Source organism: Paraburkholderia sp. SIMBA_053 (genome assembly GCF_046534895.1).
In the GTDB taxonomy this organism is placed as follows: domain Bacteria; phylum Pseudomonadota; class Gammaproteobacteria; order Burkholderiales; family Burkholderiaceae; genus Paraburkholderia; species Paraburkholderia caledonica.
Window position 1 is genome coordinate 173,015 of record NZ_JAWRXU010000012.1, and the last position, 41,622, is coordinate 214,636.

Genomic DNA, 41,622 nt, shown 5'->3' on the forward strand with positions numbered 1-41,622 from the left:
ATAGCCCAACTGCTGGGCCGTGAGCACCGGCAAGTAGTAAAGACCCGGCAGACCGCCAACGGCCATTGTCAAAGCCGGCTTTTCGGGGACGTCTTTCGCGGACGCCACGCCGTGAAGTGCGACAACGGCGAACAACGTGGCGCAAACGGCGGCACGCCGCATCCAGTGATTGGGCATTTGACGTCTCCTTTTTGTATGTTCTCGTTCAATCTGGTTGCCGGCCGCCCGTGTGGGCGCCATCGGCGCGACTTTGCGGCAGAGACCGCTTGAGGATTGTCGTCGCCCGACTGGTGGCGCGCCATGCGCCCAAACCCGAATGGCCGGGCGCGGGCGCGCAAATCCGCTGCGCCGCGTCTCGCGCGGACGTCTGGGCAGCAAGCTACGAACAGGATCGGCGCGAGTCGGCTATTGCGGACGCGGAGCGGGCCGAGGCACGGGATAAGGTTGAGGATACGGCTGAGGGTACGGTTGAGGTTGCGGTGCGACACCACCGCCGCCGACGGGCAACTGGATATACGGCGCGACGACGATCGGCACAGACGAATTCGGCGCCAGTTCGGTAGGCGTAGCGATAGGTTGTGCTTCGACGATGGGTTGCCGCGACAGCGGCGCTGTCTGCAGGACGGTTCCGCTCTGCCCGTCGCTGATTCCATTCTGCGAGTCGAGGATCACAGGCTTGCGGCTATTGCTCGATGCAGCAGACGCGCTCGACACGGCGCAAGCCGTGGCAAACAAAACTGCAATGGCGGTCAGAGAAAATTTGAACGATTGGGTCGAAGACATGGGGCGGACCGGTTGAGCCGCGAAGGCCGGATTGCGCTGAAAAACGCCTTACCTTACCGCGACGCGGACTTGGCCGCTAGTCGATATTCGCCATCTCGAGCTTTGTGACGCCTTGAGGACAACGCGGCGCCCAGATGTGACAAAGCCCCGCAAAAGACGGGGCTCACACTTAACAGCTACTTCTGAACTACTGTGGCGGCAAAAGACGCTCGCCTAAAAACTTACAGCGAATAGCCGTTGGCTTCGAGCGAGCGGATGCGCTGTTCGAGCTGGACGATATCCGACGACGAAGCCAGATACGCTTCACGGCGGTCGCGCTCTGCAGTTTCAAACCAGGTGCTCAGTTTTTCAAGGACGTATGCAAACATGATGTTCTCCAAGGATCAGATTGAATCCCCGGTGGATCGGGCATCAGGGATTTCCCGTAAAAGGGTTAACCCGGATTATAGGCTGATGGTGCAACCGCGCCAGTGAAATGCTCGCATGATGTGCATTCCAAAATGGAATGACGCACTCCCTAGGTGCATAAAGCACGTTGATTTGATTGAAAGGCAGAAACGCCCGTAGACCAAAAAGTATGAGATAGACTCCCTTGATGCACCAATTATGTGCGGGAAGCAACGAATCGCCTGCCCGCAGCGCTACACGCTAACGTCCGCCTTCGAAAGCCCCTTGCAAGCGTTCCCGCTCTCCGCCGAAACCATGCCTGCGTCCGCAAGCCCCTCGATAATCGGACATTCCGGACGATCGTCGCCGTGACAATGGTTGGCAAGATGCGCCAGCGTGTCGCGCATATCGGTGAGTTCGGCGATGCGCCGATCGAGTTCGGCCACGTGGTCCAGCGCGATTGCCTTCACTTCGGCACTCGCGCGCGTGCGGTCGTGCCACAGCGCGAGCAGCCGCCGGATGTCTTCCACAAGAAAGCCCAGTCGACGCGCCCGGCGAATGAAGCGCAGTGAATGCACCTCCTGCGGACCGTAGACGCGATAGCCGGCAGTCGTACGGGATTTCGCCGCGAGCAAGCCGACGCTTTCGTAGTAGCGAATCATTTTCGCCGTGACGCCCGACGCGCGGGCCGCTTCACCAATGTTCATCACTGTTTCCCCACTCAATGCGTCGATCGTACACCTTCCCATGATGGGAAGGTCAGTCACCTAAATCTGGTCGGGAAGGCATAATTCAATCATCGCAACCGACATTTCCCCGAGGCAATTCCGATGAAAACCGAATTCCAGGTTGAAGGCATGAGCTGCCAGCATTGTGTTGCGGCAGTCACCAACGCTATTCGCGAGCACGACGAAGCCGCGCAAGTGCAGGTAGATCTCGCGGCGGGCCGGGTCGCGGTCGAGTCGACGCAATCGGTCGACGCTTTGAAAGCCGCGATCGACGAGGCCGGCTACACGGTCAAAGGCGTGTCGCCCAGCGCAGCGAGTTAAGGGGAACGCGGATCATGTTCAAGGTCGCAGTCATAGGAGCGTCTGGCCTGCTCGGTCGCGCTGTCGTCGACGAACTGGCGGCTCAGCCGGCCTGGCAAGTCGTCGGCACTGCCTTCAGCCGGCCAATGCCGAACACCGTCACGCTCGATGTCCGGGATCCGCGGGCAGTCGAGCAGTTTGTCGAGCGCGAAGCGCCGGATGCGCTCGTGATTGCCGCCGCCGAGCGTCGGCCGGATGTGTGCGAGCGTCAGCCGGAAGTGGCCCGCGCGCTCAATGTGGATGCCGTGCGCGCGATCGCCGCCGCCGCGCATCGGCGAGGCGCGTGGACGCTGTCGATTTCCACCGATTACGTTTTCGACGGCACTCATCCGCCCTATCGGCCGGATTCCGCACCGGCGCCGCTCAATGCATATGGGCGCAGCAAGCTGGACGGCGAGCAGGCGTTGACCGACACGACCGACCTGGGCTGCGTGCTGCGCTTGCCGCTGCTGTACGGGCCGATTGTCGATTGGTCGGAATCCGCCGTGACGAGTCTCGTGCCGGCCATTGCCGCGTCGGCATCGGCGCAGGGCCAGGCGGCCAACATGGACGCATGGGCGATCCGCTATCCGACCTTCACGCCGGACGTCGCGTTTGTGATCCGGCAGATGCTCGAGCGTCACGCCGCGGGTGACGCGATTCGCGGCATCGTGCAATGGTCGGGCGACGAACCGATGACCAAGTACGAGATCGCCATGCGCCTCGCGCAAGCGCTGCAACTCGACGCGCGGCTCGTGCCGCAACACACGCCGGCCGATGCGACGCCGCGTCCGCATAATTGCCACCTGGCGTCGGACCGGCTGGAGCAACTCGGGATCGGCCGCCGCACGCCGTTCGATATGGCGATACGCGAGGTGTTGGCCGCCTTTCCGTGGCGCGGCGATACATCCGCCTGAACCGGATGCGCTGAACGTTGACGACCGCTCGAAGCGCACCAACGTCTCAGCAAAAATTCCTGCTAACGGAATGCAGCCCGCCCAGCAGATGCGACATATCGACGAGCCGTTGTGCCACCAGATGCCGGACCTCGCCCTGGCATTGCCATACTCCATACACAGCCAGCAGCGACGCACTGAGCGCTTCCTTGCGTTGCTTCTCGAGCAGGCTTGGCCACACGATGACGTTCACGTTGCCCGTTTCGTCTTCGATCGTCACGAACACCACGCCTTTCGCGGTGCCGGGACGCTGCCGCACGGTGACGAGACCGCAGCCTCGCGCAAGCCGGCCGTCGCGATAAGTGCGCAGCGTCGCAGCCGGCATCAACCGGTTTGCAAGCAACTGCGGGCGTAACAGTTCCAGCGGATGGCGCCCGAGCGTCAGACCCACTGAGCGGTAATCCGCAACGATGTCGTGTGCTTCGGAGGGCGCGCCGAGTTCGGGCGTTTCGTCCTCGACGGCCGCGATTGCAAGCATGTCCTTGTCCGGCACGGCAGCGACCGACTGCCAGAGCGCCTCGCGCCGGTTGCCGGCAAGCGAGACCAGCGCATTGGCGTCCGCCAGGATATGCAGGTCCCGGCGATCGAGCGCCGCGCGACGCGCGAGGTCTTTCGCGCTTGCGAACGGGCGCACCGCACGCGCATTCTCAATCCGCTCGGCTGTGCCTTCCTTCATGCCACGTAGCAGCGACAGGCCCAGACGCACCGCAGGCCGTGCGGCATCCGCAATACGCTCAAGAGACGAGTTCCACCCACTGATAGTCACATCGACTGGCAGTACGCTGACACCATGCCGTTGCGCGTCCTGCACGAGTTGCGATGGCGAGTAGAAGCCCATGGGCTGGCTGTTGAGCATGGCGGCCAGAAATGCCTCGGGTTCATGGCATTTGAGCCAGCTGCTCGCATACACGAGCAGCGCGAAACTCGCGGCATGACTCTCCGGAAAACCATATTCGCCAAAACCTTTTATCTGTTCGAAGATGGCTTCCGCAAACGCAAGGTCATAGCCCCGCTCCTGCATGCCGAGCACAATGCGGTCATAGTATTTGCCGAGACCACCCTTGCGTTTCCACGCCGCCATTGCGCGCCGCAACTGGTCGGCCTCGCCCGCCGTAAAGCCCGCGGCGAGAATCGCGACCTGCATCACCTGCTCCTGAAAAATCGGCACACCGAGCGTGCGGCCCAGCGCGGTCTCCAAATCCTTGCTCGGATAGGTGACCGGCTCAAAGCCCTGGCGACGGCGCAGATAAGGATGAACCGCACCACCCTGAATCGGACCCGGCCGCACGATGGCCACTTCGATCACCAGGTCGTAGAACGTCCGAGGCCGCATACGCGGCAGCATCGACATCTGTGCGCGCGACTCGATCTGGAAGACGCCCACCGTGTCGGCGGCGGAAATCATGTCGTAGGTTGCATCGTCTTCTGAGGGAATGTCCTGCATCTCGAAGCGCTCGCCGCGCTGCTCCGACACGAGGTCGAGCGTGCGCCGAATGGCCGACAGCATGCCGAGCGCAAGCACGTCGATCTTGAGCAGCCCCAGCGATTCGAGGTCGTCCTTGTCCCATTGGATGACGCTGCGCTCTGCCATCGCGGCGTTCTCAACGGGAACGAGGCGCGTGAGCTTGCCCCGGCTGATGACGAACCCGCCCGAATGCTGCGACAGATGCCGCGGAAAACCATACAGTTGCGCGGCGAGCGTGGCCCACGCGCGGATGAGCGGCGTTTGCGGGTTCAGCCCGCATTCCTCGAAGCGCTTCAGCAGGTCCGCACTGTTATCGAACCAGTGATGCGACTTGGCAACCGCATCGACTATCTGCATATCGACACCGAGCGCCTTACCCGTTTCGCGCAAGACGCCACGCGCACGATACGTCGAGACCGCAGCGGCAATCGCCGCGCGGTCGCGACCGTACTTGCGATAGATGTACTGAATCACTTCTTCGCGCCGCTGATGCTCGAAGTCGACGTCGATGTCAGGCGGCTCCCCACGCTCTTTCGAGATGAAGCGCTCGAAAAGCATGTTGCCGCGCGCGGGGTCGACTTCCGTCACGCCGAGGCAATAGCAGACAGCCGAATTGGCCGCCGATCCGCGTCCCTGACACAGAATGTGCTGACTGCGCGCAAAGCGGACCAGGTCGTAGACCGTCAGGAAGTACGGTTCATATTGCAGGTCGGCAATCAGTTCAAGCTCGTGCTCGATCTGCTCCTGCACGTGGTGCGGAATGCCCGACGGAAAGCGCCGTTGCGCGCCGATGTACGTCTCCTGCCGGAGATAGGCAGTCGGCGTGAAGCCAGGCGGTATCAGTTCGTCGGGATACTCGTAGCGCAGTTCGTCGAGCGAGAAGGTGCAGCGCGCGGCGATGTCGACTGTCGCGGCAAGTGCCTCCGGCGAATACAGATTGGCCAGCCGCAGCCGCGAGCGCAGGTGCTGCTCCGCATTCGGCGCAAGCTCGTATCCGCATTCATGAACCGGCTTGCCGACGCGAATGGCGGTTATCGTGTCCTGCAGCGGTTTTCTTGAACGCACGTGCATGACCACTTCGCCGAGTGCGACCACCGGCACGTCCCGGTTGCGCGCGACGAATTCGACCGCGCCGCGGTGAATGTCGTCCATCGCCCGCTGATGAAGCACGAGGCCCACCCACGCGCGAGCGGGAAAGGTCTCGTCCAGCCATTCGACCTGGGCATCGAGCACATCTTCTTTTGCCGGGAAGGTCGGCACGAGAATGGCCAGGCAGTCCGGCAGGCCCAGCAGGTGCCGGTATTCCTTCTCCGGTCGCGACAGGTCCTGCGGCGTGAGCCGGTATTCGCCCTTCGGCGCGCGTGTACGCGCCAGCGTGATGAGTTCGGACAGATTGCCGTAGCCCTCGCGATTTTTCGCCAGCAGGATGAGTCCGAATGCCGGCGAGCCGTCGGCGTTCACCAGACGAAAGTAGGAGCCGACGATAAACGGCAGCTTCGCTTCTTTCGCCGCGACATGCGCGCGCACCACACCGGCAAGCGAGCACTCGTCGGTAATGGCAAGCGCCGAGTAGCCCAGTTGCCCGGCGCGCTCAGCGAGTTCCTCGGCGTGCGACGCGCCACGCAGAAACGAAAAATTGGAGAGGCAGAAAAGCTCGGCATACGCCGGCAGCATGCTGAAGGTGGCATCCATGGCGCGTCATCCGAAAAGGCCATGAAGGAACCACCGCTGGTCTTCTTCGGCGTCGCGGCTGCTGACACGTTCGCGGTAAATCCAGTAGCAGCTCTGGTCGTCGGCCTGAGCGACGAAGTAGTCGCGCGTCACGAGTTCGCCGTCGAACCAGCCCGCCTCGATACGCTCCCCCGGCGACACCATGCGCAGCGGCGAGCCATAGAACGGACGATGCTGGCGCATTATCAAGCGCACCGGCGTATCGAGCATCCACGTGGGCCTCGGCAAGCCTTCCGGTATGACTGCGGGCCTCACCGGTTGCGTCACCGGCACCCAGCAGTTGGCGACTTCCGGCCGATGGTCGGGGCTCGGCGCGGGCCGCAGCACGTTCTCGTCACCCAGCCGCGCGACCAGCAGTTCGAGTAGCCGTGCATGATCTTCCTTTGAGCCGCCGGGCTCGGGAAAAAGCGTATCGGAAGCCGGCGCAGCGGACTCCACTTTCGAGGCATCCAGACGCAATGCGATAACCGGCGCGGTGAGCTCGATGCGATGCAAGCGCTCCTTCAGCAGCCTCACCAGGTGTTCTTCACGCCACGTTGGCTCCCCGAGGGCAATGTCGATGGTGGTGGGTTCAATGGCGTCGCGCCCCCGCTCGTGCTCCAGCAACAAACGTATTGCGGTAACCGCCAACTGCTTTGCGCAGAGCCAGCCGCACAACTGCACGATCAGCCGATGCGCGCCGAACACGGCGCCGTCCGCATGTTCGAGCCGGTCGGGCATTTCGATGCGCGCGGAAAACGTGGGCGGCAGTTCGAGCCAGTCGAAGAGTTCCGGCGCGGTGCCGAATGCGCGGTCGAGCGAATCGAGCAGGTGTTCTCCGCAGCGCCGCTGCAACCCGGCGCGCGGCAGCCGGCGAATGTCGGCGATGGTTTCGCAGCCGAGCCCCGCGAACCAGTCGGCGAACTCGCGCACCTCGGGGACCGCGATCATGGGCAGCGCGGCGAGGCGCTGCTCGAGCGTGGACAGCTTCAGCACGCGCCGCGCGCCCCGCCCCTTCGCATATCGCGCCAGTAGCCACGCGCCCTGGCCGGTCGGCGCGGCGCTCACGCGCGCGGTGAGACCGAGCGTGGCAAGCAGCGCCTTTGCCTCGCGGCACAGCGCAAGCAGTCCGCCAAAGAGGCGCAGGCTCGCGCCTATTTCCACGACGACGGTCGCTTCATCGAGCAGCGCGACTTCGGGCGAAAAGCGCATTAGCGCCACGCCGACCTCGCGTTGTGCGGACTGCTCGCGGGCGAAGTCGCGTTCGTGCATGTCCGTCTCGGGCGACAGCGTGAGCACGCCACCGCGTTTCATGCCGAGCCTCACTCCGGCCGCGCGCGCGACGCTGTCCGCAATCACGACCTTGTCCTTCTCGAGCACGACACTGCCGTGAGCGGGCTCAGGCGACCACTTCGGCCTGAAAACTTCGAGCGGCAACTTCGGCAGGTGAACGGCGAGGAAGACGCGCATGTCGTGACAGCAGAACAGGAGTGGGTTGAAGGGGAATCGACAGGGGCTCCGCGCGCGAGGGCCCTCGTCGTTTCACGATGTCGACGGTCAGGCCGTCGGCAGATGGTTTGAGCGCCAGCCGCAATAGCGCCGGCGACGCGTCCTGAGCACTCGCAAGCGGCCGCACCATGACGAAAAGTGTCTCCGACGACTGCGCCGCCAGATGCAGGCGCCGAAGCGACGAAGCCTGCGCATACTGCGCCCAGAAAATCAGCGCACCGCAACTGCCGGCACGCAGAATCTGTTCTGCCGACCACAATGCGTCCGCCGTTTTCTGCGCCTTGACGCGCAGCACCTGCTCAAGCGACAAGCCGATATAGCTGAGCCCGAGGCCGTCCGGTGTATGCGGGGGCTGGACGAACGCAATGGGCCGGTTGCCCGCTGCACTGAGCGCCGGGCGTAGCAGTCGCAGTTCGCCTACACCCGGCTGCTGCACGAGCAGGTCGACCAGTGCGCCCACTGGCCAGCCGCCACCGGGCAGTTCAGCCGATAGCGCCGGATAGCCGGTGTCGACCACCTGCCCCCGGCCGCGCGCAAGCTGGGACGCCCGCCACAGGGACGGGTGTATCGCTTCGGGCGGTGGAGAAGAGGCAGTCATGGACGAAAAAACCTGTATGGATGTACAGTATCCTACACGGATTTTCGCGACGGGGAAAAGGCACTTTTTTTGGGAGCGAATAGAGGAACAGGTCTGCGCCCAAACTCATGGGGCATCCATTCCAGAGAAAACGCCATACAGCAGGCACTTCCCGACGCACACCGCCATTGGGGCGATGTGCGGTCTGAATCTCAATGAACGGGCTCAAGCGTTGGGATCAAACCCGATCCAGATTCGCCGAAGCAAACGCCCAGTTCAAATGACGCGACACGGTCGCGACCAGGTAATCCGGCCGGCGATTCTGATAATCGAGGTAATAGGCGTGCTCCCACACATCCACCGTCAACAGCGGCACCTGACCGCGCGTGAACGGGGTTTCCGCATTGCTCGTCTTCACCACCGCGAGTTCGCCTCGATCGACCACCAGCCATCCCCAGCCGCTGCCGAATTGCGACGCCGAAGTGGCCACCAATGCTTTGGTCAACGCTTCCGTGGAGCCGAACTTGCGCTGGATCGCCGCCTGCAGCTTCTCGCTCGGCGCGCTCGCATCCGGACTGAGCGAGTTCCAGTAGAAATTGTGATTCCACGCCTGCGCTGCGTTGTTGAACACGTCGACGAGCGCCGGCTGATCGTGCGACTGCATGATCAGCTCTTCGAGCGACGCATTGGCGAGCGGCGTGCCGGCCAGCAGCTTGTGCAGATTGTCGAAGTACGCACGATGATGTTTGCCGTAGTGAATCCCGATCGTACGCGCCGAGATAACCGGTTCGAGCGCGTTGTCCGCCCACGGCAACGGCGGCAGAGTTTGCGGCGACGCGCCGAGATACGCCGGCACCCCACGCGAGCTTGCAGCCGTTGTAGCGGCCTGCGTGCTCGCGCCGAATGACATCTTCGAAAGCAGCACACCGACTGACGCCAGCGATCCGGTTGCCATCAGACGACGGCGCGACAAAGACGATTTGAGCATGGTTGAAATCCCCAGTAATGTGGCGCGGCGCTCATGATGTCCGCCGCACTCACACAACATTCCACGCTATCTGGCTATTCCATCGCGGCGGGGAATTATTTGCCCGCTTCTAACGGGACGATTGGGACGATCCGGAGCCTTGCGGCGCGTCGCTCTGCTGCTTCGCTTCGGTCTTCTGCTTCGTGTCGATCTTCTGCTTCGTGTCGATCTGCTGCTTCGCTTCGGTCTTCTGCTTCGCGTCGTTCCGCTGATTCAAAACGCGCTTCTGCTTCGCATGGACCTTCTGCTTCGCAGCGAGCTTCTGCTCGAAGAGCGGCTTGCCGAATTCGAACGCCTTCGTGTAATCCGCCGTGTCCGGTTCGTCGTCTGTCGGCGAGCGCGGGATGTTGTCGGTTCTGCCACTCGTTACCGGACGTATGTCGAGCTTCAGACCGGACACCTGGCGCTTGACAGTATCCGCGACCTCGCCGATGACAGCGGGCGTCACAGCACCCATCGGCTCGACCCCGTGTGTCGCGAACTGCGTGCGCAAGCCACTATCGGGCGTGAGAAACAGCGGACCTGCGGGGACCTTTTGCTCTTCGTCCTGATATTCCGTCAGCTCGTCGCGGTCGTTGAACCACAAGACGCAACCAAGGCACGGCGGCTTGGAACCCGCGGCGCGACCTTCCTTCAACATCTCGGGATAGTCCTTTTCGATCGTCAGCCTCACACTGATCTCGGCGTGGTGCCGGGACGGGTTGTCGGTCACGGTCAGGACGACATCGGGATTTTCGCCGAGCCAGTTGAACAGCTTCTGCGCGCGGCGCAGCTTGTCGTCTGTATTGAGCGACGGCGAAGCGCCGCTTTGCGGCGCAGTACGAAGTTTTTCGGCAATGAATTCGCCGAGATGGTCCCTGAGCCTGGCTGCATCGCCGTAACGCCTCTGGAGCTTCTCGTTCGCTTCGCCATTGTTCATCGACATCACAATGCGATTGCTCGCACGGGACGCAACGGCCTGCAACTCGGTTCCGTGCAACTTCGGATTCCCGTCCAGAATGAAGCCCGCGAGTCGCGTCGAAGTCCGTTGACTATCGGAGTCATTCGTCGAGTATTTCCACTGCTCCGCAACGTCTTCTGGCGCGACCTTCGGGGCGCCGCCCTGGGTCTGCAAGCTCCACGCACGAAGTCCGCCGGACTTCACAGCGCCGGTTATCTGCTCGTGGAGCAACTGCGCGTTGTCGTCGGGCTCGATGCGCGGCCCGGACTTCGACGCCCGTACTTTAAGCGGCCCAGGTGGCCCGTTGCTTTTATCCGGCAAATTTGCCAGCGCCGCCGACGGCTCGCGCGCACTGCGCGGCTTCGCTCCTGACGACTGCGCAAGCGGTCTGTCACCGGCCGCTTTATCCGTCACCTCACCGGTCGCATTAGCGTTCGCATTAGTGGCCGCACTACTGTTCGCCCGCCCGTCGGGCACCCTGTGATCCAAGGGAATCCCTTTCAGCATCGTCTTTCTCCAATCCGCGTGATCTCGCGGTGCATCGCTTTATCAGGCCGCGCCCGGAAGATTCAAATCGTCCTTGTGATCGTCGTACTCGGTTCCGGCGACTTCCTTCGCCCCGTCCTTGGCGATCTGCTTGCCTGCTTCCTTCGCGGCCGTTTTGTTGATCACACCTTTGTTGGCCTGATACGCCGCGTTCAGTGCCGCCGACTCCGCGCCCTTGAGCGCCGTGCCCGCACCCGGCACGGTCAGCGCGCCGAGGGCCGCGCCGCCCACATCGAAGCCGGCCTTGATGCCGGCCTGCTTCATGTCGCCGCCTTCGAGCGCGGTGTCGGCGAGTTCGTAGCCGCTCGAAAGCGCCTGCGCGCCAACCGAGCCCGCTGCCGCCAGCTGGCTGATAAGCGGAATCTTGAGATCGGCGATCACGCCGAGCACCTTCGACACAACACCCTCGATCTTCGAGGCGATCGTGAGGAGTCCGTGCAGGAAGTCCTGGAACTGGCCGCCCTTCTTTGCCTTCGTGTCCGGCTGGTCGGCTTCGCCGTCCTGCATCGCGGCGACTGCGCTCGCGTCCTCCGCGCTCGACGGCGCCTGAGTCGCGTAGGTCGGCGCGGGCGTTTTGTTCATCGTCGAGGTGAATTTGTCGAAGTCCTTTTTCGAAATCTTGCCGTCGTCGGCGGCGTGGAAAAACGAGCCGCTATTGCCGTGCAGCGCGTTGTCCATCATGCCGAACAGCATCGGATCGTTGAGCAGCTGCTTCGCGGCTTTCGCGACGTCGGGGTTCGGATCGTTCGACAAGCTCTTGAGCTTGTCCCGCGTGAGGTTGCCGTCCTTGAAGAACGCGTCGGAATTCGCCTGCATCGTTTTCACGGTGGCGGTTTCGTCTGCATTCAATTCGACGTTCGATGAAATTGCGTCTTCCAGCTTGCCGCGTTTGACCTTGCCGTCGGCGTTGCCTGCGAGCTTCTGCCAGTCGTCCGGATGATCGAGGTAATACTGGGCAGCCGCGATCACTTGAGGCGGGCGCTTGCCCTCGCTGCCCGTTCCGTCGACGATCTGCTGCAACGAGTCCTTCGTCACCGGGTCGGGCAGGTTGTCGGAATAGCGGTACAGCTCGCGCTCGGCGTCGTTAGCGGTCATGGGGCGGCCCTGCTTCGCGCCGCTGGTGTCGTCCGACGGAATGTAGTTCTTCTCGAACGAACTGGCCTGCTTCTGGTTCATCGCGATCAACGTGGGCGAGTTCGAAAGCGCTTTCACGTCGCCGCCACTGAACTTGCCGTCCGTCTTGCCGTTCTTGCCCGAGTCCAGCATCTGCTGCAAGCCGGGATCGTTCTTTACCGTTTGCAATGCCGCCTTCAGATCGGGCGGCGTTTTCGGATCGTTGATCTTCTTGTCGAGATCCGAGAACTTGAGCGTGCCGAGTTCGCCCTCGTGACGCTGCAACACGTTGAGCGCGTTTGCACGATCCGGCGACGCGGCCAGTTGCTGGTCCGCGAGCGTGCGCTTTATGTCGCCTGCGATGAACTTGCCGTCCGACTTGCCGTTCAACGCGCCGTCGAGTTGCTTCTGCAAGTCGGGATCGTTCTTCAGCGATTGCAGCGCCTGCTTCAGGTCGGGCGGCGTCTTCGGATCGTCGATCTTCTTGTCGAGATCGGAGAAGCTCATCGTGCCCAGTTCCTTCGAGTGCGCGTCGAGCACGCTCAACGTGTTCGAGCGCTGTTGGGCGAGTTGCTGAGCCTGCTGTTCTTCCGGCGTGGGTGCGGGCGATGCCGGGGACGCGCTCGCGTCGGCGTCGGCCGCCGCTGTATTGGCAGGCTCGGGCTGCGCGGCGACGGGCGCGGCCGCGCCGCTGTCATCGCCGGCAGCGTCGGCGCGCTGACCGTCCGCCGGTTGCATCGCATTGCGCAACATGGGTCCGCTCGCATTCGGCGGAGCGCCGCCCGCTTGCGCGAGATTGCGCAGCACGAGTCCACGCGGCACGGTCTGGCCGTCAGGGGCGCCAGGCGCCTTGCCTCCAGCCGACGACGCATGCTTCAAACCCGTCAGCATCGCGCTGAACAATGCCTGCATTTCCGCCGAACCGGCGTCCTGCGTGTCGGCCGGCGCGCCGTTTCTCAGCGCCGCCGCTTCGGGCGTGCCGACATCGCTCGCGGTGTTGGCCTGCAGCGGCGTGGTTTGCGTCAGTACGCGCATATTCATTGTTAGCTTTCCTTGATGATTTCGGGTTATTGGCCGGACTTGCCCGCACCGCGAACAAGCAGTTCGATTCGCCGCGCGACGTTCGCGGACATTGGCGGCAGATGCTGGCGTGCAAAAGCCGCCTGCAACGCTTCATACTGTCTTCGCAGCGCCGCCGCCCGCGTCTGAAGCGCGGGGCGCAGTTGCAGCGTGATTTCGAACGCGTACGAAGCGTCCGCGGACAATTGGCCGTCCAGATAAGACATCAGCAGCAACTCACTTGCATACATAGCGCCGTTCCAGGTCGGACCGAAATAGCGGGATTGGCAAGCGCCGGCCGCTCAGCCCCGCTGCCGTCCCGACTGCGTTGCCGCGCGGCGAGACCGTTACGCCAGAATCGTCGAAAGATTCGCAAGCCGCGACGCCATCTGCGGATCGCTTGGATGCTCGAACGCGTCGGAAAACGCCTCGGTCGCGGCTTGCGGCGTCTTCGCGTTCTTCACCGCGTCGATCGCGCCGCGTTGTGTCGTTTCCAGTTCCTGCTTGAGGAAGCCGTAGTTGGCGGCCTGGCTCGACGGATCGAGCGGCGGCTTCTGGCTTGCCGCGAAGTCAAGCAGACCTTGCTTGCGCGAGCCGCCCCACTGCGCGATTCCGTAGCCGTTGGCGTTGTCGTCGGCCATGTTGCCGCTCGGCTTGCCGATCGCGCCGCCCTGGTTGATGCCGGAGTTCATACCCCCGCTCTCATGCCACAGATTCGCGACGACGCCGGCCGCCTGGTCCTTCGTCAGCCCGAAGTCTTTCTGCAAATTGGCCATGTAGGCGTCAGCAACCTGCTTGCTTTGTGCAGGCGTGTTTGCAGTGGTTTGCGGCGCGGTGCTGAGACCGGTGCTGCCGCCATTCGACGATGCACCCGCTGCACCCGATGCACCCGCTGCGCTCGCGGCGGAATCAGCGGCAGGCGCGGCAGACGACGCACCGCCGGAAGCCGCGGGCGCTGAAGCCCCGGCCTGGCCCGCTCCGCCTCCATGCGCAGCGCCAAGCCCCGCCAACACATGATGCCCGCCGTGATGCCCGCCGGTCCCCGCCATGCCCGAACCCTGATCCTGAGCGTCGTCGCTTTGCTTGAGCAATGCGAGCAGATCCTGCATGAACTTCGCGACGTCGTTGACCTGGCCATCCTGGCCCGCGCCGTTGCTGCCCGCACTGCTCGCGGAATTGCCGCCGTCGAGCAGGTTGGCGATATCGCGCAGCAGATTGCTGACGTCCGAGCCGTGCGAACGATCGTTGTCGGCATTAGGTAATCTGTTTGTCGACGTGCCGACGAAGTAATTACCGCTCGCTGTAGATATGGGATTCATGGCGTTCTCTTCTCTCGATGAGTGACAGACGCGTGACGCTCGACAGCGCCGCGTTTGCATCAAGATAGATTTCCCTCGCACGCTGTTGCGTAGCGCGTGCGAAGCCGCATGCAGTGCGCCGAACCTGCGCGCCCGCAATCTGAAAATCGCCTGCTTCGAGACGGCCCGAGGCGATCCTAGGCGACTTGCGACGCGCGCTTCGCACGGCCGTGGTGCCGCTTCGCGTTACGTCATGCGCGAACGCTGGCAATGGGTATGGTGGAGTTCTCCATGTGAATCGCTCATCTTGAGCAACGCTGTCATGTTCATTCGCCGATTTTGTGTTTCTTGTGCCTCTTGTGCCTCTTGTGCCTCTTGTGCCTCTTGTGCCTCTTGTGCCTCTTGTGCCTCTTGTGCCGTCCATTGCGCTTCGTTGTTCACCGGCGCAGCCCTCTTGATGACGTTTTCGGTTTCGACGCAAGCAGCCACCGGGTTCGTGCGTGTCGATGCACAGTACGACGCCGTGGCGGAGCGGCATCGCAAGGAACGGTTGCGCGAGGAACGGTTGTGGGAAGAACGTCAGCAGGACGCGCGCCGTCAGCAGGCAATTCACGACGACTATCGTCAACGCAGTGAACGCGCGCAACGCGCTCACGCCGCGAGCGAACGCGGGCAACTGGATTGACGCCGCCCATGTGCCTTCTAAAACCGCGCATTGCCGGCGCCGCCGTTTGTTCGCTCGTCATGTTTGCAGCGGCGCCCGCATATGCCGATTGTTTCGACGAAGCCGCCGCGTATCAGCACGTCAATCCGACTATCCTGCGTGCAATCGCCTGGCAGGAATCACACTATCGTGCGGACGCGGTTCACAAGAACGCAAACGGCTCGATCGACTACGGTCTCATGCAAATCAATTCGATCCACCTGAGCGCGTTAGCGCGCTACGGAATCGGTCAGCAAGCGTTGATGACGCCGTGCAAGAACGTCTACATTGCCGCATGGCAATTGCGCCGGCAGGTCGTCAAATACGGCAATACGTGGGCCGCCGTTGGCGCGTATCACTCGGCGACGCCCGCATTACGCGACGACTACGCGCGTCGCATCGCCGCTATCGTCGAGCGGTGGAGCATCGGATCGGCATCGGCATCGGTATCGGGAATGCCGGCGCCTTGACGTGCCGTCATGCGTCGAGCATGCGCTAAAGCCGCGGTTGCACATGGCCCACTTCGTGGCAAAGCACGACGCTTCGTGCGATCCGCTTGTCGCAGCGGGCCGCGTCGCACAATGCAAATGAACGCACCACGCGAATCGTTTGTTCCTTCTTCTCTGTGAAACCAGCATGCCGACCATTCAATGCAGCGCCACCGTACTCGACGCTTTCCTATCCGTATTTTCGGGCGGCATGCGCATCGGAGCGCAGGCCGATCTCGACGACATGTTGCTCGCGTTGCGAACGTGGCAGCCCGATTCGCCGCTCGCCGACGTACTCGAAGCGCGTCTGCATATCAGCCGCACGGACTGGCGAGAAGCGGCACAACTGCTGCGTCAGGTGAGCGACCGGCACGCGGGTTTGCCGATCGTATCGGCGTTGCACGGCTTGTGTCTCTTCATGCTGCGCGACGACGAATGGCGGCGTCTCGGCGCGCAGGTGCTGGAGAGCGGCAATCAGACAGCGATCGCTATCGTCGGGCGGTTTCTCGGCGTGACGATCGAGCCGGGCGCGCACCCGTCGCTTCTCGCCGAGCGTGTGACTGAAGCCGTGCACGCCTGAAGCACCGGGAAAATGCCGGTGTGACGCATATCGCGCACAACCGGCATTCAGCGTTTCGTTCCTGCATCTGTTACCAGGACTCGGTCAGGACTCGATCAGAATTCGATCACGCGCGGCGAAAGCAACACCAACCGTTCCATATGGCTGTTCTGTTTCTGCCGATAGCGAAACAGTCCGCCCAGAAACGGTATCTTCGACAGGACCGGCACGCCCGATTCGCCATTGGTCTGGTTATCGATCCGATATCCGGCAATCAGCAGACTTTGCCCTTCCGTCACAACGGCTTCCGTGTTGATTTCGCTCGTGGCGATCTGAGGAATCTGGTCGGTGGTTTGTCCGGGCACGATCTGTCCGTCCTCGACATGCACCTGCAACTTGATTTGCGTCTTGCCTTCGTCGTCGGTGACCATTGGCAGCACCCGCAGCGTATTGCCGACCGACACGCTGAACAGATCGCTCGACGTGAACCCCGCTACCTTCACGAAGAAGCGCGTTTTGTTGTCCATGACCGCCTCGACGTTATCCAGCGTCGCGACCTTCGGGCTTGCGTCGACGCGCGCGAGATCGTCCTGTTCGAGCGCATTGACGCGCGCGAGCAGATAACGCCCCGCATCGCCCACCACCGCTGTCAGCGACAAGCCCGCCGGCGTCACGTTGGCAATCGTGTTGCCGTTCGCGTCGGTTCCCGTGAACGTCGGATTCAACTGGCCGTTAAAGCTGTTCGCACTCGTCACGCCGTTGCCCGTCTGAAAGTCGACGTGGCTGTTGTGAGCGCGCCAGTCCACGCCGATCTGCTTGAGCGCGTTGTCGTTGATCTGAATGATGTTCGCCTCGATCTCGATCATGCGGCGCTTCACGTCGAGCCGGTCGATGAGCGGCTTGTACTGATCGACACGTTGCGGCAGATCCCGCACCAGCACCGAGTTCGTGCGCGGGTCCGCAATGATGACCGGCAACGAGCCCGCGCCGTCGGGTAGCGCGGCCGTGGACGGCGCGCCTCGTCCGCTCGCGTCGTTGCCGTTGTGCGCGCCTTGCGCAGGCGCGCCGACGGGCCCCGCCGCGCTCGGCAACGGCGCGCCGAACAGACCCGGCAACGGCGGATTGACGCCCGCGTTGTCGGGATACGGCGAGCCGCCGGAGGTCCCGCCCCGCACGTCCGCCATCGCGTCGACGGGTCGCACCGAAGGCGTCACATCCGGCGTCGCGCCACGTGAGTTGCCCTTCTTGTCGCTATCGTTTTGCGGGTGATACAGGCTCGACAGCACGCTCGCCACGCCAGGCACGATCACGGTCTTGCCGTCGATCACCACTTTATGGTCGTCGGCCCAACCGTTTTTCAGCGGATACACGCGGACCTCGCTGCCGGTGCGCCGATTCGCGTTCTGATCGATGCGCGCCGCCACGTCGCTCACGAGTGACAAGAGCCGGCTCGGCCCGGTCACCAGGGCAACGCCCTGAACCGGGTCGTACACGATCGGAAAGCGGTCGGTTTCGAGGCCGATCTGCTTGAGCGTCTGACGCAGATTTTCCGTCCCGGCGAAGTCGAGGTTGATGACTCGCGTGGAGACGTCGTTGGCCGCGCTGATCGACAACACGCTGCCGTCGTAGAACCACACAAAACCGAAGGTCGCGGCCATCGTGTCGATGAACTTGCGCGGCGGCAGGTTGAAGCGGCCCGACACCGTACCCTGGATATTTGGCGCAATGGAAATGATGATGCCCTGGCTCGCCGCGAAATCGCTGAGTACATCCTTCACGTCCTTGCTTTCCACCGAGATCTGCACGAGCCCCGGCCGCCATTTGATCGGCGCAGCGTGAGCGGTAGTGAGACAGAGAAGCAAAGCCGCGCCGATTGCACAGCGACCTAGTTTTGATTTCATGATGTTGTGGAAAGTCGGTGATTGAGATGACGTGCAGGCGTGATGCACAATTTCAGCGATTGAGCGTGTCAGAAGGTGCTTCGTTGAATTGACGCCGATATCCGTTGACGAGGGTCGAGCGGTTACTCACACCCCACTTGCTGGCGGCTTCCAGAATGCCGCGCTCGCTGCCGCTCGCGGCTTGCAGTTCCGCGCGAATGCGCTGCATGCGCAACTGCCGGATGATTTCGCTCGGCGTCGAGCCGAGGCTGTTCTTGAAGGTGCTTTGCAACGCCCGATCGGTGACACCGATCTCCAGCGCGATTTCGCGTATCGACAGATCCTTGCGTTCGAGATTCGCGACGAGAAAGCGATACGCACGCCGGTATTTCGCCGGCAGGCGAGCGGCAATGTCGTCCAGTTGTTCCGGCGGACGCGCGGTGCGCTGCGTGTATTGCGCAAGCGCGCCGGCCTCGTCGCGCACGCAACGCAGCGCGTTCACCGCATAACGCGCGTAGAGCGTGAGCGACTCGCCGTTGCGGCCCTGCAAATGCCGCAGCTTGGCCAGACCGTACAGATATTCCAGTTGACGATGCCCTTGCCAGCCGCGGCTCTCCGCACTGAGCAGATTGATGATCGACTCCGCGAGTTGCGGCACACCGCCTGCGAGACTCGCAAGCATCATCTCGAGACGCGCTGCGCGCTGATACGACGTCAATCCTTGCGCCGCGGCCCAGTTCAGATGCTCGTTGAGCGTGCGCTCCGCGTCGCGGCCGCCCTCGGCCAACGCATGCAATTGCTCGAGAAACTCAATGCGTCCACGCAGCAGCGGCGCTTTAACGCCCGCTGCGGCACGCCGCATCAGCGCGGCGGGCACCGACACCACCGAGCATTGCGCGTCGCCCGCGAACCCCGGTTGCCAGTAGCCGTGGTCGGCAAGCTCGGCGTGCGAGCGCAGTTCGCTTTGCGTCGTCAGATCGAAGCGCACGGTGTCGATCAGATCGTGCCAGCCGGCCACGTTGTGAAACTGCGCGGCGTCGCTAGTAAGAAGGTTTTCGAGTTCGTCGAGCGCGAGACCCGCTTCGCGCAAACGGCCCAGATCGAACAACACGCAGAAGGTGCCGAACAAACCTTCGAGACGCAGCGCAGCGTCGCCGCCCGTATCTTCGACCACGCGTGTGAAGCACGCCATCGCCGTACCGAGCCGATGACGGAACAACGCCTGCCAGCCCGCATTACGGCACGACGCTGCTCGCATCTGCGAGCGCGATGCACGCATTTTCTTCTGTGCCTGGCGAAACGATTCGTCGGCGTCGAGTTCCATGCCGAAGGTCATGTTCAGGTCGCCCTGCAATTGCAGCCATGCGGGCAGAATGTCTTCGTCGCACGCTTCGACGTGGCGCGAGATCTGTGTCGACGCCGCCAGAATCCGGCCCCCGGCGATCATGTCGTAAAGACCCGCCGGCGCCGCCGACGACGCGAGAACGGATACGAGAGGAAAGTAAAAGGTTGAAAACATGGCTTGCTCCGTAACAGGTCTTCAAGCGGACGTCGCGGCATGGAAATGCTTAGGCATCTTGATTGTCTGCGCGCCGGACTTCGGCGGCATCGTCAACGCCTTGCGACAACGGAGGTCAATTTAACAAAGCTGGATTCGCCAATTCTCAATAATCAGAGGAAAACGGTGATTATTAAAAATAGTTGAGAATTGGCGTGTCGCCGCGAGCGCGGCTTTACCGCAGCGGCCGTGAAGGTACGGTGGCGGGCGCATCCGCAGATGCTTTCGTCTCGCTGCGAGCGAGCGCTTCGAGGCTGGTTTTCAACAGACGCAGGTCGAGCTGATCTCGCACTTGCGTCACGAAGATACCGGTGAACACGGCCATCATCAGCACGGCCACTGCGCCTTTGATCGGCTGGCTGAGCGCGCTGAGTTCGAGTTTCTGCGCCGATTTCGACGCGAGGTTCACGCCCATGTCGATCAGCAGCAGCACGAGCAGCATCGGCGCCGCAAGTTTGGCGACCGTTTGCATCAGCGTGTCGGTCTGGTGCATCACGAATGCATCGAGCACATTGACGGACGCCGGAATGGACGCCGAAATCGGCCACCACTTATACGACGCATACAACGCTTCCAGCAGAAACTGCATGCCGCCGAGCGACCAGAACGCGACCGTCGCGACCTGACCGAGCAGCGTGGCTGAAGGCGTGGATTGCTGCGATAGCATCGGGTTCTGCAACTGCGCGCTGTTAAAGCCGGTGAGATTGTCGAGATAGCTGCCCGCGCCTTCCGCGACCCAGAACACCGTCGACGCCGCAAAGCCCATCACGATGCCGATAAAGGTTTCGCGCAGACCGATTGTCAGCAGAGTCAGGCCAGTGAGCGACGCGCCAAACGAGTCCGGCTGACCCGCCGCGACGAACATGCTGAAACTGAGCGCGACGCCGTTGCGCACGACGCCTTGCAGCACGCCGTCGGAGGTAGGTGGAAACAGCGTCATCAGCGCGAACAGACGCAGCGAACACACGCCCCACACCGCCAGATACTGCGAGAATTGCAAACCGTGTTCGAGCAGATACGCGTTCATTTGCGGCCCAGTCGCGCAAGCGCCATTTCTTCGGTCTCTTCGTCCTCGGCGTCGGCGGCAATGCCATCCAGCACCGCTTCGAGCTTTTTCACGCGCTGCTCGCACATGTCGATGCGACCGCGATTCTGCGCGATGTCGCGCCGTGCGGCAGCGATCTCTTCGTCTTTCGCGGCGATTGCGGCGCGCGCTTCGTTCAGTTCCGACTGCGCGTGCGCGAGCCGTTCCTCGACCGTCTCCGTATAACGGCGGATCGACGTGAAGTTGTCGATCGAGAACGGCTCGGCGCCGGTCATCATCGCCGCGATGCGCTGACGATACATGCGCACCACGGCGTCGAGCTCCGCGTGCCGTTGCGCGGCCGCGTCGGCTTGCGCGCAACACGCGGCGCGCTCGTTCTGGCGCTGGGCGAGCGCGCTACGCAAGGCTTCGTCCAACCGTTTTCGCCGCGCGCCCGACCGCTTGAGTGCCGTGATCTGCCGCTGCGCGCTCATACCGCCTGCCCTTGCGCGAGTTCGTGCAACGCTACTTCCGTTGCGGCGGGATCGGCGTAGGAGTCCGTCGCTTGCGAGAGAAACGCTTTCAGTGCGTCGATCTTTTCGATCGCTTCGTCCGCAAGCGCATTCGTGCCGGGCTGGTATTCGCCGATCTGCAACAGCATCTCGACCTCGCGGTGTTTCGCCAGCAGCTTGCGCAATCGCGACGACGACGCCATGAATTCGCGCGACACGACCTGCGGCATCACACGCGACAAACTGCCGAGCACGTCGATGGCGGGATAGCGATTCTGCGCGGCGATCTCGCGCGACAGAATCAGATGGCCGTCGAGTACGCCGCGCACTTCCTCGGCAATCGGGTCGCTGCCGGAATCGTCCTCGGCGAGCACCGTGTAGAGCGCCGTGATCGAGCCGGTCTCGCCCATACCCGCGCGCTCAAGCAAGCGCGGCAGCTCGGCGAAAATCGACGGCGGAAAGCCGCGTCGCGCGGGCGGCTCGCCGGCCGCGAGCCCGATTTCCCGGCCGGCTCGCGCGAAACGCGTGAGCGAGTCCATCATGAGCAGCACACGCTTGCCTTCGTCGCGAAAGTGTTCGGCGATCGCGGTCGCCACATAAGCCGCCTTCGATCGTTCGATCGACGAACGGTCCGACGTCGCGCACACCACGACCGAGCGCGCCATGCCTTCGGGGCCGAGAATCAACTCGACGAATTCGCGCACCTCGCGGCCACGTTCGCCGATCAGCGCGATCACGTTGATGTCGCATTGCGCGCCGCGCGCGAGCATGCCGAGCAAAGTGCTTTTGCCGACGCCGGCCGGCGCGAAAATGCCCATGCGCTGACCTTCGGCGAGCGTCGTCATGGCGTCGATCACCCGCACGCCGGTTGCCATCGACGCCTCGATCATGCGGCGATTCATCGGGCTCGGCGGGTCCGCGAAAATCGGCCGGTAACGGTCGATGTCGATCGGCCCGAGTCCGTCGATCGGCTCGCCGAGCGCGTCGATCACGCGGCCGAGCAGTTTGTCGCCCACCTTGATCGACAGCGGCCGGCCGAGGCCGACCACCTGTGTCGAGCGCGACACATCGGACAGGCGCGAGAACGGCGAGACGAGCGCGTAGTCGCGCGTGAAGCCGATCACTTCACCGTGCTGCATCAGCCGCCCGCCGGGCGCGCGCAGTTCGCACAGTTCACCAAGCTTCAGGTCGATGCCTGCGACCTTGATCAGCGTGCCGATCACTTCCACGACCTTGCCGACCTGGCGGATCGACACGCTCGCGAGAATTTCCCGTTCGATCGCGTCGCTCAGTTGCCGCAAACCCGCGCCGCCCAGCAGGCCGTCGTGCGTGGCCGCGGCTTTGTCGCGCGCATGTGTTTCGAGTTCGATCATGCGCCTAGCCCTCTTCAACCGGTAACGCTTGTGCGGGCGCCGCAACGGATTCATCCACCGACGCCCGCAACGCACGTTCGACCGCCGCTCGCAGTGTGTCCAGTTGCGTCGACAAACCGGCATCGACAATGCCGACATCGGACTCGCATGTGCAGCTGCCGGGCGCGAGCCGCTTGTCGCCGAGTACGCTCAACGCGACGGGACGGCCCAGCTCGCGCCAACGGCGCTCCAGATCGCCGAACGCCGCGCGCGCGGCGTCGAGATCGCCAGGATGCACGCTCACGCGCAGATAGGTCGAGCCTTCGACAATCCGGTCCACTGCACCCAGCGCCTGCGCGAACAACGCCTGCGCACCCTGCCCGCCGACGATCTGCTCGACCGCCAGCATCACGATTTCGGCCATGCGCTTGCTGAGTTGACGCTGTAGACGGTGAGCGTCGTTGCTGACATTCGCGACCTGCTGGAGCCAGTCGGCGAGCCCTTGCGCCATGCCGTCGCGATAACCCGCCTCGGCCGCGTCGGCGCGTTCCCGCGCCGCTTCTGCCACGAGCGCGGCGGCTTCTGCGCGTGCGGCCTGTAATAGCTGCTCGCGCTCAACGTGCGCGGCGGCAAGAATCGCCTGACGCTCGGCTTCGGCGCGCCCATAGACATCCTCGACGCTCGCCAGCATGCCGAACGTCTCACGCGCGACGATGTCCTCGTTCACGCCATAACGTGTCTCGCCGAGCGCGTCGGTTGCATCCGCGATACGTGGATGACTCAGCCAGATAACCATGGATACTCCGGCAAAAACTCCGCAAGCCGCGCGAGCAGAACACCCGTTCCGCTTTCGTCGAGCGCGGCGGGCACGGCATCGAGCCACGCCGCGTGCTGCGCGTCGTACGGCAATGCGAAGCGCAGCAGCGCGCAGGGCACGTCGCCGGCTTGCGGCTCGCGCGCGAGCAATGCGTAGCCCTCCAGCGCGAGTTGCGTATGTTCGAGCGACTCCAGCGACGGCACCGCCGCCGCGCCCAGCACGCGCGTCAGATCGGGCGCTGCAAGCGTGTCCGCAGCGGTCGAGCCGGTAATGCGATCGAGCGGACATCCGGCCCATTGCGCGAGCCGCACACGCGTGTTTCTATCGATCAGACGACGCACCTGCGCGCGCCGCAGCAGCAGCGCGCGGATGCACAGCGCGGCAAGACCTTGCTGGATCGGCAGTGCATCGAGCCGCGCCGCCGGCACGCCGATCAGCCGTTCGAGCGAGGGCGGCGCAAACGGCAACGCGCGCATCAGCGCAAGCGATACGTCTTCGCACGGACCGTGTTGCAGACGTTCACGCAACGCAAGCGCGTCAGCTTCGCCAAGACCCAATGCGCGCGTCAGCCAGGAACCGTGGACCCAGCGAATCGCCATGCGCAAGTTCTGCTCATAGCTCGCAAGCATGCCCGCCAAGTGATCGGCATTCGGTCCGAGACGAACGTGGCCGCGATGGAAGCCGTGCAATAAGCCGGCGCGGGGCGCGAGATGGGAGGCGACGCGGGAAGCGACGTGGGGGGCGACATACGAAGCCGGCATGTTCATGCGGAGCGCCGGTCCTTGCGGCCGAGTCGCTGCGACAAAGCACCGGTCAAATTCGACAGCGGCCCGAAGCGCCGCTGCAACGCGTCGCGGAACGCGAAGCCGAGCGCGAGGCCCACCAGCACGACTACGAGCAGCCCCGCGGCAACCCACGGCCAGACTGAACCATGCGTGTCACTGCGGCGGCTCAGATCGACCTGATCGGCTGCCACGCCGGTCACGCTGACCTGTTCGTACGACAAGCCTTCCACACTATGCACGACCAGATTCTTGATCTGCGGCACGAGCGAGTTGAGCGCAAGACCCGGCCGGTACTTGATGAACACCGACGCCGACGACGGCTTCACTTGCTGCGCGAGCGGATCGTTGTTCGGAATCACGATCTGCACGCGCGCCACCAGTACGCCGTCGATGCGGGACAACGTGCCTGACAGTTCCTGCGACAAGCCGTAAATGAACCGCACGCGTTCTTCGGTCGGCGTGGAAACCAGACCGTCCTTCTTGAACAGGTTGCCCAGATCGTCGAACTTGCTGTGCGGCAGGCCGTTGTCGCGCAGTACTTCCATTGCGCGAACCATGTCGTCGTCGCTCACTTGCAGTGAGTAGGTCTTGCCGCCATCCGCGGTGGTCTTCTCCGCGCTCACGCCGCGCTCCAGAAGCGCGACCGTCATTTCGTTCACGTCCTGCTCGCTCAGATTGCCGTACAGCTCCTTCTTGCAGCCCGCGAGCAACGCACATGCAACGCACAATACGACCATCGCCGCGCGGCGCCAGCGCGCGTAGTGCCATGGTCCGAATGCTTCAGCCGTGAACATGGTCATTGGTTCTTCATCAAGGTTTCCGCCGACGACTTGGACGACGTCACCACGGCCATCTTCGCCTGAAAGTCGAACTGCACCATCGACAGATTCAGCGCGACTTCCGAGGCCTTAGCAATTGCCTCCGTGGGCGCCATCGAACTCGATTGCTGGCCGAACTGCGCGACTTCCTTGAGCGCGGCTTCCATCTGGCCGTCCTCGTGCGAGATCGCTTCGACGAGCTTGTCGTTTGCGGCATGCGCGCCGCCTTGATCCGGCGCGACGCGCTCCTGCTGCATCAACGCCTGAAACTTCGCGGCCGAGTCGGCGCCGGGCGTCTCGGCGCCATTGCCGGTCTTGAACGCTTCCGAAATCGCCTTGGCAACCGAGTCGTTGCTGATGGACAGGCTCATGTGAATACTCCCGGCGTGACTGTGAACGAAGTGAAACGACGCGCGCGCCTAAGATCAGGCGCGCAGAAAACCCATCTGCTGGAATTGCGCGGCGTTCTCACGTGCAGGCTGCGCGGCCGACCTGGCGTGTTCGGCGGCGGCTTTGGCTTCCTGCTCCTCGGCCAGCTCGCGATACGACTGCGGCAACACAAACTCACCGCCGCGATAGCTTGCGCGCGCGGCCAGCAGGTCTGCGCGCACTTCCAGCGCGCGAATCAGCGAACGCGTTTCGGGCGTCGTGTCGCCGGCGAGCGCTTCATCGGCCCATTGACGCCAGTTGGGATCGCCCTTCGACGCGAGGCAGTAAGCGAACATCGCCTTCGCGTACGAAAAGGACGGCGCCGCGTGAATCACGTCGCGCAGCACCTGAACCGCGTCGTCCCAACGGCCATGCACGATGTACAGCACGCCTTGCAACGACTCGATCTCGCTCACTTTCGGACGCAGCGCGCGCAACGCATCCAGCACGAGTTCGATGTCGGTCGTATCGCCGCGCACCGTCGGGAAATGGCTGAAGAGCCCGACCGACACCGTTTCGATGAGCGCGGAAATCACGTCCTGACTGCACTTCAGATAGTCGGCCTGGCTGACCGACTGAGAGAGCTGGGCCGACTTGGGCTGGTTTGCGAGCATGGCGTTTGACTCCGTGTGTTCGGTGATGCTTCCAGTGAGCGAAAGGTAGCAGCGCAAAACGCGCCGGCTCACGCCGCGAGCGAAGCGATCAGCAGCATTGCGAAACGGCGCGCAATACCGGCACAACGCGGGGCGCTACATCGGGCACGACACGGCACGCTCACATGGCGGTCGCTTCGCGCGCCGATGTCCTGCTTCGTGTCGCGCCAATAGCGCGAGACATGTGCTGCATAGAATCGAGCCGCGCTATGGCTGCATGAACACGCCGTACGTTCGGGCTCGCCCGCCTCCCCTTCACTGGACCTCTGCGATGAGCGACGACAAAACCGAAGAGCCAACCGAAAAGAAGCTACGCAAGGCGCGAGAGGAAGGCGACGTCGCGAAAAGCGCCGACGTCGCGGACGGCGTGATTCTCGCGGCCGGCGTACTGATGCTCGCGGCAGCAGGCGATTCGATGGTCGACGCGATGCGCGCAGGCGTGCAAGACGCGCTCCGCTTCGTGAGCGGGCCGCGCGACATGGATACGCTTTACGTGACGTTGCACGTGATCGGCTCACACGTGGTCGGCGCGATTTTGCCGGGCATCGGCGCGGCGGTGCTCGCCGCGATCGTCGCCGTAGGCGCGCAGGTGGGCGTCGTGATTTCGATGAAGGCCGTGTCGTTCAAGTTCGACGCCATCAGTCCCGCCGCCGGCGTGAAAAAGATCTTCTCGCTGAAATCGCTGCTCGAATTGCTGAAGATGATCGTCAAGGGCGCGGTACTCATGATCGTCATGTGGAAAACGATCGAAGGTTTGCTGCCGCTCGTGATCGGCTCGCTGTTTCAGTCGGTGCCGCAACTGTCGCGGCTCGCGAGCGGGTTGATGCTCAAGATTCTCGGCACCGCCGCCGCGCTGTTCGTGATGTTCGGCGGCGTCGACTTCAAGCTGCAAAAGTTTCTCTACATTCGCGGCAAAAAGATGAGTAAGGACGAGATCAAGCGCGAATTCAAGCAGGACGAAGGCGATCCTGTGATCAAGGGCGAACGCAAGCGGCTCGCGCGCGAACTCGCCACCTCCGCGCCGCCGCGCAAGGTGTCGGCCGCCAGCATCATGGTGGTGAATCCAACGCACTACGCCGTCGCAGTGCGCTACGCACCCGACGAATTTCCGCTGCCGGTCGTGATCGCGAAGGGTATGGACGAAGCCGCGGCGCAATTGCGCCGCGAGGCGCAGATATACAACGTGCCGATTGTCGGCAATCCGCCGGTTGCGCGTGCGCTTTACAAGGTGGAGATCGACGAGCCGATTCCCGACGAACTGTTCGAAGCCGTCGCGGCGATCCTGCGCTGGGTCGACTCGATCGGTCTCGCGAAGCAAAGCCAAAGTATGCAGACACCCGCCGCGTAAGCACTGTTCGCGGCTCTTGCTGGACTCACCACATTCACCATGCTCAAGACGCTAAAACTTCCTGTGGGCGGCGAGATCGGGATGCTGTTCCTGATCATCGCGATCCTCTCGCTGATGATCCTGCCGCTGCCGACCTTCATGATCGACATTCTGGTCGGACTCAATATCGCGGCGAGCGTAACGCTGCTCATGATCACGCTCTACGTGCCGAGCGTCGTGTCGTTGTCCGCGTTCCCGTCGCTGCTTCTTTTCACCACGTTGTACCGCCTTTCGTTGAGCATTGCATCGACCAAATCCATTCTGCTGCACGCCGAGGCGGGCGAAATCATCGACAGCTTCGGCAAGCTCGTGGTGGGCGGCAACCTGGTGGTGGGCATGGTCGTGTTCATCATCATCACGCTGGTGCAGTTCATCGTGATCGCCAAGGGCTCGGAACGCGTCGCCGAAGTGGGCGCGCGGTTCACTCTCGACGCGATGCCCGGCAAGCAGATGAGCATCGACGCCGATTTGCGCGCCAATCTGCTGACCTCCGACGAAGCGCGCCACAAGCGCGCGACGCTCGCGCTCGAAAGCGCGCTGCACGGCGGCATGGACGGCGCGATGAAGTTCGTCAAGGGCGACGCCGTGGCAGGACTCATTATCACGGTCATCAACATCGTGGCGGGACTCGCGGTGGGCGTCGCGTATCACGGCATGACGGCGGCGGAAGCGGCGAACCGCTTCTCGATTCTGTCGGTCGGCGACGCGATGGTCGCGCAGGTGCCGGCGCTGCTGCTCTCCGTCGCGGCCGGCGTGATGATCACGCGTGTCGCCGACGATCGCGATGAAACGCAACGCTCGCTCGGCGCGGATATTGGCCGGCAGTTGATCACGAGCCCGCCCGCCCTGTTTTTCGCGGCGGTGCTGCTGCTCGCATTTGCCGCGGTGCCGGGCTTTCCATGGCTGCTGTTCATCCTGCTGTCTGGCGTGCTCGCGTTCGCCGCATACCGGTTGCAAAAGAGCAAGCCGTCGCGCCAGTTGCACGACGGCGAAGCCGTGCGTTCCATGCAACGTGTCGGCGCGAAAATCGAAACGCCCGCCATCGCGACGCATCCGCCCGCGTTCACCTGCGCGCTCGGCGTGCGGATCGCGCCGGATCTCGTCGCGCGTCTGAGTCTCGCGGGACTCAACACGTCGTTCGAAGCGGAGCGCGAGGTATTGCAGGAAGAGTTGGGATTGCCGTTTCCCGGCATCACGATGTGGACGTCCGACCGCCTCACAGCGTCCACGTGCGAGTTCCTGATGCACGATGTGCCTTATCTGACCGTAGAAATTCCGCCTGGAAAAGTGGTGTTGCCGACGCTGCCGCTCGCGCTCGCGCGCGAGGCGAGCGGCATTGGCGAAGACCGGCCTGGCGACGCCGAGTTGCGCGCGCTCGCACCCAATTGCGAGCAACGCGCGCCGCTCGACGGCAGCAGTCAGCCGAGTTACTGGCACGACGAAAAAGGCTTGCCCGCAAAGACCGAAGCGTGGCGCGCGGAACAGGTGATCGCGCATGTTTCGGTGCGGCTCTTGCGGCGGCACGCGTCGCTGTTTCTCGGCGTGCAGGAAGTGCAGTGGATTCAGGAGCAACTCGGCATTGACTATCCGGGTTTGCTCGCGGAAGTGCAAAAGGTGCTGCCGCCGCAGCGTATCGCCGACGTGCTGCGCCGTCTGCTCGAAGAACAGATTCCGATCCGCAACGTTCGCAACATCATGGAAAGCCTGATCGCGTGGGGACCGAAAGAGAAGGACATGCTGATGCTGACCGAGTATGTGCGCGGCGACCTCGCACGCTTTCTCGCTCATCGCGCGACCCAGGGTGCGAAGGTGCTGCCCGCCGTGCTGCTCGACGGGCCGGTCGAGCAGCATATCCGCCAGGCGATCAAGCAGACGCCGACCGGCAACTACCTCGCGCTGCCGCCCGACGAAGTGACCTTCCTGCTCGACAGCATCGAAGCGTACGCAGGAACGATTGCGCGCGACGACATCGCGCTCGTCACGTCGATGGATATTCGCCGCTATGTGAGGCGCATGCTCGAAGGCAAGCTCGACTGGCTCAACGTGTATTCGTACCAGGAGCTTGGCGGGCTCGTGGAATTGCAGCCGATCGGCCGCGTGACGGCATGACGCGGTGACGGCATGAGGGCAGCCTGAATGTCGACATTTTCACGCTCCATGCGACGCCCCGCGCGCGTCATCGCACCCGATTCGACGGAAACGAGCGGCGTGTCCGGTTCGGGTTTCGCGCCGGGGTCCGCTACTTCGAGCGAACGCACGCGGCGCGCGCGCGGCTTCGACTATGCGGCGCTGGTTCGACGCGAGAGCGATCCCGAACACGGCGCGCTTGCCGACAGCAACGCGAATCCCTTCGCGCTCGAAGACGAAGAAAGCGACGCCGATCAGCACCGCGCACCGGACCGGACGACCGTCGGGGGCCGCGTCGGCGCGGGCAGCGCGCCCGTGATCGAAGCGGTCTATATGCAGCAGCAAGGCTTTATCGAACTGGCGGCTTCGATCGCGCGCGAGGTCGCGCGGCTATCGGCGAATCGCTTCGTCGCCGAATCGGGCAATTGGGACCTGACGATGCGGCTCGATCCAAACCTGCTCGCCGACACCGTGCTCAATCTCACGCTTTCGCCCGCCGGCCTGTCGCTTCGCTTCGACGTGCAGGACGCCCAGGCAAAGCAATTACTCTTACTGCATAGCGGCATGCTCGAACGGCAACTGAAGGCGCTGCTCGACAGCTGGAGCGAACCGCGTTCGCTGACGCTGACCATCTGGTAAGTCCCGCCCTCCCTACTCATGGCTTCACGCTGACCTCCGCAATGCTCGAAACCCGGCCTCGCTCTCTCGCCGGCCTACTGCCGGCCATCCCGCCCGCCGACGCCTGCGCCGCGCGCCTGCTTTGCGACGCGCGCAACGTCGACGCATTGCGCCGGCTCGGCCGGCTCGATGCCGTGCATGTCTCGCACGGGGATGCGCGCGACGCCGCGAGCGCCGAACCGTTAGAGGATGCCGGCCGGATCGTCCTTGCACATCTGTCGGGGCAACTCGCGCTTCATGTCGATCTCGCGCGTTACCCGTCGCTGCAGATACTCGCCACGCCCGCCGAGGCGGACCACAGCGGCACGCAGCAGAGCCTGCGCAATGCGATTGCCAACGCGGTGCTTGCGCCGCTCGTCGACAGCTTCAATGCGAGCGGCGCAGGCACGTGGCGCGTGGCATCCGTGCAGCGCGCGACGAAGGAATCGGCCACGTTCGAGTCCGACAACACGGCGCGTCTGCGCATCGCACTGATGCGCGAGGGCGTCGCATACGAAACGCTGTTCGATATCGCACTGCCCACGCTCCGGCTGATCGAAACGCGGCTCGCGTCGTTCGGCAATCAGCAGCGGCGCTGCGATCCTGACGCCTTCGCGACGCTCGGCGTACCGGGGCGCATTGCGCTCGGCGCGCGGCGTGTGTCGATCCGCGCGCTTCAAAAACTACGTCCCGGCGATGTGCTGTTACGCGCGTTCAGCCGCGCCACCGTGCTCGGCTTGCGCGGCCACGGCCCCTTGCAGCTGCGCGCCGCGTGGGGCACGCCGGGCCTACGCTGCATGCTGGCCACGGTCGCGCTCGACGGCGCCCTTCTCACCCTCAACGACGACCCCATCATGAGTGACGAAACCCTGCAGGTCGAAGGCGACGAGTTGCCGCGAATCGACTATGGCGACCCTCCGCTGGACGATGTTCCGCACGAAGCGGCTATCGCGACAGGCACCGAGGCGCCGACGAAGTCCGAAACGGAAGAGGAAGCCGAAGCGGAGGCCGAAGCCGAAGCGGAAGCCGCACCGTTCACCCCAACTTCGCCTCTCGACATCGGCGAACTCGATCTGCCGGTGCAGTTCGAAATCGACACGCTGGCGTTGCCGCTGTCGCAAGTCGCAGCGCTGCGGCGTGGTTACGTGATCGAGCTCGACACGCCTGTGACGGACGCCCGCATCAAACTCGTCGCGCATGGTCAGACGATCGGCCACGGCGAACTGGTGAGCGTGGGCGAACACCTTGGAATCCGCATCACGGGGATGGCCTATGCCAGCGACACAGACCGGTGATATCACCGGATTGCTGATCGTCGTTCTGGCGATCAGCATCATTCCGTTCGTGGCGATGGTCGTCACCTCGTATATGAAGATCGTTGTCGTGCTCGGGCTCCTGCGCAATGCGCTCGGCGTCCAGCAGGTGCCGCCGAACATGGTGCTGAACGGCATCGCGATCATCGTCTCGGTGTACATCATGGCGCCGATCGCGTTCACCGCCGCTGGCGCGATGCAAGGCAGCGGCGCAGCGAACACGAGCGGCAGCACGGTCACGCAGACGGTGACGCAGGGCATCGCCGCCGCGCGCGAACCGTTTCGCAACTTCTTGAAGGCTCATGCGCAACCGCGCGAGCGGCAGTTCTTCCTGCGCTCGGCGAGCGCGATCTGGCCAAAGGAACAGGCGAAGGCGCTCAAAGACACCGACATCATCGTGCTCGCGCCCGCCTTCACGCTGACCGAACTCACGGATGCCTTCAAGATCGGCTTCCTGCTGTACATCGCGTTCATCGTGGTGGACCTGATCATCGCCAACGTGCTGATGGCAATGGGCCTGAGCCAGGTGCAACCGACCAGTGTCGCGATTCCGTTCAAGCTGCTGCTGTTCGTCGCGATGGACGGCTGGTCGACGCTGATTCACGGCCTCATTCTCGGCTATCGCTAGGAGTTCTCATGAACATCGACGCGCTGATCGGCCTCGCGACGCAGGGGCTTCTGCTGTGTCTTTACGTGTCGCTGCCGATCGTGGTGATCGCGGCCGGCGTGGGCCTCGTCGTTTCATTCCTGCAGGCCGTCACTTCGCTGCAGGATCAGACGCTGTCGTTCGGCGTCAAGCTGGTGGCAGTCGTCGTCGCGCTCGTCGTGGCCGCGCCCATTTCGGCCGCCGCCGTGCTGCGCTTCGCCAACCAGGTGTTGCAGGCCGCGACCTCGCAATGACGACGGTCTCCGCCCAGACGCGCGCGGCGCAAGCCGGCGCGTCCACCGAAACGTCAGCGGCGAACCGCGCGAACCACGACGCCTCGCATACACAGGCCGTGCGCTTTTCTGCCGTCTACAAGAACAACGTGACGTTTGCGCACGCGCATCACTCGCATCATCTTGCGCAAGCGAACAGCGCGAAGGCGCGTCAACTTGCGGCCGCGCTGCGCAAGCGTCAGGCGGCTGCGCGAGCCGCAGGTAAACACTTCGCGCCGTCGCAACGCGCTGCGTCGACTGTGCACGGTGCGCTCAAAGGCGCTCACGCGACCGGCGCAAAAACGGCGCGGAGCAAGGTGCAAGCCGATCGCGTCACGCGCGACGGCGGCCGGCAAGGCGGCGGCGGTGGCGGCGGCCAGCCGCAGCAGGAAGGCGGTCAACAGAACGGCAAGCAACGCGACAATCCTCACGATCACGATCAGGATAGCCGCGACGATCATGACAGCGCGCCCGGCGGCGTCTTTGCAGCCACTGCCGTTGAAGGCGTCAGCGCGACCACACCGCCGCGCTCCAGTGCCGCGCGCGGCGGCGAAATACGCGGTGCCATCGGCGAAGCGCTGCTCAAGTTGCGCGACGATATCGCGGCGGGAAGCGTGCCGTCAGCCGATCGCGCATTGCAATCGCTGATGCAGCGCATCCACATGTTGCGCGCCGCCGAAGGCGCGCTTGCGCCCAGCACGTCGGCGGCGAGGCGCGAACTGCTCACCACAGTTTCAGAGCGTCTCGCGCAAACGGCACTGGACGCAACGCGTACGGCCGGCTCAAGGCAACAGCCCGATGCGCGAGGCGCGCCAAGCGCCCACGGTTCGACCGCAGGTCTTGCTCAGCGCGTGAATCTGCTGGCGAACCTCGTCCTGCTCGTGCTTGAACGCCCGAACACGCCGGATCAGGCCGAGCGCGGGCGTCATCTGAACGCGGCCCTGCTCGGCGCGATCGAAGCGCGGCTGCGCGCCGCGTCGCGTGCCTGAGTGGCGTTTCGTGCGGCCGTGGACGGCTTCGCAAACGCGGGCACGTTGCACGCGGATATCGCTAATCTGGATTGCGTGGCGTGTCGATCCGATGCGCCGAACGATCTTCGCATAAGTCTGAAACCATGAAACTGCTGCGCATCCTGACAGGTAACCATGCCGGCGCGGAAGCCCGCCTCAGCACGGGCGCTCACCGGGTCCACTCCGACGACGATGCCGACATTCGCATCACCGACTGGAGCGGCGCGGCAGTCGTGCTGAACGTCGACGAAACCGGTGTAGTGACGGTTACGCGTACCGAGCCCGCGCCCGTCAACGCAGTAGCAATGGACTCGACGGACTCCGCCGCCGCTCACACCGACGAAGGCGCGCTCCCGGATGCGCTCGACCCCGGCGTCGTGCTGATGACCGACTTCGTGCCGATGCAGTTCGACCAGACGGTTCTATGCATCGGTCCCGACGACGCCGTGTGGCCGAGCGATCTCGCCCTCCTCTCGACGCTGCTGGTCAAGCCCGAAAGCGCCGACGATCCCGCACACGAGACCGCCGCCGGAAGCGGTCAATGGATCATCAAGCGCAAGCTGGTGACAGCCGTGGGCGCCGCGTGTGTGATGCTGGCGATTGCGTCGGGCATGGTGTCGATGGCGTTGAGCACGCGTGCCAAGGCATCGTTGCCGCCGCCCGACGTCGCCGCTGCCGAACAGGCCAATCGCGATCTCGCGGGCGCGCGTCTGACCGATCTGCATGCGACGCTCGACGGCCACGGCGGCGTGCTGGTGACAGGGCTTGTCTCCAGTGCCGGCGACGACCTGGTCGCGCAGCGTCTGCTCGAACACATCCCGGGCGCGCGCGTGACCCGCCAATACGGCAACGCCGAGGACACGGCGCGCGGCATCAAGGAAGCGATCGGCATGGCGAACGTCGACGTGCATTACGCGGGCAAAGGCGTGTTCGCAATCACGGGTACGGGTGTCGACATCGACGGCGTGCAGCAGGCCGTGCAGCGCGTACGCGCGGATCTCGACGCGAACGTGAAGGAACTGCGCATCGACGCGACGGGCAGCGACGCGACGCCCACCGCCGAGGCCGACGGTCAGTACACGACCGTGGTGTCGTCCGATCGCGTGCGCTATGCGCAGACACCGGATGGCGTGAAGCACATCTTCATCCTCGCCGACGACCCCGCCGATGCGCCCATGTCCGCGAGCGACGCCGCAGCGAACGGCGACAGCGATGGCGAACGAAGTCACGGACTGAGCGGCGCGGCACCCGAAGCCGCCACGCAAGCGGGCACACAAGCCACCGCACAAGCCGCCATGCAACCCCCTCAATTGGCAGCCGTCCCGGCAGCCGGACCTTCTGTCACGGAGAAATCTCATGTATCAGGCAATTGAACGTCATGCGGCGAAGTTCAACGATCTGCAAGGCCTCGTGCGCGCGCCCGATGCCGATGCGCAAGTCGCCGTGTTGCGCCGCGCGCTCGAAGAAAGCGCGGAGGAACTGAATAGCCGCACCGACGGCTCGCCGGAAGACCGCAATGCACGCGCAAAGATCTACCGCGGGTTGCTCGCGGCGAGCCGGATCATCGCTCAACTGCGCGAAGACGCGCTCAATGGCTGAGTTTCGACGCAACTGCGTCGAAACGTTTGTCCCCGCGCTACGCGGGATTCCGATGCCGCGGCCACTCCGGTCCGGCCGTTCATTTCAAGGAGTGTCAATCATGGGTTCAATCACGAGTGCAGCGAGTTCCCTCGGAGCAGGAGCAGGCACTGCGGCGCAGGCCACCGCGGCCGGCAAGGCTGAAGACCTGTCGTCGTCCGCCGGCACTGATTCCGCGGTCAACCAGATCAACGCCAACGCACAGGATCAACTGAAGATCGCGCAGGCTCAGTCGAACGCGAGCGTGCTGCAAGCCGTGGGCGAAGCGCTGAAGTCGGGCGCATCGAGCCTGACGAAGGCCGCGCAGGCAAGCTGACGCCTGGCTGCGGACGCGCTTCACGTGCGTTGCAGCAGGCTCTTTCTGGCGCGTTCGCCCCGGCGACACGCGCCTTTTCAATTCCGGCGTCGAGCACGCCGGGTTTCAACATCAACCAGAGTCGGACACGCCGTGGACATCGATTACTACACGCCGCTGATCGAAGATCTATGCACGACGGTCGGCCTGCCCGACGCCGGCCATGTGCTCGACACGCGCTCGATCGAAGTAGAAGGTTTCGACGTCCGGCTCGATCATTTCGATAACGACACCGGTCTTTATATTGTGTTCGAGTTCGGAACAGTCGCGCCGGAACGGGTGCTCGGTGTTTATCGGCTGATGCTGGAAGCCAACCTGCTCGTCTATGCGCAGGACCAGGCGCAACTGGGCGTGGACAGCGACACCGGCAGCTCCGTGCTGGTCGTGCGCGCGGAACTGTCCCAACTGAACGGCGAAACGCTCGCCGACCTGCTTGCCCACTATGCGGAACACGGCCGCTACTGGCAGCAGAACATACTTCAAGCCACCGACGAGCAGTATCAGGCCGTCGCGTCAGGCGCCTTCATGTGGATTCGCGCGTAATGCGCATATCTTCTTCGCGTGCGGAAGCCGCCGTCCCACCGGCGTTTCGGCGATCGAAAAACTAAATGGAATAGGACTCGACTATCGCGTGTTGTGTGATCAGGAGCGTGAGACGAAAGCCGCGCCGCCAGAACGAAAAACATGTCTGGCGCGCGCCTCGGTCAGACATTCTCATCTTGGAACGATCATGCAAATCGCCTTGCTAACGCGCAACGACTCGACCTTTCGGCGGATCAAGAATGCTTTCGAAGCGGACGGCATGCCCGACTGTGTTCGCTATACCGATGAACTCGGCCTGATTCGCTCACTCGAGCGCAGTCCGCCGGATCTCGTCATCATCGAATCGGAGACGGAGTTCTCCACCAGCAATCTCGTGCTCGCGTGGCGGGCGTGTCATTTCAGACAGGACCTGCCGGTCATGATGATCGGCCAATGGTGGGACTCGGTAAGCATGACGAACGCACTGCATGCGGGCGTCGACGAAATCGTCGTGGGCGAGTTTCGCCTCGAGGAAATAGTGGCGCGCGGCCGTCACGCGGTGGAGCGCCGGCGCGGCGAGCGCACGGCGCAGAGCATTATCACGCTCGGCTCTTCGACGCTGTACCGGGCGACACGCGAGTTCGTCACACTCGACAAACGCGTGCGGCTCACGGCGCGTGAATTCAGCATAGCGTGGCTGTTCTTTTCGCATCCCGGTGCGCTCATCACGCGCAAGGAACTGGCGCACGCGGTGTGGGGAAAGGAGCTCGATATTGCTGGGCGTTCGCTCGAACAGCATATCTACAAACTGCGCGCCAAACTGGAACTGGACGAACACAGCGGCCTCACACTGCGCACCGTGTATTCGCTCGGCTACATGCTCGAACAGATCGAAGCGCCGCATCGCCGGGATCTCTGCACGACGCGTGCGCCCCGCGCGCGAATGGCCGAAGCGGTGTCGTGACACTTGCCGGCCATTGCGTGTAACGCAGTAGGGAATACGGCCTTTTGGCGACCCGCAGCGCGGGTCGCCATCTCGACGTTCAGCGTCAGTTGGCCAGATCGATACGGCCATACACGCCTGCAACTTTCTTGTTCGGACCTGCGGCATAGAACAGTGTCGTTTTGGGCTGATTCAATACGCCGTTGCCGAACGAGAGCCCCCACAAGCCGGTCTGCTGGAACGCCGTGCCGTCTTGCAGCGTGAGCTTGCCGAGCGGCTTGAGCGAGACCGGATCGAACGCGTTGATGTTACCGTCGCCGAAATTGCCAATCAGAATGTCGTTGCTCAGCGTGCCGAAACCGGCGGGCGCCTGTGCGACTGCCCACGGCGCGTTGAGCACGCCACCCGCTGGAATCTGTTGCAGCAGATTGCCGTTCAGATCGAACACGTCGACCACGCCGAGGCCCGCGCCCGTCACCTGAACCTTGCGGCTCGCGTCCTGCTGCGCATATGTCACGAAGATTTTCGAACCAACCGCCTGAATGCCGAACGGAGCAAAACCCGCCGGTACAGATGGGTCCTTGAACGTGCCAGGCAGCGCGATTTTGTTGAACGCCGCATCGAACACGTCGACCTTTGCGTTATGAAAGTCGGTTGCGTACAGCAGATTGCGGCCGCCGTTGCTGGCGAGCGTCAGGCCTTTGTAGATGGCGCCACCGGCCGCGTCGTCGAACGCGGTGACGGCTGCGGTCGGCAACACTTTCGGCGACCACGCGGCGATCGTGCCCGCTTCCGTCGCAAACATGAACACGGCGTTGCTCTTCGCAGAGCCGTCCGGCGTCGCGATCATGAAGTCCGTAGCCGTGCCGTTGAAGACGATGCCGGTCGGCCCCGCCACGCCGTTGGTGCCCGGCGGAATCGTCACGATCAGCGATTGCGGCACGCCGTTGCCGTCGAACAGCACGGACTTTTGCGAGCCGTTGCCCGAGACCCACGCGGCGCCGGCCGGATTGAACGCGATGCCCCAGCCGTTCTTCAGATCTGGCGCGGTGTTGGGCGCGGCGACGCTGCCGTCGGACACCAGCACCATGGACTTGAATACGCTTGCGTTGGCCGTCTTGCCGTTGTCGACATGATCGCCGCCGCCACACGCGGTGAGCGTCAATGCGGTAAGTAGAGCGGCTGCTGTCTCGAGTAACGCGGGTTTATATTTCATTCGAATCTACCGTCTGCAAAGTTGAAGGGATGGGTTGCGACGAGGGCGGCCGGCCAGGAATCGTCGTATTGCAGAATAGAGTTCGAGTGAGCCGCGTTTGGCGGCGATGCCGAAGGTCTGCGCGGTCTGGCGAAGGAGTGCATTGCATCCGGGCAGTCCGCGCGCAGCTAGTTCGCTGGCGCGCTTATGACTTCGCGCGATCGAGGGGCGCTCATACGTTAGCGGCTACCGTTGTCTGCATGAATGCGACCGGAGAGCCTCCAGATGATGCGTGTCAATGGAATGCCCGCAGCGCCTGATTCAGCGACGCCAGCCGCGCAGGACGACAAGTCCGCGAGCGGCCCGACGCCGAATGCTCCGGCGCGTGCGCCGGTTCCGGCGCAACTTGCTCCATACAAGCCAAAGCGCGAACCCGTTCCGCCCGGTGCCTACCGCGATCAACTTCTGAAGGGGCCAATGGGCGCGATCGGCAAGCTCGCCTCGCCGCCCAAACCGCAGCCCGCAGTCGACGACATCCACAATTTTGTGCCGCCGAAGGGCAGCGCCGGCAAGGGCGTGTTCAACGCGATCAGGCAAGCTTTGGGCAGCGGACGGAAAGGCTTCACGCCGCTCAACCTTGCTTCCAAAAAACCGCTCACCGGCGTGCTCGGCGCGAATTCGCGCGCGGCCGGCGGCAGCTTCGTGTACGACGCCCACACCGCACACGAGATTCCCGGCATGATCGCGAGCGGCGCATCGGCCGTGGTCGCACATCAAACCACCAAACGCTATGAGCAGAAGCTCGCGGCGATGCTGCGCGAAGATGTGCTTGCCTTCGACGCGTTGCCCCAACCCGCGCCGAAGGGCATTCCGATGAAGGGTATTTCATCGTCCCAGCACGGCGGGGTCGCGGCGAGCCATGACGAAACGCAAGCCCAAACGCAAGCGCCGACGGAAGACTTGATGGCCACGACTGAGCCCGTCCGCACGAACGCACCCGAATCAGCCGCACACAAAACCAACAGATATCTGCCGACCACACCGGAGAACATGATCGTCACGCGCCAGGACGGCGAATGGCAATACGACAAGGCGAAACTGCTGCGTGCTGCGAACGATCCGGCTCATCCGCAGCATCAACGTGCGCGCGATGTGCTCACGACCATGTCCATCGCGGAAAATCAGGGCAAGCGGCGCAGAGGCGCGCTCTACGAGAGCGCGACATCGGCGACGGCGGCGGCGGCCGGCGCGGTGCTCGCCGCAGGCACGCATGGCGCGGCCACGCCGCTGATCGTCGCTGGGCAATCGCTCAATGCGGTGAAGGACGCGTTGGACATAAAGAAATTCGCGCTGGAAACGCGGCAAAATCTGCGCGACGAGAAAGCCGACGACGTACAGCGTCATGTCACGCAATCAGCCAGCAAGAGCGAGGCCTTCGATCACGCGCCGCTCGAAGCACAAGCCGGCGTCTACGCGAATATGTACGACAACGCCCGCCGCAAAACGGCGCAGCAGCATAATTTCGGTTACCGGCTGCCCGGCTCGCTGATCGACGATCGCAAGGCTGGCGTCTATAAAACCGCGGCAACCGATGTGGTGAGCGCGCACATCGCGGAGATCGCGCAAAAGGCAATGCGCCGTGCGCAGCCCGAGAAGCTCGGTCAGTTGCACGAGACCAGCAGCGAGCCGAACCTCACGCGTTCGGCGCGCGAAAAAGCTGCGCTGCAAAAGATCGAAAGCGATCCGCAATTGCGCGCCACGCTCACGCTGCTCACCGACGCCGGCATGCCGCGAACCGACGCGGTCAGAGCGATGATGCGCCTCGCCGCCGACGCGCTGAAACCCGCCGAAGAGAAATCGGCGAAAGCAGAAGCGCAAGACCCGAGTGCAATGTCCAATGATGAAAAGCTCGAGAAGATCGCGGGCATGATCGGCGAGCCGGGTCTTAAACCGGCTGACGCCGCGAAGGAGTCGAAGGATGCGATCAAGAGCGCGTTGCGGCTGCGCTCATAAGGCGTCGGCGCGAACGGATGTGAGGGTGTTCGGGCATCTTTGAGAACGCTGGGCGCTCTCACACGCGACATAGACGACTGCACATGAAGCTCCAGCTACGACACGCGAGCCCGCTCGCTTATTCCGCGAGTTTGCGTGGAGCTTTTCTATCGAGCGCTGTTTGATGCTCACGCTACCGCGAGAGGCAGCGTCAATCTTGCTTCGAGTCCACCGTTACGGCGGTTTTCCAGTTGCAGTTCGCCACGCATCGCGAGCGTAAGACGTCGCGCGAGCGTGAGGCCCAAGCCGGATTCCGGCGCGCGCGCTGTCGTGCGCGGCGCGCGATACCAGGGCGCGAATACGGTCTCCATTTCGGCCGGCACGATACCCGGTCCGGAATCGACCACGGCCAGCACCACCCGCCGTGCATCGACGCGCACGCACAACCGCACGGCGCTGTCATAGCGCAACGCGTTGTCGATCAGATTGACGAGCACGCAGCGCAGCGCATGCGGGCACGTTACGACCGGACACCCTACCTCGCCTTCGAGCTCGACCGAGCGGCCGGCGTCCCGGTAGTTATCGACGAGCGCGCCGATCAGTCCGTCCGCATCGAAGCATCGCAATGGTTGTCCGGCCCAGCATTGCATTCGCGCGCAAGCGAGGCTTGCCTCGACCAGTTCGCCCATCTCGGCGAGATCGCGCTCGATCGCGTCGCGCACATCGCCGTCGTCGAGCCGCTCACAGCGCAACGCCATACGTGTCAGCGGCGTGCGCAGGTCGTGCGCATAAGCTGCGAGCACATCGAGCACCTGGGCGACGCGCTCGGCGTCGTAGCGCTGCGCGCCGTTGATCGCGCGTACCAGGCGCGCGACCGTGGGCGGCCCGAACTCGGCCAACGCTTGCGGCAACGTGTCCGTGCTGCTGCGCTGCTCGATTGCGGCGGCGAGGCGCGCGATGCACGAACGCTGCTCGTACGCATATACCCACAGCGCCGCCGCGAGCAGCCCGAAACCGATCGCGACGAGGCAGACGATCGGCAGCAGGTTGCTGTCGGCGCGGCACGGCCGCGTGTAGAGCATCGCCGCGTTGGCAGCAGGTGCGCTTATCGTGACGAGTAGCGCAACGAGCAGCACGAACATCGCGATTGCGCTGATCCGCTGCGATTGCACGCCCGTGCGAATGGCGCGAACGGTGCGAACCGCGCGAGCGGCGCTCGCCGCGGGACTGGGCGGATTCGCGCGAGCAATCCTAAACGAGGAGTGTCTTGCCGCGCGAGTGCAGATTCGCAGCACGGATTCCTGCAAGGCCTCGCGCGACACGGTCGAATGGATGAAGGTCATCGTCGTTCTCCTGGCGCCGCCACGTCGGACGGCATAGGAGACATGAGAGCATGCGGCATGGCGTTCGCACCATCAAACGAGAGGTCGCCCACCCCCTACGAAGGTTTGCCCTCGCCATGCACTGGTGTCGCTGGTGTCGCTGGTGTCGCTGGTGTCGCTGGTGTCGCTGGTGTCGCTGGTGTCGCTGGTGTCGCTGGTGTCGCTGGT

Annotated in this window: 43 protein-coding genes (1 of these 43 running past the window's edge); 18 read left to right on the forward strand and 25 right to left on the reverse strand. The window is 63.6% G+C overall.

Annotation, left to right across the window (positions count from 1 at the left end; all coding sequences use genetic code 11):
• The 4 genes from SB753_RS27525 to cueR all read right to left on the reverse strand — a co-directional run.
• A protein-coding gene (locus tag SB753_RS27525; RefSeq protein ID WP_408417409.1) for an ABC transporter substrate-binding protein crosses the window boundary here: on the reverse strand, positions 1–177 show its start. 861 nt of this gene lie to the left of the window's left edge; the window shows 177 of its 1,038 coding nt (coding positions 1–177); its start codon is at positions 175–177; the stop codon falls past the left edge of the window.
• A 228-nt stretch (positions 178–405) separates the two neighbouring features.
• Entirely contained in the window at positions 406–783 is a 378-nt protein-coding gene (locus SB753_RS27530) for a hypothetical protein (protein ID WP_410802856.1), read from the reverse strand.
• Between the two features lie 221 nt (positions 784–1,004).
• A complete protein-coding gene (locus SB753_RS27535; protein ID WP_020069992.1) occupies positions 1,005–1,151 on the reverse strand; it encodes a DUF3563 family protein in 147 nt (48 codons plus the stop codon).
• Between the two features lie 273 nt (positions 1,152–1,424).
• Positions 1,425–1,877, reverse strand: coding sequence for a Cu(I)-responsive transcriptional regulator (gene cueR, locus SB753_RS27540; protein WP_408493011.1), 453 nt, complete (start codon positions 1,875–1,877; stop codon positions 1,425–1,427).
• A gap of 123 nt (positions 1,878–2,000) precedes the next feature.
• Between cueR and SB753_RS27545 the strand changes: the two genes are divergently transcribed.
• A complete protein-coding gene (locus SB753_RS27545) occupies positions 2,001–2,219 on the forward strand; it encodes a heavy-metal-associated domain-containing protein (RefSeq protein WP_020069994.1) in 219 nt (72 codons plus the stop codon).
• A 14-nt stretch (positions 2,220–2,233) separates the two neighbouring features.
• On the forward strand, positions 2,234–3,154 hold the full coding sequence (locus tag SB753_RS27550) for a dTDP-4-dehydrorhamnose reductase family protein (RefSeq protein ID WP_410802858.1): 921 nt from the start codon (positions 2,234–2,236) through the stop codon (positions 3,152–3,154).
• A gap of 46 nt (positions 3,155–3,200) precedes the next feature.
• Here the strand turns inward: SB753_RS27550 and SB753_RS27555 are convergent, their stop codons facing one another.
• The 9 genes from SB753_RS27555 to SB753_RS27595 all read right to left on the reverse strand — a co-directional run bounded on the left by SB753_RS27555 (position 3,201) and on the right by SB753_RS27595 (position 14,878).
• The gene (locus tag SB753_RS27555; RefSeq protein WP_408476028.1) at positions 3,201–6,350 is read right to left on the reverse strand and encodes an error-prone DNA polymerase; all 3,150 of its coding nucleotides are present in this window, start codon (positions 6,348–6,350) and stop codon (positions 3,201–3,203) included.
• A gap of 6 nt (positions 6,351–6,356) precedes the next feature.
• Positions 6,357–7,838 (reverse strand): Y-family DNA polymerase, encoded by a 1,482-nt coding sequence (locus tag SB753_RS27560; protein ID WP_410802860.1) that lies wholly within the window; start codon positions 7,836–7,838, stop codon positions 6,357–6,359.
• Positions 7,768–8,475 carry a translesion DNA synthesis-associated protein ImuA gene (gene imuA, locus SB753_RS27565; RefSeq protein WP_027779232.1) on the reverse strand — a complete coding sequence of 236 codons (708 nt, stop codon included), beginning with the start codon at positions 8,473–8,475 and terminating at the stop codon, positions 7,768–7,770. The genes SB753_RS27560 and imuA overlap by 71 nt, the downstream gene beginning before the upstream one ends.
• Before the next feature lie 217 nt (positions 8,476–8,692).
• Positions 8,693–9,442 (reverse strand): superoxide dismutase, encoded by a 750-nt coding sequence (locus SB753_RS27570; protein ID WP_087751660.1) that lies wholly within the window; start codon positions 9,440–9,442, stop codon positions 8,693–8,695.
• 109 nt (positions 9,443–9,551) lie between these two features.
• A complete protein-coding gene (locus tag SB753_RS27575; RefSeq protein ID WP_410802862.1) occupies positions 9,552–10,928 on the reverse strand; it encodes a hypothetical protein in 1,377 nt (458 codons plus the stop codon).
• A gap of 42 nt (positions 10,929–10,970) precedes the next feature.
• Positions 10,971–13,121 (reverse strand): HrpF/NolX family T3SS translocon protein, encoded by a 2,151-nt coding sequence (locus tag SB753_RS27580; protein ID WP_410802864.1) that lies wholly within the window; start codon positions 13,119–13,121, stop codon positions 10,971–10,973.
• 26 nt (positions 13,122–13,147) lie between these two features.
• A complete protein-coding gene (locus tag SB753_RS27585; RefSeq protein ID WP_020070002.1) occupies positions 13,148–13,390 on the reverse strand; it encodes an anti-sigma factor family protein in 243 nt (80 codons plus the stop codon).
• A 96-nt stretch (positions 13,391–13,486) separates the two neighbouring features.
• Positions 13,487–14,458 carry a phage tail tip lysozyme gene (locus SB753_RS27590; RefSeq protein WP_410802866.1) on the reverse strand — a complete coding sequence of 324 codons (972 nt, stop codon included), beginning with the start codon at positions 14,456–14,458 and terminating at the stop codon, positions 13,487–13,489.
• A 225-nt stretch (positions 14,459–14,683) separates the two neighbouring features.
• A complete protein-coding gene (locus tag SB753_RS27595; RefSeq protein WP_410802868.1) occupies positions 14,684–14,878 on the reverse strand; it encodes a hypothetical protein in 195 nt (64 codons plus the stop codon).
• A gap of 16 nt (positions 14,879–14,894) precedes the next feature.
• Here SB753_RS27595 and SB753_RS27600 point away from each other — a divergent pair, with 16 nt between their 5' ends.
• The 3 genes from SB753_RS27600 (at position 14,895) to SB753_RS27610 (ending at position 16,208) form a co-directional block, all read left to right on the forward strand.
• Positions 14,895–15,122, forward strand: a complete 228-nt coding sequence (locus tag SB753_RS27600; RefSeq protein WP_410802870.1) for a hypothetical protein — start codon at positions 14,895–14,897, stop codon at positions 15,120–15,122.
• Positions 15,123–15,130: 8 nt separating this feature from the next.
• A complete protein-coding gene (locus SB753_RS27605) occupies positions 15,131–15,610 on the forward strand; it encodes a lytic transglycosylase domain-containing protein (RefSeq protein WP_410802872.1) in 480 nt (159 codons plus the stop codon).
• A gap of 166 nt (positions 15,611–15,776) precedes the next feature.
• Positions 15,777–16,208 carry an HrpB1 family type III secretion system apparatus protein gene (locus SB753_RS27610; RefSeq protein ID WP_088175036.1) on the forward strand — a complete coding sequence of 144 codons (432 nt, stop codon included), beginning with the start codon at positions 15,777–15,779 and terminating at the stop codon, positions 16,206–16,208.
• A gap of 95 nt (positions 16,209–16,303) precedes the next feature.
• On the opposite strand, the gene sctC is transcribed toward SB753_RS27610, so the two are convergent.
• From sctC to SB753_RS27660, 10 genes are all read right to left on the reverse strand, one after another.
• Positions 16,304–18,088: a type III secretion system outer membrane ring subunit SctC gene (gene sctC / locus SB753_RS27615; protein WP_408476043.1), complete on the reverse strand. Its 1,785-nt coding sequence runs from the start codon at positions 18,086–18,088 to the stop codon at positions 16,304–16,306.
• A gap of 52 nt (positions 18,089–18,140) precedes the next feature.
• Entirely contained in the window at positions 18,141–19,586 is a 1,446-nt protein-coding gene (locus tag SB753_RS27620; RefSeq protein WP_410802874.1) for a helix-turn-helix transcriptional regulator, read from the reverse strand.
• Between the two features lie 214 nt (positions 19,587–19,800).
• On the reverse strand, positions 19,801–20,652 hold the full coding sequence (sctT, locus tag SB753_RS27625) for a type III secretion system export apparatus subunit SctT (protein WP_410802876.1): 852 nt from the start codon (positions 20,650–20,652) through the stop codon (positions 19,801–19,803).
• On the reverse strand, positions 20,649–21,143 hold the full coding sequence (locus SB753_RS27630; protein WP_020070011.1) for a hypothetical protein: 495 nt from the start codon (positions 21,141–21,143) through the stop codon (positions 20,649–20,651). Before SB753_RS27630 ends, sctT begins: the two co-directional genes overlap by 4 nt.
• Positions 21,140–22,534 (reverse strand): type III secretion system ATPase SctN, encoded by a 1,395-nt coding sequence (gene sctN / locus SB753_RS27635; RefSeq protein ID WP_410802878.1) that lies wholly within the window; start codon positions 22,532–22,534, stop codon positions 21,140–21,142. Before sctN ends, SB753_RS27630 begins: the two co-directional genes overlap by 4 nt.
• A gap of 4 nt (positions 22,535–22,538) precedes the next feature.
• Entirely contained in the window at positions 22,539–23,309 is a 771-nt protein-coding gene (sctL, locus tag SB753_RS27640; protein ID WP_410802880.1) for a type III secretion system stator protein SctL, read from the reverse strand.
• Positions 23,294–24,097, reverse strand: a complete 804-nt coding sequence (locus SB753_RS27645) for a type III secretion protein HrpB4 (protein WP_410802882.1) — start codon at positions 24,095–24,097, stop codon at positions 23,294–23,296. Before SB753_RS27645 ends, sctL begins: the two co-directional genes overlap by 16 nt.
• Complete coding sequence (gene sctJ / locus SB753_RS27650; protein WP_310359509.1) at positions 24,094–24,852, reverse strand: type III secretion system inner membrane ring lipoprotein SctJ; 759 nt, start codon at positions 24,850–24,852, stop codon at positions 24,094–24,096. Before sctJ ends, SB753_RS27645 begins: the two co-directional genes overlap by 4 nt.
• Before the next feature lie 59 nt (positions 24,853–24,911).
• Positions 24,912–25,304 carry a hypothetical protein gene (locus tag SB753_RS27655; protein WP_020070016.1) on the reverse strand — a complete coding sequence of 131 codons (393 nt, stop codon included), beginning with the start codon at positions 25,302–25,304 and terminating at the stop codon, positions 24,912–24,914.
• Between the two features lie 54 nt (positions 25,305–25,358).
• The gene (locus tag SB753_RS27660) at positions 25,359–25,976 is read right to left on the reverse strand and encodes an HrpB1 family type III secretion system apparatus protein (RefSeq protein WP_408493024.1); all 618 of its coding nucleotides are present in this window, start codon (positions 25,974–25,976) and stop codon (positions 25,359–25,361) included.
• A gap of 310 nt (positions 25,977–26,286) precedes the next feature.
• On the opposite strand from SB753_RS27660, the gene sctU reads away from it, so the two are divergent.
• From sctU to SB753_RS27720, 12 genes are all read left to right on the forward strand, one after another.
• On the forward strand, positions 26,287–27,363 hold the full coding sequence (gene sctU, locus SB753_RS27665) for a type III secretion system export apparatus subunit SctU (protein ID WP_410802884.1): 1,077 nt from the start codon (positions 26,287–26,289) through the stop codon (positions 27,361–27,363).
• Between the two features lie 39 nt (positions 27,364–27,402).
• The gene (gene sctV / locus SB753_RS27670; protein ID WP_410802886.1) at positions 27,403–29,511 is read left to right on the forward strand and encodes a type III secretion system export apparatus subunit SctV; all 2,109 of its coding nucleotides are present in this window, start codon (positions 27,403–27,405) and stop codon (positions 29,509–29,511) included.
• Positions 29,512–29,538: 27 nt separating this feature from the next.
• Entirely contained in the window at positions 29,539–30,168 is a 630-nt protein-coding gene (gene sctP / locus SB753_RS27675) for a type III secretion system protein SctP (protein WP_410802888.1), read from the forward strand.
• Positions 30,169–30,209: 41 nt separating this feature from the next.
• Positions 30,210–31,481, forward strand: a complete 1,272-nt coding sequence (sctQ, locus tag SB753_RS27680; protein ID WP_410802890.1) for a type III secretion system cytoplasmic ring protein SctQ — start codon at positions 30,210–30,212, stop codon at positions 31,479–31,481.
• Complete coding sequence (sctR, locus tag SB753_RS27685) at positions 31,459–32,127, forward strand: type III secretion system export apparatus subunit SctR (RefSeq protein WP_408172001.1); 669 nt, start codon at positions 31,459–31,461, stop codon at positions 32,125–32,127. The genes sctQ and sctR overlap by 23 nt, the downstream gene beginning before the upstream one ends.
• An 8-nt stretch (positions 32,128–32,135) precedes the next feature.
• Entirely contained in the window at positions 32,136–32,399 is a 264-nt protein-coding gene (gene sctS / locus SB753_RS27690; RefSeq protein WP_020070023.1) for a type III secretion system export apparatus subunit SctS, read from the forward strand.
• Complete coding sequence (locus tag SB753_RS27695; protein WP_410802892.1) at positions 32,396–33,406, forward strand: hypothetical protein; 1,011 nt, start codon at positions 32,396–32,398, stop codon at positions 33,404–33,406. Before sctS ends, SB753_RS27695 begins: the two co-directional genes overlap by 4 nt.
• A 125-nt stretch (positions 33,407–33,531) precedes the next feature.
• A complete protein-coding gene (locus SB753_RS27700; protein WP_410802894.1) occupies positions 33,532–34,800 on the forward strand; it encodes a type III secretion protein in 1,269 nt (422 codons plus the stop codon).
• Positions 34,784–35,026: a hypothetical protein gene (locus SB753_RS27705; protein WP_020070027.1), complete on the forward strand. Its 243-nt coding sequence runs from the start codon at positions 34,784–34,786 to the stop codon at positions 35,024–35,026. Before SB753_RS27700 ends, SB753_RS27705 begins: the two co-directional genes overlap by 17 nt.
• Before the next feature lie 100 nt (positions 35,027–35,126).
• The gene (locus SB753_RS27710; RefSeq protein WP_020070028.1) at positions 35,127–35,381 is read left to right on the forward strand and encodes a hypothetical protein; all 255 of its coding nucleotides are present in this window, start codon (positions 35,127–35,129) and stop codon (positions 35,379–35,381) included.
• Positions 35,382–35,513: 132 nt separating this feature from the next.
• Positions 35,514–35,963 (forward strand): CesT family type III secretion system chaperone, encoded by a 450-nt coding sequence (locus SB753_RS27715; protein WP_020070029.1) that lies wholly within the window; start codon positions 35,514–35,516, stop codon positions 35,961–35,963.
• A 187-nt stretch (positions 35,964–36,150) separates the two neighbouring features.
• Positions 36,151–36,906 (forward strand): response regulator transcription factor, encoded by a 756-nt coding sequence (locus SB753_RS27720; RefSeq protein WP_204521154.1) that lies wholly within the window; start codon positions 36,151–36,153, stop codon positions 36,904–36,906.
• Between the two features lie 85 nt (positions 36,907–36,991).
• Here the strand turns inward: SB753_RS27720 and SB753_RS27725 are convergent, their stop codons facing one another.
• The gene (locus tag SB753_RS27725; RefSeq protein ID WP_410802896.1) at positions 36,992–38,101 is read right to left on the reverse strand and encodes a TIGR03118 family protein; all 1,110 of its coding nucleotides are present in this window, start codon (positions 38,099–38,101) and stop codon (positions 36,992–36,994) included.
• A gap of 264 nt (positions 38,102–38,365) precedes the next feature.
• Here SB753_RS27725 and SB753_RS27730 point away from each other — a divergent pair, with 264 nt between their 5' ends.
• Positions 38,366–40,093 carry a hypothetical protein gene (locus SB753_RS27730; RefSeq protein ID WP_410802898.1) on the forward strand — a complete coding sequence of 576 codons (1,728 nt, stop codon included), beginning with the start codon at positions 38,366–38,368 and terminating at the stop codon, positions 40,091–40,093.
• 167 nt (positions 40,094–40,260) lie between these two features.
• Here the strand turns inward: SB753_RS27730 and SB753_RS27735 are convergent, their stop codons facing one another.
• Complete coding sequence (locus SB753_RS27735; RefSeq protein ID WP_410802900.1) at positions 40,261–41,415, reverse strand: sensor histidine kinase; 1,155 nt, start codon at positions 41,413–41,415, stop codon at positions 40,261–40,263.
• Positions 41,416–41,622 lie beyond the last annotated feature (207 nt).

What these genes read in the sequence shown, in the direction of transcription:
- SB753_RS27530 (WP_410802856.1), bottom strand. Translation starts at nt 783, where the DNA reads ATGTCTTCGACCCAATCGTTCAAATTTTCTCTGACCGCCATTGCAGTT.
- SB753_RS27535 (WP_020069992.1), bottom strand. Translation starts at nt 1,151, where the DNA reads ATGTTTGCATACGTCCTTGAAAAACTGAGCACCTGGTTTGAAACTGCA.
- cueR (WP_408493011.1), bottom strand. Translation starts at nt 1,877, where the DNA reads ATGAACATTGGTGAAGCGGCCCGCGCGTCGGGCGTCACGGCGAAAATG.
- SB753_RS27545 (WP_020069994.1), top strand. Translation starts at nt 2,001, where the DNA reads ATGAAAACCGAATTCCAGGTTGAAGGCATGAGCTGCCAGCATTGTGTT.
- SB753_RS27550 (WP_410802858.1), top strand. Translation starts at nt 2,234, where the DNA reads ATGTTCAAGGTCGCAGTCATAGGAGCGTCTGGCCTGCTCGGTCGCGCT.
- SB753_RS27555 (WP_408476028.1), bottom strand. Translation starts at nt 6,350, where the DNA reads ATGGATGCCACCTTCAGCATGCTGCCGGCGTATGCCGAGCTTTTCTGC.
- SB753_RS27560 (WP_410802860.1), bottom strand. Translation starts at nt 7,838, where the DNA reads ATGCGCGTCTTCCTCGCCGTTCACCTGCCGAAGTTGCCGCTCGAAGTT.
- imuA (WP_027779232.1), bottom strand. Translation starts at nt 8,475, where the DNA reads ATGACTGCCTCTTCTCCACCGCCCGAAGCGATACACCCGTCCCTGTGG.
- SB753_RS27570 (WP_087751660.1), bottom strand. Translation starts at nt 9,442, where the DNA reads ATGCTCAAATCGTCTTTGTCGCGCCGTCGTCTGATGGCAACCGGATCG.
- SB753_RS27575 (WP_410802862.1), bottom strand. Translation starts at nt 10,928, where the DNA reads ATGCTGAAAGGGATTCCCTTGGATCACAGGGTGCCCGACGGGCGGGCG.
- SB753_RS27580 (WP_410802864.1), bottom strand. Translation starts at nt 13,121, where the DNA reads ATGAATATGCGCGTACTGACGCAAACCACGCCGCTGCAGGCCAACACC.
- SB753_RS27585 (WP_020070002.1), bottom strand. Translation starts at nt 13,390, where the DNA reads ATGTATGCAAGTGAGTTGCTGCTGATGTCTTATCTGGACGGCCAATTG.
- SB753_RS27590 (WP_410802866.1), bottom strand. Translation starts at nt 14,458, where the DNA reads ATGAATCCCATATCTACAGCGAGCGGTAATTACTTCGTCGGCACGTCG.
- SB753_RS27600 (WP_410802870.1), top strand. Translation starts at nt 14,895, where the DNA reads ATGACGTTTTCGGTTTCGACGCAAGCAGCCACCGGGTTCGTGCGTGTC.
- SB753_RS27605 (WP_410802872.1), top strand. Translation starts at nt 15,131, where the DNA reads ATGTGCCTTCTAAAACCGCGCATTGCCGGCGCCGCCGTTTGTTCGCTC.
- SB753_RS27610 (WP_088175036.1), top strand. Translation starts at nt 15,777, where the DNA reads ATGCCGACCATTCAATGCAGCGCCACCGTACTCGACGCTTTCCTATCC.
- sctC (WP_408476043.1), bottom strand. Translation starts at nt 18,088, where the DNA reads ATGAAATCAAAACTAGGTCGCTGTGCAATCGGCGCGGCTTTGCTTCTC.
- SB753_RS27620 (WP_410802874.1), bottom strand. Translation starts at nt 19,586, where the DNA reads ATGTTTTCAACCTTTTACTTTCCTCTCGTATCCGTTCTCGCGTCGTCG.
- sctT (WP_410802876.1), bottom strand. Translation starts at nt 20,652, where the DNA reads ATGAACGCGTATCTGCTCGAACACGGTTTGCAATTCTCGCAGTATCTG.
- SB753_RS27630 (WP_020070011.1), bottom strand. Translation starts at nt 21,143, where the DNA reads ATGAGCGCGCAGCGGCAGATCACGGCACTCAAGCGGTCGGGCGCGCGG.
- sctN (WP_410802878.1), bottom strand. Translation starts at nt 22,534, where the DNA reads ATGATCGAACTCGAAACACATGCGCGCGACAAAGCCGCGGCCACGCAC.
- sctL (WP_410802880.1), bottom strand. Translation starts at nt 23,309, where the DNA reads ATGGTTATCTGGCTGAGTCATCCACGTATCGCGGATGCAACCGACGCG.
- SB753_RS27645 (WP_410802882.1), bottom strand. Translation starts at nt 24,097, where the DNA reads ATGAACATGCCGGCTTCGTATGTCGCCCCCCACGTCGCTTCCCGCGTC.
- sctJ (WP_310359509.1), bottom strand. Translation starts at nt 24,852, where the DNA reads ATGGTCGTATTGTGCGTTGCATGTGCGTTGCTCGCGGGCTGCAAGAAG.
- SB753_RS27655 (WP_020070016.1), bottom strand. Translation starts at nt 25,304, where the DNA reads ATGAGCCTGTCCATCAGCAACGACTCGGTTGCCAAGGCGATTTCGGAA.
- SB753_RS27660 (WP_408493024.1), bottom strand. Translation starts at nt 25,976, where the DNA reads ATGCTCGCAAACCAGCCCAAGTCGGCCCAGCTCTCTCAGTCGGTCAGC.
- sctU (WP_410802884.1), top strand. Translation starts at nt 26,287, where the DNA reads ATGAGCGACGACAAAACCGAAGAGCCAACCGAAAAGAAGCTACGCAAG.
- sctV (WP_410802886.1), top strand. Translation starts at nt 27,403, where the DNA reads ATGCTCAAGACGCTAAAACTTCCTGTGGGCGGCGAGATCGGGATGCTG.
- sctP (WP_410802888.1), top strand. Translation starts at nt 29,539, where the DNA reads ATGTCGACATTTTCACGCTCCATGCGACGCCCCGCGCGCGTCATCGCA.
- sctQ (WP_410802890.1), top strand. Translation starts at nt 30,210, where the DNA reads ATGCTCGAAACCCGGCCTCGCTCTCTCGCCGGCCTACTGCCGGCCATC.
- sctR (WP_408172001.1), top strand. Translation starts at nt 31,459, where the DNA reads ATGCCAGCGACACAGACCGGTGATATCACCGGATTGCTGATCGTCGTT.
- sctS (WP_020070023.1), top strand. Translation starts at nt 32,136, where the DNA reads ATGAACATCGACGCGCTGATCGGCCTCGCGACGCAGGGGCTTCTGCTG.
- SB753_RS27695 (WP_410802892.1), top strand. Translation starts at nt 32,396, where the DNA reads ATGACGACGGTCTCCGCCCAGACGCGCGCGGCGCAAGCCGGCGCGTCC.
- SB753_RS27700 (WP_410802894.1), top strand. Translation starts at nt 33,532, where the DNA reads ATGAAACTGCTGCGCATCCTGACAGGTAACCATGCCGGCGCGGAAGCC.
- SB753_RS27705 (WP_020070027.1), top strand. Translation starts at nt 34,784, where the DNA reads ATGTATCAGGCAATTGAACGTCATGCGGCGAAGTTCAACGATCTGCAA.
- SB753_RS27710 (WP_020070028.1), top strand. Translation starts at nt 35,127, where the DNA reads ATGGGTTCAATCACGAGTGCAGCGAGTTCCCTCGGAGCAGGAGCAGGC.
- SB753_RS27720 (WP_204521154.1), top strand. Translation starts at nt 36,151, where the DNA reads ATGCAAATCGCCTTGCTAACGCGCAACGACTCGACCTTTCGGCGGATC.
- SB753_RS27725 (WP_410802896.1), bottom strand. Translation starts at nt 38,101, where the DNA reads ATGAAATATAAACCCGCGTTACTCGAGACAGCAGCCGCTCTACTTACC.
- SB753_RS27730 (WP_410802898.1), top strand. Translation starts at nt 38,366, where the DNA reads ATGATGCGTGTCAATGGAATGCCCGCAGCGCCTGATTCAGCGACGCCA.
- SB753_RS27735 (WP_410802900.1), bottom strand. Translation starts at nt 41,415, where the DNA reads ATGACCTTCATCCATTCGACCGTGTCGCGCGAGGCCTTGCAGGAATCC.